Source organism: Streptomyces phaeoluteigriseus, from assembly GCF_001896135.2.
GTDB classification, from domain to species: domain Bacteria; phylum Actinomycetota; class Actinomycetes; order Streptomycetales; family Streptomycetaceae; genus Streptomyces; species Streptomyces phaeoluteigriseus.
In genome coordinates, this window is record NZ_MPOH02000015.1 from 362,939 (window position 1) to 417,320 (window position 54,382).

The 54,382-nt window shown below is 71.0% G+C and carries 38 protein-coding genes, 1 tRNA gene and 9 pseudogenes (1 of these 48 only partly in view); 7 read left to right on the forward strand and 41 right to left on the reverse strand.

Features of this window, described 5'->3' with window-relative positions; genetic code table 11:
• The 11 genes from BM536_RS19490 to BM536_RS19545 all read right to left on the reverse strand — a co-directional run.
• Nucleotides 1–748 carry the 5' portion of a shikimate dehydrogenase gene (locus tag BM536_RS19490; protein WP_073497273.1) on the reverse strand. The gene continues 107 nt to the left of window position 1, outside the view, so only the first 748 of its 855 coding nucleotides appear in the window; the start codon lies at nucleotides 746–748; its stop codon lies beyond the left edge, outside the window.
• A 4-nt stretch (nucleotides 749–752) separates the two neighbouring features.
• A complete protein-coding gene (gene mltG, locus BM536_RS19495) occupies nucleotides 753–2,441 on the reverse strand; it encodes an endolytic transglycosylase MltG (protein ID WP_094103266.1) in 1,689 nt (562 codons plus the stop codon).
• Nucleotides 2,442–2,563: 122 nt separating this feature from the next.
• Nucleotides 2,564–3,028 (reverse strand): Holliday junction resolvase RuvX, encoded by a 465-nt coding sequence (gene ruvX, locus BM536_RS19505; protein WP_094103267.1) that lies wholly within the window; start codon nucleotides 3,026–3,028, stop codon nucleotides 2,564–2,566.
• 8 nt (nucleotides 3,029–3,036) lie between these two features.
• Nucleotides 3,037–5,709: an alanine--tRNA ligase gene (gene alaS / locus BM536_RS19510; RefSeq protein WP_094103268.1), complete on the reverse strand. Its 2,673-nt coding sequence runs from the start codon at nucleotides 5,707–5,709 to the stop codon at nucleotides 3,037–3,039.
• Nucleotides 5,709–6,056, reverse strand: a complete 348-nt coding sequence (locus BM536_RS19515; RefSeq protein ID WP_073497275.1) for a hypothetical protein — start codon at nucleotides 6,054–6,056, stop codon at nucleotides 5,709–5,711. The genes alaS and BM536_RS19515 overlap by 1 nt, the downstream gene beginning before the upstream one ends.
• 10 nt (nucleotides 6,057–6,066) lie before the next feature.
• Nucleotides 6,067–6,501 carry a DUF948 domain-containing protein gene (locus BM536_RS19520; protein ID WP_073497277.1) on the reverse strand — a complete coding sequence of 145 codons (435 nt, stop codon included), beginning with the start codon at nucleotides 6,499–6,501 and terminating at the stop codon, nucleotides 6,067–6,069.
• Nucleotides 6,502–6,713: 212 nt separating this feature from the next.
• Nucleotides 6,714–7,328, reverse strand: a complete 615-nt coding sequence (rpsD, locus tag BM536_RS19525) for a 30S ribosomal protein S4 (protein ID WP_073497279.1) — start codon at nucleotides 7,326–7,328, stop codon at nucleotides 6,714–6,716.
• 302 nt (nucleotides 7,329–7,630) lie between these two features.
• Nucleotides 7,631–8,986 carry a replication-associated recombination protein A gene (locus tag BM536_RS19530; protein WP_094103270.1) on the reverse strand — a complete coding sequence of 452 codons (1,356 nt, stop codon included), beginning with the start codon at nucleotides 8,984–8,986 and terminating at the stop codon, nucleotides 7,631–7,633.
• A 65-nt stretch (nucleotides 8,987–9,051) separates the two neighbouring features.
• The gene (locus tag BM536_RS19535; protein WP_073497281.1) at nucleotides 9,052–9,711 is read right to left on the reverse strand and encodes a vitamin K epoxide reductase family protein; all 660 of its coding nucleotides are present in this window, start codon (nucleotides 9,709–9,711) and stop codon (nucleotides 9,052–9,054) included.
• 220 nt (nucleotides 9,712–9,931) lie between these two features.
• The gene (hisS, locus tag BM536_RS19540) at nucleotides 9,932–11,194 is read right to left on the reverse strand and encodes a histidine--tRNA ligase (protein WP_073497283.1); all 1,263 of its coding nucleotides are present in this window, start codon (nucleotides 11,192–11,194) and stop codon (nucleotides 9,932–9,934) included.
• A 10-nt stretch (nucleotides 11,195–11,204) separates the two neighbouring features.
• Entirely contained in the window at nucleotides 11,205–11,912 is a 708-nt protein-coding gene (locus tag BM536_RS19545) for an MBL fold metallo-hydrolase (RefSeq protein WP_073497285.1), read from the reverse strand.
• Nucleotides 11,913–12,091: 179 nt separating this feature from the next.
• On the opposite strand from BM536_RS19545, the gene BM536_RS19550 reads away from it, so the two are divergent.
• Together BM536_RS19550 and BM536_RS19555 are read left to right on the forward strand one after the other, a co-directional pair.
• Nucleotides 12,092–12,907: a peptidylprolyl isomerase gene (locus BM536_RS19550; protein ID WP_073497287.1), complete on the forward strand. Its 816-nt coding sequence runs from the start codon at nucleotides 12,092–12,094 to the stop codon at nucleotides 12,905–12,907.
• A 143-nt stretch (nucleotides 12,908–13,050) separates the two neighbouring features.
• The gene (locus BM536_RS19555; protein WP_073497288.1) at nucleotides 13,051–14,280 is read left to right on the forward strand and encodes a DUF349 domain-containing protein; all 1,230 of its coding nucleotides are present in this window, start codon (nucleotides 13,051–13,053) and stop codon (nucleotides 14,278–14,280) included.
• 97 nt (nucleotides 14,281–14,377) lie between these two features.
• Here the strand turns inward: BM536_RS19555 and BM536_RS19560 are convergent, their stop codons facing one another.
• The 18 genes and pseudogenes from BM536_RS19560 to pgsA all read right to left on the reverse strand — a co-directional run bounded on the left by BM536_RS19560 (nucleotide 14,378) and on the right by pgsA (nucleotide 33,379).
• Nucleotides 14,378–15,517, reverse strand: coding sequence for a caspase, EACC1-associated type (locus tag BM536_RS19560; RefSeq protein ID WP_094103271.1), 1,140 nt, complete (start codon nucleotides 15,515–15,517; stop codon nucleotides 14,378–14,380).
• 134 nt (nucleotides 15,518–15,651) lie between these two features.
• The gene (locus tag BM536_RS19565; RefSeq protein ID WP_094103272.1) at nucleotides 15,652–16,080 is read right to left on the reverse strand and encodes an effector-associated constant component EACC1; all 429 of its coding nucleotides are present in this window, start codon (nucleotides 16,078–16,080) and stop codon (nucleotides 15,652–15,654) included.
• Nucleotides 16,073–17,428 (reverse strand): serine/threonine-protein kinase, encoded by a 1,356-nt coding sequence (locus tag BM536_RS19570; protein WP_073493621.1) that lies wholly within the window; start codon nucleotides 17,426–17,428, stop codon nucleotides 16,073–16,075. The genes BM536_RS19565 and BM536_RS19570 overlap by 8 nt, the downstream gene beginning before the upstream one ends.
• Before the next feature lie 89 nt (nucleotides 17,429–17,517).
• Complete coding sequence (locus BM536_RS19575; RefSeq protein ID WP_094103273.1) at nucleotides 17,518–20,064, reverse strand: RelA/SpoT family protein; 2,547 nt, start codon at nucleotides 20,062–20,064, stop codon at nucleotides 17,518–17,520.
• Between the two features lie 205 nt (nucleotides 20,065–20,269).
• Nucleotides 20,270–20,818, reverse strand: a complete 549-nt coding sequence (locus tag BM536_RS19580; protein ID WP_073493626.1) for an adenine phosphoribosyltransferase — start codon at nucleotides 20,816–20,818, stop codon at nucleotides 20,270–20,272.
• Nucleotides 20,815–21,930 (reverse strand): protein translocase subunit SecF, encoded by a 1,116-nt coding sequence (secF, locus tag BM536_RS19585; RefSeq protein WP_073493628.1) that lies wholly within the window; start codon nucleotides 21,928–21,930, stop codon nucleotides 20,815–20,817. The genes BM536_RS19580 and secF overlap by 4 nt, the downstream gene beginning before the upstream one ends.
• Nucleotides 21,931–21,933: 3 nt before the next feature.
• Nucleotides 21,934–23,690, reverse strand: a pseudogene (gene secD / locus BM536_RS19590) (protein translocase subunit SecD).
• A gap of 136 nt (nucleotides 23,691–23,826) precedes the next feature.
• Nucleotides 23,827–24,333 (reverse strand): preprotein translocase subunit YajC, encoded by a 507-nt coding sequence (yajC, locus tag BM536_RS19595; RefSeq protein WP_073493629.1) that lies wholly within the window; start codon nucleotides 24,331–24,333, stop codon nucleotides 23,827–23,829.
• Between the two features lie 187 nt (nucleotides 24,334–24,520).
• Nucleotides 24,521–25,614: pseudogene (gene ruvB, locus BM536_RS19600) on the reverse strand (Holliday junction branch migration DNA helicase RuvB).
• 26 nt (nucleotides 25,615–25,640) lie between these two features.
• Nucleotides 25,641–26,245 (reverse strand): annotated as a pseudogene (ruvA, locus tag BM536_RS19605) (Holliday junction branch migration protein RuvA).
• Nucleotides 26,242–26,771 (reverse strand): annotated as a pseudogene (gene ruvC, locus BM536_RS19610) (crossover junction endodeoxyribonuclease RuvC). Before ruvC ends, ruvA begins: the two co-directional pseudogenes overlap by 4 nt.
• Nucleotides 26,772–26,904: 133 nt before the next feature.
• Nucleotides 26,905–27,657, reverse strand: a complete 753-nt coding sequence (locus tag BM536_RS19615) for a YebC/PmpR family DNA-binding transcriptional regulator (protein ID WP_073493633.1) — start codon at nucleotides 27,655–27,657, stop codon at nucleotides 26,905–26,907.
• A gap of 48 nt (nucleotides 27,658–27,705) precedes the next feature.
• Nucleotides 27,706–28,314: a pyridoxal 5'-phosphate synthase glutaminase subunit PdxT gene (gene pdxT / locus BM536_RS19620; RefSeq protein ID WP_073493635.1), complete on the reverse strand. Its 609-nt coding sequence runs from the start codon at nucleotides 28,312–28,314 to the stop codon at nucleotides 27,706–27,708.
• 4 nt (nucleotides 28,315–28,318) lie between these two features.
• Nucleotides 28,319–29,167: a pyridoxal 5'-phosphate synthase lyase subunit PdxS gene (gene pdxS / locus BM536_RS19625; RefSeq protein ID WP_229894770.1), complete on the reverse strand. Its 849-nt coding sequence runs from the start codon at nucleotides 29,165–29,167 to the stop codon at nucleotides 28,319–28,321.
• Nucleotides 29,168–29,873: 706 nt separating this feature from the next.
• Complete coding sequence (locus BM536_RS19630; protein ID WP_073493639.1) at nucleotides 29,874–30,419, reverse strand: LemA family protein; 546 nt, start codon at nucleotides 30,417–30,419, stop codon at nucleotides 29,874–29,876.
• A gap of 211 nt (nucleotides 30,420–30,630) precedes the next feature.
• Entirely contained in the window at nucleotides 30,631–31,797 is a 1,167-nt protein-coding gene (locus BM536_RS19635; RefSeq protein ID WP_073493641.1) for a glycosyltransferase family 4 protein, read from the reverse strand.
• On the reverse strand, nucleotides 31,794–32,702 hold the full coding sequence (locus tag BM536_RS19640; RefSeq protein ID WP_094103274.1) for a phosphatidylinositol mannoside acyltransferase: 909 nt from the start codon (nucleotides 32,700–32,702) through the stop codon (nucleotides 31,794–31,796). Before BM536_RS19640 ends, BM536_RS19635 begins: the two co-directional genes overlap by 4 nt.
• Nucleotides 32,699–33,379, reverse strand: a complete 681-nt coding sequence (pgsA, locus tag BM536_RS19645) for a phosphatidylinositol phosphate synthase (RefSeq protein ID WP_094103275.1) — start codon at nucleotides 33,377–33,379, stop codon at nucleotides 32,699–32,701. The genes BM536_RS19640 and pgsA overlap by 4 nt, the downstream gene beginning before the upstream one ends.
• Before the next feature lie 313 nt (nucleotides 33,380–33,692).
• Between pgsA and BM536_RS19650 the strand changes: the two genes are divergently transcribed.
• Together BM536_RS19650 and BM536_RS19655 are read left to right on the forward strand one after the other, a co-directional pair.
• Nucleotides 33,693–35,888 carry an elongation factor G-like protein EF-G2 gene (locus BM536_RS19650; protein WP_073493642.1) on the forward strand — a complete coding sequence of 732 codons (2,196 nt, stop codon included), beginning with the start codon at nucleotides 33,693–33,695 and terminating at the stop codon, nucleotides 35,886–35,888.
• A 187-nt stretch (nucleotides 35,889–36,075) separates the two neighbouring features.
• Nucleotides 36,076–37,737 carry a hypothetical protein gene (locus BM536_RS19655; protein WP_073493644.1) on the forward strand — a complete coding sequence of 554 codons (1,662 nt, stop codon included), beginning with the start codon at nucleotides 36,076–36,078 and terminating at the stop codon, nucleotides 37,735–37,737.
• Nucleotides 37,738–38,016: 279 nt separating this feature from the next.
• Here BM536_RS19655 and BM536_RS19660 read toward each other — a convergent pair whose 3' ends face one another.
• Complete coding sequence (locus BM536_RS19660; RefSeq protein ID WP_073493646.1) at nucleotides 38,017–38,577, reverse strand: HIT family protein; 561 nt, start codon at nucleotides 38,575–38,577, stop codon at nucleotides 38,017–38,019.
• A 67-nt stretch (nucleotides 38,578–38,644) separates the two neighbouring features.
• Here BM536_RS19660 and BM536_RS19665 point away from each other — a divergent pair, with 67 nt between their 5' ends.
• Nucleotides 38,645–39,379, forward strand: a complete 735-nt coding sequence (locus BM536_RS19665) for a potassium channel family protein (RefSeq protein WP_079275011.1) — start codon at nucleotides 38,645–38,647, stop codon at nucleotides 39,377–39,379.
• 33 nt (nucleotides 39,380–39,412) lie between these two features.
• On the opposite strand, the gene thrS is transcribed toward BM536_RS19665, so the two are convergent.
• The 4 genes and pseudogenes from thrS to BM536_RS19680 form a co-directional block, all read right to left on the reverse strand.
• Nucleotides 39,413–41,389, reverse strand: coding sequence for a threonine--tRNA ligase (gene thrS, locus BM536_RS19670; protein WP_073493647.1), 1,977 nt, complete (start codon nucleotides 41,387–41,389; stop codon nucleotides 39,413–39,415).
• Between the two features lie 91 nt (nucleotides 41,390–41,480).
• A pseudogene (locus tag BM536_RS41290) lies at nucleotides 41,481–42,317 on the reverse strand (hypothetical protein); the annotation flags it as partial.
• 71 nt (nucleotides 42,318–42,388) lie between these two features.
• Nucleotides 42,389–42,939 (reverse strand): annotated as a pseudogene (locus tag BM536_RS41295) (hypothetical protein); the annotation flags it as partial.
• Nucleotides 42,936–43,502 (reverse strand): DUF4365 domain-containing protein, encoded by a 567-nt coding sequence (locus BM536_RS19680; RefSeq protein ID WP_073493649.1) that lies wholly within the window; start codon nucleotides 43,500–43,502, stop codon nucleotides 42,936–42,938. The pseudogene BM536_RS41295 and the gene BM536_RS19680, both read right to left, overlap by 4 nt.
• 193 nt (nucleotides 43,503–43,695) lie before the next feature.
• On the opposite strand from BM536_RS19680, the pseudogene BM536_RS19685 reads away from it, so the two are divergent.
• Nucleotides 43,696–44,420 (forward strand): annotated as a pseudogene (locus BM536_RS19685) (exonuclease domain-containing protein).
• Between the two features lie 74 nt (nucleotides 44,421–44,494).
• Here the strand turns inward: BM536_RS19685 and BM536_RS19690 are convergent.
• Nucleotides 44,495–44,566: transfer RNA gene (locus BM536_RS19690), tRNA-Val, on the reverse strand.
• 39 nt (nucleotides 44,567–44,605) lie between these two features.
• Nucleotides 44,606–45,052 (reverse strand): SRPBCC family protein, encoded by a 447-nt coding sequence (locus BM536_RS19695; RefSeq protein WP_073493651.1) that lies wholly within the window; start codon nucleotides 45,050–45,052, stop codon nucleotides 44,606–44,608.
• 58 nt (nucleotides 45,053–45,110) lie between these two features.
• On the opposite strand from BM536_RS19695, the pseudogene BM536_RS19700 reads away from it, so the two are divergent.
• Nucleotides 45,111–47,483 (forward strand): annotated as a pseudogene (locus BM536_RS19700) (SCO7613 C-terminal domain-containing membrane protein).
• A gap of 19 nt (nucleotides 47,484–47,502) precedes the next feature.
• On the opposite strand, the pseudogene BM536_RS19705 reads toward BM536_RS19700, so the two are convergent.
• The 5 genes and pseudogenes from BM536_RS19705 to BM536_RS19725 form a co-directional block, all read right to left on the reverse strand.
• Nucleotides 47,503–50,240: pseudogene (locus BM536_RS19705) on the reverse strand (exo-rhamnogalacturonan lyase family protein).
• A gap of 133 nt (nucleotides 50,241–50,373) precedes the next feature.
• Nucleotides 50,374–50,973 carry a hypothetical protein gene (locus BM536_RS19710; RefSeq protein WP_073493652.1) on the reverse strand — a complete coding sequence of 200 codons (600 nt, stop codon included), beginning with the start codon at nucleotides 50,971–50,973 and terminating at the stop codon, nucleotides 50,374–50,376.
• 10 nt (nucleotides 50,974–50,983) lie between these two features.
• Nucleotides 50,984–51,859 (reverse strand): carbohydrate ABC transporter permease, encoded by an 876-nt coding sequence (locus BM536_RS19715; protein ID WP_073493654.1) that lies wholly within the window; start codon nucleotides 51,857–51,859, stop codon nucleotides 50,984–50,986.
• Nucleotides 51,856–52,812 (reverse strand): carbohydrate ABC transporter permease, encoded by a 957-nt coding sequence (locus BM536_RS19720; protein ID WP_073493656.1) that lies wholly within the window; start codon nucleotides 52,810–52,812, stop codon nucleotides 51,856–51,858. Before BM536_RS19720 ends, BM536_RS19715 begins: the two co-directional genes overlap by 4 nt.
• A gap of 14 nt (nucleotides 52,813–52,826) precedes the next feature.
• Nucleotides 52,827–54,116, reverse strand: coding sequence for an ABC transporter substrate-binding protein (locus tag BM536_RS19725; protein ID WP_073493658.1), 1,290 nt, complete (start codon nucleotides 54,114–54,116; stop codon nucleotides 52,827–52,829).
• Between the last annotated feature and the right edge of the window lie 266 nt (nucleotides 54,117–54,382).

Genomic DNA, 54,382 nt, shown 5'->3' on the forward strand with positions numbered 1-54,382 from the left:
GCAGATCGAGGCCACTGACGACGGCGCCGCCGAACATCGACCAGCGGGCGGCCAGTTCGGTCGGCCAGGGGTCGTACAGCACGTCGAAGAGGGTGGTGGGCCGCTCCGGTACGGCGGTGGCGAGCGCGTCGGTGGTGCCGGCGGGCGTGGTGGCGATCACCAGCGGCGCGCGCAGTGCCTCGGCCGCGTCGTCCCAGTCGGCCGTACGGACGTCGACGTCGAGGCGCTCGCCCCACTGCCGCATCTCGGCGGCTCGGGCCCCGCTGCGCACATAGACCACGACCTCGCCGACGCAGACGCGGGACATCGCGGCCAGCGCCGAGGAGGCGGTGGCGCCGGCGCCCAGGATCGCGGCCGAGTCCACCTGCTCGACGCCGTGCTCGCGCAGGGCGGCGACCATGCCGGGGATGTCGGTGTTGTCGCCGACGCGGCGGCCGTCCTCGGTGAACACCAGCGTGTTGACCGCCTCGACGGAGGCCGCCGTCTCGCTGACCTCGTCCAGCAGGGGGATCACCGCGCGCTTGAGCGGCATGGTCAGCGACAGCCCCGCCCACTCGGCCCCGAGCCCCTCGACGAAGGAGGGCAGGGCCGCCTCGTCCACGTCGAAGCGGTCGTACGTCCACTCCGTGAGGTCCAGCGCCTGGTAGGCGGCGCGGTGCAGCACCGGGGAGAGGGAGTGCGCGACGGGGCTGCCGAGCACCGCGGCCCGGTGTCGGGAGGCGTGCTCGCCCCTGGTGATGTCGGTCATGACCTCAGTTACCGGCGCTCTCGTTGAACTTGTCCTTGAGCCGTTCGAATTCCGCGTAGGTCTTGGCGAACTCCGTCTTGTTCTCGCCGTCGGTCGCCACGAAGTAGATCCAGCCGTCGTTCGTCGGATTCAGCGCCGCCGTGAGTGCCTCGGCCCCCGGGTTTCCGATCGGTCCCGGCGGAAGGCCCTTCTGCGTGTACGTGTTGTACGGGTCCTGGTTGCTGTTGATCTCGGACTCGCTGATGTGGATGTTGCTCTCGTTCTTCAGGTAGTTGAAGGTCGAGTCGAACTGGAGCAGCTGGTTGGTCTCGGTGTTCGTCGGCTTGAGACGGTTGTAGATGACCTCCGCCATCTTGCGGAAGTCGTCGTGCGTCTTGCCCTCCGCCTGGACCAGGCTGGCGACCGTGATGACCTGGAGCGGGTTCTGCAGTTTCAGCGTCTCGGCCTTGGCGTCGAGGTCGTACTTGCCGTAGGCCGCGTCGGCCGCCCCGACCATCTCCTTGAGCACCGAGGCGGGCTTCATGCCCTTGGCCGCGGGATAGGTGCCCGGGAAGAGGAAGCCCTCCAGCGGGTCCTTGATGTCACCGCCGACGTTCGCCCAGTCGGGCAGGCCGAGGCTCTCGAAGTCCTTCTCGGCGACGTCCCTGGTGGTGCCCGCGGTGAGGCCGAGCTTGGTGTCGATCAGCTTGTAGACGGAGATGTTCCGCTGGCCGGGTGTGACCACCACGTTGGCCTGGCTCTTGGGGTCGAGCATCATCTCCACGGCGCTCTTCGCGGACATCTCCTTCTTGAGGATGTACGCGCCGGCCTGGATCTTGTCCCCGTCGCTGCTCGTGAAGGCGGACACGAAGGCGTCGACGCTCTTCACGACACCGGCGTCCTTCAGCCTGCGTCCGATCTCGACGCCGCCCGCGCCCTTGGGGATCTCGATGCTGACGGTCTGGCTGTTGCCGGCGCCCGCGTAGTCCGGCGCCGCGCCGTAACGATTCTGGTAGAACTGGTAGCCGAAATAGGTGACGCCGCCGAGACCGCCGCCGAACACCAGCAGGACGACCAGGCAGGCGCAGCCGTTGCGGCTCTTCTTGTCCTTCTTGGCGCCCTTGCCCCCGCGTCCGCGGCGGTCGCCGCGCCCCTCCGGCTCGTCGTCCTCCTCGTCGTCCGCCCCGCCGCCCGCGAAGAAGGCGTGCTCGCCCTGGTCGGGACCTGGGTCCCAGTCGGGCTGCTCGGCCTCCGGCTCGGGGCGCCTGCGGGCGGGCGGCTCCGGCGGCGGATACGCCTCCGGGGTGCCGTAGAAGTCGGGCTGCTCGGCACCGTAGGCCGCGGCCTGCTGGCCGTAGGGGTCACCGGGGTCGGCGGCGTACGGGACGTGCGCGTGGGTGCCGGTGCCGTCCCAGCCGCCCTCGTTGTAGGCCTGCTGGTTCGGCTGGCCGTACTGCTGCCCCTGGCCGGCGTACTGCTGCTGGTCGTAGGACTGCTGGTACTGCTGCTGGTCGTAGGGCGGCTGGGACCCGTCGTTGTTCCAGTCGCCGTACTCCTGCTGCGGCTGCTGCTGCGGGTGCTGGTGCTGCGGCTGGCCGCCGTAGGCAGGCTGATGGCCGGTGTGGTCCTGCTGCCCTTCCCATCCGACGTCCCCGTACAACGGGTCCTCCGGATGCCACGGTTCGGAGCCTGGGCCCCGGCCATACTCAGTCATCTATCCCCTAGAGCCGCGAGGCGGCGGTCGCGCGGCTGGTGGGCCCGGCTACCCTTCCGCCTCTTTCTGTGCGGTCGCTGTTCGAAGACCACCGCATCGCGCGGAACGTTACCGTATCGCGATCAGATGACCACTTCGACGCCCTCGCCCGGTGCCGAGCCTGACACCCGTTCGGATTCCAGGGCCTGCTGAAGGATGATCACAGCGGCGGCCTGGTCGATGACGGAACGTCCCTTCTTGGACTTCACGCCCGAGGCGCGCAGGCCCTGACCGGCCGTCACCGTCGTCATCCGCTCGTCGAGCAGCCGGACCGGGACCGGTGCGATGCCCTTGGCCAGCTCCTGGGCGAAGGCGCGCACCTTGACCGCGGCCGGGCCCTCGCCCCCCTTGAGGGAGCGAGGGAGCCCGACGACGACCTCGATCGGCTCGTACTCCTCGACGAGTTGCCCGAGTCGTCGGTGGGCCGCCGGGACGTCACGGCCGGGGACCGTCTCCACCGGGGTGGCGAGGATCCCGTCGGGGTCGCACGAGGCGACCCCGATCCGCGCGTCCCCGACGTCGATCGCGAGGCGGCGGCCCTTCCTCATCGGACGGCTCACTTGGCCGAATCCGCCACGAGTCGCTCGACGGCGTCGACGGCCTCGCCGACGGCGGCCGGGTTCTGGCCGCCGCCCTGGGCGACGTCGGGCTTGCCGCCACCGCCGCCGCCGAGGGTCTTGGCGGCCGTACGGACCAGGTCGCCGGCCTTGAGGCCGCGCTCGCGGGCGGCGTCGTTGGTGGCGATGACCGTGAGCGGCTTGCCGTTGTTCACCGTGAACAGGGCGACCACGGCGGCCCGTCCGCCCTGGATGCGGCCGCGCACGTCGAGAACCAGCCGGCGCAGGTCGTCCGGCGTGGTGCCGTCCGGCACCTGGCCGGTGACGACGGCGACCCCGCGGATGTCCTTGGCGGACTCCACGAGACCGGCGGCGGCCTGGAGGACCTTCTCGGCGCGGAACTTCTCGATCTCCTTCTCGGCGTCCTTCAGCTTGCCGAGCATGGCGGAGACCTTCTCCGGAAGCTCCTCCGGGCGGCCCTTGATCAGCTCCTGGAGCTGGGCGACGACCGTGTGCTCACGGGCGAGGAAGTTGTAGGCGTCGACACCCACGAGGGCCTCGATCCGGCGCACACCCGAGCCGATCGACGACTCGCCGAGCAGCTTCACCAGGCCCAGCTGGGCGGTGTTGTGCACGTGGGTGCCGCCGCACAGCTCCTTGGAGAAGTCGCCGATGGTCACGACGCGCACCCGCTCGCCGTACTTCTCGCCGAACTCGGCGATGGCGCCCTGCTTCTTGGCCTCGTCGAGGCTCAGGATCTCGGCGTGCACGTCAAGATCGCGGGCGAGGATCTCGTTGATCTTCTGCTCGACGTCGGTCATGACGGTCGTCGGGACGGCGGACGGGGAACCGAAGTCGAAGCGGAAGCGGCCGGGCTGGTTCTCGGAACCGGCCTGGGCGGCCGTCGGGCCGAGAGCGTCGCGCAGGGCCTGGTGCGTGAGGTGCGTGGCCGAGTGGGCGCGGGCGATGGCCGTACGGCGACGGCCGTCGATCGAGGCGTGGGCCTTGGCCCCGACGGTCACCTCGCCGAACTGGACGACGCCCTTGTGGACGTACACGCCCGGGACCGGCTTCTGGGTGTCGCGGACCTCGACGACGGCACCGGTGTCGACCTTGATACGGCCGGTGTCGCCGATCTGGCCGCCGCCCTCGGCGTAGAACGGGGTGCGGTCCAGGACGATCTCGACCTCGTCGCCCTCGGTGGCGGCCGGGGAGGAGACGCCGTCGACGAGGATGCCGACGATCGTGGTCTCGCCCTCGGTGTCGGTGTAGCCGATGAAGTCGGTCTCACCGGCCTTGTCGGCGATCTCGCGGTAGGCACCGACACCGGCGTGGCCGGTCTTCTTGGCCTGGGCGTCGGCCTTGGCCTGGTCCCGCTGCTGCTTCATCAGGCGGCGGAAGCCGTCCTCGTCCACGGAAAGGCCCTGCTCGGCGGCCATTTCGAGGGTGAGGTCGATGGGGAAGCCCCAGGTGTCGTGGAGCAGGAAGGCCTTGTCGCCGGCGAGGACCCCGCCGCCGGACTGCTTGGTCTCGGTGATGGCCGTGTCGAGGATGTTGGTGCCGGCCTTGAGCGTCTTGAGGAAGGCGTTCTCCTCGGCGACGGCGACCTTCTCGATGCGCTCGCGGTCGGTGACCAGCTCGGGGTACTGCTGGCCCATCATGGCGATGACGGTGTCGATGAGGTCCTTGACGACCGGGCCGGTGGCGCCGAGCAGGCGCATGTTGCGGATGGCGCGGCGCATGATGCGGCGCAGGACGTAACCGCGGCCCTCGTTGCCGGGGGTCACGCCGTCGCCGATGAGCATCACCGAGGTGCGCATGTGGTCGGTGACCACGCGCAGGGAGACGTCCGAGTCGTGGGCGTCGCCGTACTCGACGCCGGTCAGCTCGGTGGCCTTCCTGATGACGGCCATGGAGGTGTCGATCTCGTACATGTTCTGCACGCCCTGCAGAATCATGGCGAGGCGCTCCATGCCGAGGCCCGTGTCGATGTTCTGGCTCGGCAGGTCGCCCAGGATCTCGAAGTTGTCCTTGCCGATGCCCTCGCCGCGCTCGTACTGCATGAAGACGAGGTTCCAGATCTCCACGTACCGCTCGTCGTTGACGGCGGGGCCGCCCTCGACGCCGAACTCGGGGCCGCGGTCGTAGTTGATCTCGGAACAGGGGCCGCAGGGGCCGGGGACGCCCATGGACCAGTAGTTGTCCTTCATGCCGAGGCGCTGGATGCGTTCCGTCGGCACTCCGACGACCTCGTGCCAGATGCGCTCGGCCTCGTCGTCGTCCTTGTAGACGGTGATCCAGAGCTTCTCCGGCTCCAGGCCGTAACCACCCTTGTCCTGGGGCGTGGTGAGCAGCTCCCAGGCGTACTTGATGGCGCCTTCCTTGAAGTAGTCGCCGAAGGAGAAGTTGCCGCACATCTGGAAGAACGTGCCGTGACGGGTGGTCTTGCCGACCTCTTCGATGTCGGGCGTGCGCACGCACTTCTGCACGCTGGTGGCGCGCTGGAAGGGCGGCTTGACCTCACCCAGGAAGTAGGGCTTGAAGGGCACCATGCCGGCCGGGACGAGGAGCAGAGTCGGGTCGTCCGCGATGAGCGACGCCGAAGGGACGACGGTGTGCCCGCGCTCCTCGAAGAAGCTCAGCCAGCGGCGGCGGATCTCGGCCGACTCCATCAGTGGTCCTCATTCCGGTTGTACGAGTCCGTCGTGTCGTCGACGTACTTCGGCTTGCTGGGGTTGTTCTCGATGGCGGGGTACCGCCGGGGCGCGGGGAGTTCGGGGTTCGCGTGGAGGCCGAGCGCGTCTCCCAGTTCGGCCTCCCGCTGGGCCATGTTGTCGCGGACGTCGAGCGCGAAGCCGACCGCGCGGTCCTTGAGGCGCGCTCCCGTCTCGAGGGCCTTGTTGGCCGCGGTCGCGGCGAGGCTCTCGGGGGTCAGCTGCCTCAGCTTGCGGTTGACCTTGGTGGTGGCCCAGACACCGGCGGCGACACCGGTGGAGAACCAGAAGGTACGACGGAACATCGCTTGGGTCTCAGTCCTTCTTCCGCTTGCCCCACCGCGGGGCCGGTACGGTCCGGCCCACGATCACGGTGCGTCGGGGCGCCTTGGCGGGCACGTCTTCCTTGCGGCCGCCGAGGGCCCGGCGTACGCCGTAGCCGAAGGCGGCCACCTTCACCAGGGGTCCGCCGAAGGTGGAGGCGACCGTGGTGGAGAGCGCGGAGGCGTTCGAGGTGACCTCCTGGACGTCCGAGGCGATCGCGTCGACCCGGTCGATCTGGGTCTGTGCCGAGCGGACCGCCGCGGACGCGTCGGCCAGCAGCGGAACAGCCCTGTCGGTCACGTCCGCGACCAGCTTGGTGGTCGCCCTGAGCGTCTGGGCCAGTCTCGCCAGCGCGACGGCGAGGAAGGAGACCAGGATCGCCCAGAACACGGCCACCAGGATGCCGGCCACCTCTCCACCGGACACTGCGCACCCGCTCCCTGAAACGTGCCTGTACATCGGAAAAGTTGTGCACCGAGCCTATCGCGCCGCCGGTACCGGTCCGAACCGGATTAACGGGCGGCGCGGACCGCGCCGCCGCGGCGCTCCCGGACATGCGCGAACCCGCCGCCCCGCCCGCCCGGAAGGGCTGGGGGGACGGCGGGTTCGGACACAGAGGTCCTACGGCCGCGGAAGGATCAGCGGGCGTAGTACTCGACGACCAGCTGCTCGTCGCAGATGACCGGGATCTCCTTGCGGTTCGGCTCGCGGTCCAGGCGGAAGGCCAGGGCGCGGAGGTTCACCTGGAGGTAGCGCGGGGTCTCGCCGTCGGGGGCGAAGCCACCCTCACGGGCGACCGCGAAGAGGGTCTTCTCGCGGCTGCGCTCGCGGACCATCACGACGTCGTCGGGACGGACGCGGAACGAGGGCTTGTCGACCTTCTGGCCGTTGACCTCGATGTGGCCGTGGACGACCATCTGGCGGGCCTGGTAGATCGTGCGGGCGATGCCCGAACGCAGGACCAGCGCGTCGAGGCGACGCTCCAGCTCGATGATCAGGGCCTCACCGGTCTTGCCCTGGACCTTGGAGGCACGCTCGTAGGCGCGGACGAGCTGGCGCTCGGACACGTCGTACTGGGCGCGCAGACGCTGCTTCTCGAGCAGACGGACCTTGTAGTCCGAGTTCTGCTTGCGGCCGCGGCCGTGCTCACCCGGCGGGTAGGGGCGGGCCTCGAAGTACTTGACGGCCTTCGGGGTCAGCGCGATGCCGAGGGCACGCGACTTCTTGACCTTGGGACGGGGCTGGTTAGCCACGATCTCTCACTTTCGAAAATTTTCGGCTTGTCAGAGTCGAGGGAGGTCGCATCCGCAGCCGGGGAAACCCGTCGGGTCCGCGTGGGACCTGTCGGGCAGCCGCTCCCCTGGTCTGGGCACATACGTGCAGCACGCGAGTGGCCCACCGACCTGTACCGGAACCCCGGTTGGTGGTGGGCTGCCCGCGACACCTTCGAAGGTGCGCGACGCTCCTGGAGCCGGCCCGAAAGCGACCGGGCTCCGGCTGACTGTCCCGTTCTGACAGCACAGGACGCAGCACTTCGGACGAGTTTACAGGGTGCTCAGTCCCGCTTGCGACCGAGGTGCTTCCTGGTCCACTCCACGGCGTCCGCGTACCGCGCCTCCGCGCCGTGCCGGGTCGGCTCGTAGTACTCGCGGTCCTTGATGGCGTCCGGGGCGTACTGCTGGCCGGCGATGCCCTCGGGCAGGTCGTGCGGGTAGACGTACCCCTGCGCGTGCCCCAGCTTGGCGGCCCCCTTGTAGTGCCCGTCCCGCAGATGCGCCGGCACGGGTCCGGCCAGCCCCTTGCGCACGTCGGCCAGGGCGGCGCCTATCGCGGTCGTCGCGGCGTTCGACTTGGGGGCGAGGGCCAGGGCGATCGTGGCGTGGCTGAGGGTGAGGGCGGCCTCCGGGAAGCCGATCATGGCGACGGCCTGGGCGGCGGCGACCGCGATCGGCAGGGCGCCCGGGTCGGCCAGGCCGATGTCCTCGCTGGCGGAGATCATCAGGCGGCGGGCGATGAACCGGGGGTCCTCGCCGGCCTCGATCATGCGGGCCAGGTAGTGCAGGGCCGCGTCGACGTCGGAGCCGCGGATCGACTTGATCAGGGCGCTGGCCACGTCGTAGTGCTGGTCGCCGTCGCGGTCGTACTTCACGGCGGCCCGGTCGACCGTCTCCTCCAGGGTGGCGAGGGCGATCTCCGTCTCGCCCTTGTCCAGGGCGGCCCCGGCGGCGGCCTCCAGGGCGGTGAGGGCGCGGCGGGCGTCACCTCCGGCGATGCGCAGGAGGTGGGCCTCGGTGTCCTCGGGGAGGGCGACGGCGCCCTTGAGGCCGCGCTCGTCGGTGACGGCCCGCCGCAGCAGGCCCCGCAGGTCGTCGTCGGTGAGGGGTTCGAGGGTGAGGAGGAGGGAGCGGGAGAGCAGCGGTGAGATGACGGAGAAGAACGGGTTCTCCGTGGTGGCCGCGATCAGGGTGACCCAGCGGTTCTCGACGGCGGGCAGGAGGGAGTCCTGCTGCGCCTTGCTGAAGCGGTGGATCTCGTCGAGGAAGAGGACGGTCTCCTTGCCGTAGCCACCGGCGGCGCGGCGGGCGCCGTCGATGACGGCACGGACCTCCTTGACACCGGCGGTGATCGCCGACAGTTCGACGAAGCGGGCGTCGGTGGCCTTGGAGACGACGTAGGCCAGCGTGGTCTTGCCGGTTCCGGGCGGCCCCCAGAGGATCACCGAGGACGGACCGGCCGGGCCCTTGGCGCTCTCGCCGACCAGGCGTCGCAGCGGTGAGCCCGGCTTCAGCAGGTGCTGCTGGCCCACCACCTCGTCGAGGGTGCGCGGGCGCATCCGGACGGCCAGGGGGCTCCCGGCGGGGTCCTTCTCCTGGCGTTCTTCGGCTGCGGCGGTGAACAGATCGGGCTCCACGCTGAAACCCTAGTTCACCGCACCGACAATCCCCACGGCCGCCGGGAGGCCCGGCCCGGAAGGGGTCAGCTGGTCCAGAAGTCCCACCAGCGGGTCAGGACGAGCATGCCGATGATGCCGACGTGCAGCACGGGCAGGACCCAGGTGAACTCGCCGAAGAAGCTCTTGAGCCAGCGGGGGGCGGGCAGGAAGCCGTTGCGGATGTTGAACGAGGTCACGTACCAGAACATGAGGATCGTGGCGACCCAGGCCAGGGAGCACCACAGGCACAGGGCGTTGATCCGGTACAGGGACTGGAACATCAGCCAGGCGCAGAAGACCACTCCGAAGAGGGTGCCGGCGTTGAAGGTGAGCCAGTACCAGCGCGGGAAGCGGGCGCCGGCGAGCAGGCTGACGCCCACGCCGACGACGATGCCGTAGGTGACGAGACCGAGCATCGGGTTGGGGAAGCCGAAGACCGAGGCCTGGTCGCTCTCCATGACGCTGCCGCAGGAGACGACGGGGTTGAGGCTGCACCCGGGGGTGAAGGTCTTGCCCTCGACCTTGGCCTCGAGGAGCTTGAACTTGTCGATCGTGATGACCCACGCGGCGAGCAGTCCGGCCGCGCCGGTGATCATCAGCAACAGGGCCAGCGCCCGGCTGCCGCCGGCCGTCCTCGGCGCGGCCGATCCGGCGCGCTGCGGCTCGGGCTCCGCGGAGACGTCCTTGACTGTCGTCTTGCTCATCACGCCGATTCCGTCACTTGAGACCTGGACCTTCTTCGGGCAGGGCCATTGTGCCGCACACGCGCGTGTGCACACCGTTCACTCCACATAAGGATGAAGGTGAGACCTGGTGCGCGCGTTCGGTTCCGGACAGCCGCCGGACCCGGCACCGCGCGGGAGCCCGGACGCCGCAAGGGCGCCGCACATCCCTGGAGATGTACGGCGCCCCGCGCGCGTGTGCTCAGCCGAGCCGTGACTCCAGCTCCGCCACGATCTCGTTGACGCCGACCGCCGTCTGCTCACCGGACTGCATGTCCTTGAGCTGGACGACGCCCTCGGCGAGGTCGCGCTCGCCGGCGACGATCGTGTAGCGGGCGCCGCTGCGGTTGGCGCTCTTCATCGCGCCCTTGAGGCCCTTGCCGCCGTAGGAGAAGTCGGCGGCGACGCCGAGCTTGCGCAGTTCGGTGACCTTCGTGAAGAGGACGCGGCGGGCCTCCTCGCCGAGGGGTACGGCGTAGACGCTGGTGGAGGCGGGGAGCCGCAGTTCCACGCCCTCCGCCTCCAGCGCCAGGACGGTGCGGTCGACGCCGAGGGCCCAGCCGACGGACGGCAGCGCGGGGCCGCCGATCATCTCGGACAGGCCGTCGTAGCGTCCGCCGCCGCCCACCGCGGACTGCGAGCCGAGACCGTCGTGGACGAACTCGAAGGTGGTGCGGGTGTAGTAGTCCAGGCCGCGGACCAGCTTCGCGTCGTCCTCGAAGGCCACGCCCGCCGCCGTGATCAGCTCACGGACCTCCTCGTGGTACGCCTTGCAGGCGTCGCAGAGGTAGTCGCGCAGCAGCGGGGCGCCGGTCAACTGCTTCTGGACGTCCCCGCGCTTGTCGTCGAGGACCCTCAGCGGGTTGATCTCCGCGCGGCGGAGCGTCTCCTCGTCGAGGTCCAGGCCGCGCAGGAAGCTCTGCAGTGCCTCCCGGTACACCGGACGGCACTCCTTGTCGCCCAGGCTGTTGAGCAGGATGCGGAAGTTCCTGAGCCCCAGGGAGCGGTAGGCCTGGTCGGCGAGGATGATCAGCTCGGCGTCCAGCGCCGGGTCCTCGGCACCGATCGCCTCGGCGCCGACCTGGGAGAAGTGGCGGTAACGGCCCTTCTGCGGGCGCTCGTAGCGGTAGTACGAGCCGGAGTACCAGAGCTTGACCGGGAGGTTGCCCGTCTTGTGGAGGTTGGCCTCCAGGGCGGCGCGCAGCACGGACGCCGTGCCCTCGGGCCGCAGGGCCAGCCGGTCGCCGCCCTTGGTCTCGAAGGCGTACATCTCCTTGGTCACGATGTCGGTGGACTCGCCGACACCGCGCGCGAACAGCTCGACGTTCTCGAAGCCCGGCGTCTCGATGTAGCCGTAGCCGGAGTTGCGCAGCGGGGCGGCGATCGCCTCGCGGACGGCCAGGTAGACAGCACTGTCCGGCGGGATCAGGTCGTACGTGCCCTTGGGGGCCTGGAAGGTACTCACGGGGGTCTCGTCACATTCCTCGTCGGGGAGCCTCGGAGGCTCCCTGGCCGGCCGCCACCTGCCGCAGGTACGGGTTGGTGGCGCGTTCCTGGCCGATGGTCGTGTGCTCGTTGTGACCGGGCAGCACCACGGTGGAGTCGTCGAGCGGAAGGACCACGCGGGCCAACGACTCGAGCATGTCGTCCATGGAGCCACCGGGCATGTCGGTGCGTCCGATGGAGCCGGCGAACAGCAGGTCGCCCGAGAACAGGACGGACGGGACGTCCGCGATCTCGGGCATCCGGAAGGTCACCGACCCCCTGGTATGGCCCGGCGCGTGCGCGACGGAGAACTCCAGACCCGCCAGTTGCAGTTTCGCGCCGTCGGTCAGCTCACGGACGTCGTCCGGCTCCCCCACGGTCAGCTCGCCCAGCAGCGGCATGCCGATGGACCGGCCGAGCCCCTTCTCGGGGTCGCGCATCATGAACCGGTCCTCGGGGTGGATCCAGGCCGGGACGTCGTGCGCCCCGCAGACCGGGACGACCGAGGCCACGTGGTCGAGATGGCCGTGGGTGAGGACGACGGCGACGGGCTTGAGCCGATGCTTCCTGAGCGTCTCCTCGACTCCGGGGGCCGCCTGGTGGCCCGGGTCGATGATCACGCACTCCTCACCGGCGGCGGGGGCGACGAGATAACAGTTCGTCCCCCAGGCCCCGGCGGGGAACCCGGCAATGAGCACGATCGTCCTTCGTTTGTGTCGATACGGGTGGCTTGCGAGCGGCTGCGCCTGTGGTCAGAGCCTACCGGCGCTGCCGTTTCCTCAGCGAACCCATATACGGTACGGGGCACACGCAGGCGGTCGGCTCACTGGGCGCACGCGTACCGGTGGACATACGAGACGCATGAGGAGAGAACCCGGTGGTCACCCAGGAACAGCGCAAGCGTCAGCTCGCCCGGGAGAAGTTCTTGCGGCAGCAGCAGCGCCGTACGGCCTCGCGACGCAAGGCCCGCGCGCGCAACGCGGTGATCGCGTCGGTCCTCGGCGTGATCCTGGTGGGCAGTCTGGCGCTGTACACGACCGGCGTCCTCAAGGACGACGACAAGACGAACGCCGCCTCGGAGGCGACCCCGTCGCCCTCGCCGAGCGCCGTCAAGGACCCGTGCGAGAAGCCCGCCGAGGGCGCGGTCAAGACGCAGACGTGGAAGAAGGAGCCGGCGGTCACGATCGACAAGTCGGCGAAGTACACGATGAAGCTGGCCACGACCTGCGGTGACATAGACGTCGCGCTCAAGACGTCGGCGGCCCCGCACACCGTGAACTCGTTCAACTTCCTCGCCGGCAAAGGCTACTTCGACCACACCAAGTGCCACCGGCTCACCACCAACGGCATCTTCGTGCTCCAGTGCGGCGACCCGACGGGCAGCGGCAGCGGCGGCCCCGGCTACACCATTCCGGACGAGAACCTGAAGGACTCGAGCCTCAAGGCGAACGTCTATCCGGCCGGCACGGTCGCGATGGCCAACACCAGCCAGCCCAACAGCGGCGGCAGCCAGTTCTTCCTCGTCTACGAGGACAGCCAGCTCCCGCCGAGCTACACACCGTTCGGTACGGTTTCCGAGGCCGGCATGGCCGTTCTCAAGAAGATCGCGGGCGCGGGCGAGAACACGGGCGCCGGTGACGGTGCCCCGAACGCGACCGTGGTGATCGACAAGGCGACGGTCACCAAGTCCTGATGACAGGGCGGTCAACCGCCCAATTTCGGTCGTGCTGGATGCGGACAGGCGACCCGCCGGTCGCCTATGTTGGCCGTGACGAAACTGTGGACGATGCCCAGGGGCGCCGAAGCCCCTCGGAGGCATCATGTGGAGGAGGCGCTGTGAGCAGCGACCCGTGGGGCCGCGTCGACGAGACGGGGACCGTGTACGTGCGTACGGCCGACGGTGAGCAGGTCGTCGGTTCCTGGCAGGCCGGCTCCCCTGACGAGGCGCTGGCCTACTTCGAGCGCAAGTACGAGGGCCTGGTTGTCGAGATCGGCCTCCTCGAGAAGCGAGTGCGGACCACCGACCTGTCCGCGAAGGACGCCCAGGTCGCCATCGACCACATTCGCGCGCAGGTGGACGCGCATCACGCGGTCGGCGATCTGGACGCCCTGCGGACCCGGCTGGACAAGCTGGTGGCGACGGTCGAGGCGCGCCGCGAGGAGCGCAAGCAGCAGCGGGCCAAGCAGTCCGACGAGGCCCGCAAGGCCAAGGAGGACCTGGTCACGGAGGCGGAGCAGCTGGCTCAGTCCGACCAGTGGCGGGCGGCCGGTGAGCGGCTGCGGGCGCTGGTGGACATCTGGAAGGGTCTGCCGCGCCTGGACCGGAAGTCGGACGACGAGCTGTGGCACCGGTTCTCGCACGCCCGCTCGGCGTTTTCCAAGCGCCGCAAGGCCCACTTCGCACAGCTCGACGCGCAGCGCGAGGAGGCCCGCCGGGTCAAGGAGCGGCTGGTCGCCGAGGCCGAGGCGCTGTCCAGCTCGACGGACTGGGGCCCGACGGCCGCGCGCTACCGCGACCTGATGACCGAGTGGAAGTCGGCGGGCCGCGCCCAGCGCGAGCACGAGGATGACCTGTGGAACCGCTTCCGCGGTGCCCAGGACGTCTTCTTCGCCGCCCGCAGCTCGGTCTTCGCGGAGCGCGACGCCGAGCAGACGGAGAACCTGAAGCTGAAGGAGGAGCTGGCCGAGGAGGCCGAGAAGATCCTCCCGATCACGGATCTGAAGGCGGCGCGGGCCGCGTTCCGCTCGGTCAACGAGCGGTGGGAGGCCATCGGCCATGTGCCTCGCGACGCCCGGCCGAAGGTCGAGGGCCGGATGCACACGGTGGAGCGGGCGATCCAGGAGGCCGAGGAGGCCGAGTGGCGGCGGAGCAACCCGGAGGCACGCGCGCGTGCCGAGGGTCTGACCGGTCAGCTCCAGGCGGCTGTGGACAAGCTCCGCGCCCAGATCGAGCAGGCGCGCGCCCAGGGCAACGGTTCCAGGGCCGACAAGCTGGAGCGTGAGCTGGAGGGCCGTCAGGCGCTGCTGGACCAGGCACTCAAGGGTCTTCAGGAGTTCGGCGGCTGACACCGCCTGTCGGAAGCGGCCTCGCGGCCCGGCTGTGGGAGACCACGGCCGGGCGTTCGGCGTTCTCCGCCCGGAGCGTCGGGCGTCGCCCCGGGCCTCAGGCCGGGCCGCCCCGTTCCCCGATGTCCAGAGCGTGCTTGAGGACCTCGCAGGCCTGGAGGTGGTTGCCGGACTCCTGGAGCAGGTCGGCGAGGCGTCGGCAGACCAGGACGGCCTCCGGGCCGTACACCTTGTGGACCTGCTGGAAGGCGAGTTCGAGGACTTCGATGGCGTCCTTGACCTGGCCTGTCTCGGCGAGGAGTTCGGAGAGTTCGAGCTGGACGGTGAGCAGGTCGCCCTGGGCGCCGGCGGTCTGCTGTTCCTGGAGGGCGAGCCGCAGGACGGGCAGGGCGTCGCGGGTGTTGCCCTCGGCGCGCAGCAGCCGGGCCACGGCGAGGCCGGTGGAGACCATGGCGGCGCGGACGTCGGCGGCCAGCACCGGGCCCGCCGGGGTCGTGCGGCGGGCCGCGCGGGACTTGTTGCGGGCCAGCGGCAGCCGTCCGACGCCGTTCTCCTGGGAGTGCTGGGGCAGTGGCCGGTTCTTGGCGCGCAGGCGTTCCAGCAGGACGCGGTAGAGCGTGTCGAGGTCGATCAGCTCGGGGCCGTCCTCTACGCCGTGCCGCAGGACGGTGAGGAGTTCGCCGGTGAAGGCGGTGTAGCGCTCACCGTCGGGGGCCAGGGCGATCCGGTCACGGGGTGAGGCGGTCAGGACGTACGCCCCGTCCACGGCGGCCTCGGCGGCGAGGACGTCGCTGCCGGACAGGGCTCGGGCGGCGCGGCCGCTGAAGCAGCAGTCCAGGACGACGACCTTGCGGCGGGCGCGGGCGGAGCGCAGGGCGGTGCGCAGGTGCTGGTAGGCGACGGCGGTGTAGCCGAGGTGTTCGCGGGAGTCACCGAGGGCGAGGTAGAGGTCGGCGGAGTCGGCGTCGCGCATGCCGTGCCCGGCGAAGTACACCAGCAGCGTGTCGGTGGCCTCCTCGCTCGCCCGGTAGACGGGGTCGAGGATGGTCTGCGGGCTCAGCGGATCGGTGACGACGGTGCAGTGCTGAACGGGCAGCCCCCACACGGTGGCGTCGCACAGCTCGGCGGCGAGGTCGACGACGCCGGCCTCGACGGCGGGGAGCTGGGGCAGGTGGCGGTAGGAGGCGGTGCCGATGAGCACGGCCCGCGAGCGCGCCGGGTCAGGCAGTGCCGTCATCGCCTCCGGCTTCCCTCGGTGCGGGTGGTAGGCGATGGAGGAGGGCCGACTCGATCGCCTCGACCAGCAGGTCGAAGGGAGATCTCCTTCTCCCGCACCAAGCCCCTCAGGGCACTCGATGTCGATGTCCACGGCTACGCCTCCTCCTCTTCCTTCATGTCCTTGTTGTACGTCGTTGTCCTTGCGGTTGAACTCGACTGCGGCGTGCCGTCGAGGAGGGCCACGAAGCGTCGTACGGTCTCTTCGTCGCGGGCCGCCTGGGCGGTGAGCTGGACCTCCACGCCGCCGCGGCGCAGGGTGACGGCCGGGGCCCGGCGCAGGGAGGTCTGCCACTGGAGGACGGAGACCACGAGGGCGGCCGCGGACAGTCCGCCGGAGACGGCGAACTGGAGCATGTCGAAGCCGGGGCCCATGCCGCCCGCCGGGGGCGGCGGGGCCGCGGCGAGGCCGGCCCGCACGCCGACGCTCTCGTCCGCGCGCAGCCAGCGCAGCAGGGAGCGCAGGTCGTCCTCGGTGCCGGTGGCGTCCAGGGAGGCCGAGATCCCCAGGCCGGGGTCAGTCATCGTGTCCGTCCGTTCGTCGGGCCAGGCGTCTGTTGACGCGGGAGAAGAGTTCGATCGCGTCGCGCCCGGCGTCGAGCCTTGCCAGGCAGACCGCGTGCCAGTACTGGCTGGTGAGGGTCGTCGGATGGTCGGGGCCGAGCGTGGAGAGGCAGACCGGGACGACGACCGCCAGCATCTGCGCCGCCTCCTGGAGCCGGCCGCGCTGCACCAGGTTGACCGCCTCGCGCTGCCGGGACAGGGCGCTCTGCGGGGTCATGCTGCCGAGCACGATCCTGCGGGTGGTGTCGCTGAGGGTGACGGGCCGGAAGGGGTCCTGTGGTGCGTCCCGCGGCGACGGCAGGACGGCCGCCTCGTCCCACAGGTACTCGGGCGCCTCCTCGTCCGGGTCGGCGGTTTCGGGGAAACGCTGGACCGCCCGGGCGTCCCGTACGGCGTCCTCGCGTGCCCGGCCGGTAGCCAGGCCGGCCAGGGCCTCCGTGCCGCCGTAGGTCAGGGGCAGGAGGACGTCACGGACGGTCTCGGCGTCCTGGCGGCGGAGTACGGGGTCCTGCCGGCACAGGTCGTCGACCAGTCGGCACAGGTCCTCGGGGCAGTCCCAGCGGCTCCCGGTGAGCGGGGGGACGCCTTCGCCGAGGGCCCGTTCCATGATGGCGCCGAAGTCGACGGTGGGGCCGAAGGGCAGCTCGCCGGTGATCATGAGGTACATGCAGACGCCGAGGCCGTACCAGTCGGCGGCGCGCTCCGGCAGGACGCCTCGCATGGCCTCGGGCGCCATGAACTGCGGGGTGCCCACGAGGGCACCGGTGCGGGTGATGGCGGCCTCGCCGGCCAGCCGGGCCAGGCCGAAGTCCTGGAGGACGACACGTCCGCTGCGGGTGATGCCGACGTTGGTGGGCTTGACGTCGCGGTGCAGGACCCCGGCCGCGTGCGCGGCCTCCAGGGCCTCCGCCATGCCGAACGCCACCGTGCACACCACGGACGTGGGCAGTCGTCCCGCGGCCGACACCAGACCGGCCAGGGTCGTGCCGTCGAGCACCTGCATCACGAGGTAGGGGGTGCCGTCGTGCACCCCGCTGTCGTAGAGGGTGACGACGCCGGGGTGGTCGATGCGGGCGAGGGCGCGGGCCTCACGCCGGAAGCGGTCCCATGCCTCACTGTCCCCGGCCAGCCCCTCGACGGCGGTGAGCATCTTCACGGCGACGCGGCGGTCGAGCCGGGTGTCCTCCGCCTCGTGCACGACACCCATGCCGCCGCGGCCGAGGAAGCGGACGGGGCGGTAGCGCCCGGCGACCAGGACGGGCACCGCGGGCGGCGACGCCTCCACCGAGGCGTCCGGCCGGCCGTCCACCGACGGCGCCCCGCCCGCTAATCCGTCCCGTCCAGGACCGCCCATGCCACTCCCCCGTCCCCGTCGGCTCCTGCCGTCCGTCCCGTAGGTTACGGCCTTCGCGCCGACGTCACCCGGTAGACGTCGTAGACGCCCTCGACCCCGCGGACGGCCTTCAGGACGTGTCCCAGGTGCTTGGGGTCGCCCATCTCGAAGGTGAAGCGGGAGGTGGCGACGCGGTCGCGGGAGGTCTGGACGGCCGCCGAGAGAATGTTGACGTGTTGGTCGGACAGGACCCGCGTGACGTCCGAGAGGAGTCGCGAGCGGTCCAGCGCCTCGACCTGTATGGCCACCAGGAAGACCGAGGACTGGGTGGGCGCCCACTCGACCTCGAGGATGCGCTCGGGCTCACGGGACAGCGAGTCGACGTTGACGCAGTCGGTGCGGTGCACCGACACTCCGCTGCCGCGCGTGACGAAGCCCATGATCGGGTCGCCGGGGACGGGCGTACAACAGCGGGCCAGCTTCACCCACACGTCGTCGACGCCCTTGACCACGACACCCGGGTCGTTGCTGGTGCGGCGCTTGCGACCGCGGGAGGGGACCGTCTCGTCGATCTCCTCGCTCGCGGCCTCCTCGCCGCCGAGGGCCTGCACCAGCTTCTGCACGACGTTCTGCGCGGCGACATGTCCCTCGCCGATCGCGGCGTACAGCGAGGAGATGTCCGGGTAGCGCATCTCGTGCGCGAGCGTGACCAGCGAGTCGCCGGTGAGGATGCGCTGGATCGGCAGGTTCTGCTTGCGCATCGCGCGGGCGATGGCGTCCTTGCCCTGCTCGATCGCCTCGTCGCGGCGCTCCTTGGAGAACCACGCGCGGATCTTGTTGCGGGCGCGCGGTGACTTGACGAAGCCGAGCCAGTCGCGGGACGGGCCGGCGCCGGCCGCCTTGGAGGTGAAGACCTCCACCAGGTCGCCGTTGTCCAGGGTCGACTCCAGCGGTACGAGCCTGCCGTTGACCCGTGCTCCTATAGTCCGGTGGCCGACCTCCGTGTGGACCGCGTAGGCGAAGTCCACCGGCGTCGCCCCGGCCGGGAGCGCGATCACGTCGCCCTTCGGCGTGAAGACGAAGACCTCGTTGCGGGACAGGTCGAAGCGCAGGGACTCCAGGAACTCGCTCGGGTCCTCGGTCTCCTTCTGCCAGTCCAGGAGTTGCCGCAGCCACGCCATGTCGTTGAGGTGGTCGTCCTTGCCCTTGCCGGACGACTTGGGCGCGTCGCTGCGGACCTTGGAGGCACCGGCGACGGCCTCCTGCTTGTACTTCCAGTGCGCGGCGATGCCGTACTCGGCACGGCGGTGCATGTCGAAGGTGCGGATCTGGAGTTCGACCGGCTTGCCGTTGGGGCCGATGACCGTCGTGTGCAGCGACTGGTACATGTTGAACTTGGGCATCGCGATGTAGTCCTTGAACCGGCCGGGGACCGGGTTCCATCGCGCGTGCACGGTGCCGAGGGCCGCGTAGCAGTCGCGGACGGTGTCCACGAGCACGCGGATGCCCACCAGGTCGTAGATCTCCGCGAAGTCACGGCCGCGGACGATCATCTTCTGGTAGACGCTGTAGTAGTGCTTCGGGCGGCCGGTGACGGTCGCCTTGATGCGGGCCGCGCGCAGATCGGCCTGGACCTCGTCGGTCACTATGGCCAGGTACTCGTCACGCTTCGGTGCCCTTTCGGCCACCAGCCGGACGATCTCGTCGTACATCTTGGGGTAGAGGATCGCGAAGGCGAGGTCCTCCAGTTCCCACTTGATGGTGTTCATGCCCAGGCGATGGGCGAGCGGCGCGTAGATCTCGAGGGTCTCGCGCGCCTTCTTCTCCTGCTTCTCGCGCTTGAGATAGCGCATGGTGCGCATGTTGTGCAGGCGGTCGGCCAACTTGATGACCAGGACCCGCGGGTCCTTGGCCATGGCGACGACCATCTTGCGGACGGTCTCGGCCTGCGCGGCCTCGCCGAACTTGACCTTGTCGAGCTTGGTGACGCCGTCGACGAGGAGGGCGACCACGTCGCCGAAGTCGCGGCGCAGATCGTCCAGGCCGTACTCGGTGTCCTCGACGGTGTCGTGCAGCAGGCCCGCCATGAGGGTGGCCGGATCCATGCCCAGCTCGGCGAGGATCGTCGTCACCGCGAGCGGGTGCGTGATGTACGGGTCGCCGCTCTTGCGCTTCTGCCCGCGGTGCCAGCGCTCGGCGACCTGGTACGCCTTCTCGATCTGGCGCAGGGTCGCGGTCTCGATCTTCGGGTCGTTGCTGCGCACTATCCGCAGCAGCGGTTCCAGGACCGGGTTGTACGGGTTCACGCGCTGGACGCCGAGGCGGGCCAGGCGGGCGCGGACGCGGTTGGAGGAGCCGGAGCGGGCGGACGGCTGAGCGGCGGCCGGGCGGGCGGCAGGCGTGGCGGCCTGGCGGGCCCCGGACGCGGCGGCGGGGCTCTCGGGCGCGGACGGCTTGGGGCGGGGCTGCTCGGCCGGCTGCTCGACGGGGGCGGAGCGGTCGTGCTCGACCGGCCCGCGGGCGTCGTTCTGCGCTTGCGACGCGGGCGTGGCCGCGGGCTCCGAGGCGGACTCGGGCTTGGCGGCGGTCAGGTGCTGGGCCTCGTCTGGCAAGAGGGCTCCTCGTGCGCGATCCGGGTGCCCCGGTCAGGCTCCGGAGCACCCATCGTAGCGATCCCCGGCTCCGGCATCGCCTCCAGACCGGTGTGAGAGCGGTCTAGTCGTTCAACACGAGGGGCGGGCACCGGAATTCCTCCGGGCCCGCCCGCTTGCCGTACGACGGTTCTCGTGCGCGTGCCGGTCATGCGCCACGGCGTTGTCAGACCGTGAGCAGTGCCTCCAGCGGCGCTCCGGCCAGGGCCGCCTCCAGGCGGGGCCGGCCGTCGAGGAAGCCCAGCTCCATGAGGACGGCGACGCCCGCGACCTGGGCGCCCGCACGGTGGATGAGCTGGATCGACGCCTCGGCGGTGCCGCCGGTGGCGAGGACGTCGTCGACGATCAGCACGCGGTCGTCGGCGGTCAGGTCCTCGGCGTGGATCTCGATCTCGGCCGAGCCGTACTCCAGGTCGTAGGCCTGGGCGAGGGTGGCTCCGGGGAGCTTGCCCGCCTTGCGCACGGGGACGAAGCCGAGGCCGGCCCGGACGGCGACGGGGGCTCCGAGGATGAAGCCCCGCGCCTCCAGACCGACGACCTTGGTGGCGCCGGTGCGCTCGGCGATCTCCGCGAGCGCTTCGGTGAGCGCGCCGAACGCCGCCGGGTCCGCGAGCAGCGGCGTGATGTCCTTGAACATCACGCCCGGCTCCGGGTAGTCGGCCACGTCACGGATGCGGCTGAGCAGCAGCGTCGTGATGTCGGTGGTCTCGGTCATCGGCGCTTCCCCGAGGGACGGCCGCGACCACGGGTGCGGGCCGCGGGCTGGGTGCGCGGACCGACGACCGCCGTCTCGACGTCCTCCGGGTCCTCGTCAGGCCCCTCGTAGCCGTACGACGGCGTGGGGTCCTCGTCGGCGGGCGACTGGGCACGCTTGGCGAGGACGCGCTTCCTCAGGGCCTTGACCTGCGGCTCGAGTTCCTTGAGGTCGGCGACGAGCGGGGTGGCGATGAAGATCGAGGAGTAGGCACCGGCGGCCAGGCCGACGAACAGCGACAGTGAGATGTCGTTGAGCGTGCCCGCCCCGAGGAAGCCGCCGCCGATGAACAGCAGGCCCGCGACCGGGAGCAGCGCGACCACCGTGGTGTTGATGGAACGCACCAGGGTGCCGTTGATCGAGCGGTTGGCGATCTCGCTGTAGGTGAAGCGGGTCTGCTTCGTGAGGTCCTTCGTCTGTTCCTTGAGGGAGTCGAAGACGACGACCGTGTCGTACAGGGAGTATCCGAGAATGGTCAGCAGACCGATCACCGTGCCCGGCGTGACCTCGAAGCCGACGAGGGCGTAGATGCCGACGGTGATGGTGATGTCGTGGATCAGGGCGATGAGGGCCGCGATGGCCATCCGCCACTCGAAGGCGATCGCCAGATAGATCACGACCAGCACCATGAAGATCGCCAGGCCCTGCCAGGCCTTGTTGGCGATCTGGTCACCCCAGCTGGGACCGACCAGGTCGGCCGCGATCGACTCCGGGTTGACCTTGAAGTCCTTGGCCAGCTCGTCCTTGACCGTGTCGGACTGCTTGGTGTCCATGCCGGCGATCTGGATCCGCACCGAGCCGTCGCCGAGCTTCTGCACGACCGCTTCGTGGCCCGACGCCTCCTCGGCGGCGGTCTGCGCCTGCGAGATGGAGATGGAGCCGTTCTTCTCGGTGGTGAAGACGGCACCGCCCTGGAAGTCGATGCCCATGTTCAGGCCGCGCACCGCCAGGCCGACGATGGCCGTGATGGTGATCAGGATCGAGATGCCGTACCAGATCTTGCGGTGACCGATGAAGTCGTAGCTGATCTCACCACGGTGGAGTCGGGCGCCGAGGTTGCCGAGTTTCGACATCGCTCACGCCTCCTTCGTCTCGACGGGACCGGCGGCAGCACCGGAGGGACGGCGGGTGCGGCGCAGCGGCGCCTTGGCGCCGAGGCTCTTCGGGTCGAGGCCGGACCACTTGTGGCCGCTCGCGAAGAACTTGCGGCGTGCCATCAGCGTCATCAGCGGCTTGGTGAAGAAGAAGACCACGACCACGTCGAGGACGGTGGTCAGACCGAGCGTGAACGCGAAGCCCTGGACCTTGCCGACGGTGACCAGGAACAGCACCGCGGCGGCGAGGAACGACACGAAGTCGGAGACCAGGATGGTGCGCCGCGCGCGCGGCCAGGCCCGCTCGACCGCGGGGCGCAGGGAGCGGCCCTCGCGGATCTCGTCCCGGACCCGTTCGAAGTAGACGATGAACGAGTCCGCCGTGATGCCGATGGCGACGATGGCACCGCAGACGGCCGGCAGGTTGAGCGCGAAGTGGATGGTCGGGCCGAGCAGCGACATGATCACGTACGTCAGCGCGGCGGAGACCAGCAGCGAGGCGATCGCGATGAGCGACAGGCCGCGGTAGTAGGCCACGAGGTAGATGATCACGAGGGCGAGGCCGATGGCGCCCGCGAGGAGACCCGCGCGGAGCTGGTCACCGCCGAGCGCGGCGGTCACCGTCTGGACGCTCGACTCCTCGAAGCTGAGCGGGAGAGCACCGTACGACAGCATGTTCGCGAGGCCCTGGGCCTCCTCCTGCGTGAAGCTGCCGGAGATCTGGGCCTGGCCGCCGGCGATGGAGGAGCTGACGTACGGGCTGGAGACGACCTCGCCGTCGAGGACGATGCCGAACTGGTTCTGCGGCTGCTGGTTCTGGGCGAGCTGGCCCGTGATGTCCGCGAACTTCTTCGCGCCCTTGGAGTTGAAGTCCATGGTGACCTGCCAGCCGGCGGCGGTCTGCGTGTCGTAGACGGCCTGGGCCTTGTCGACCTCGGTGCCGTCGACGCGGCCGGGCCGAGCAGGTACTTGTACCAGGCGCCGTCGATCTGGCCGCAGGCCACGGTCGCGTCGGCGGGCTTGACGCCCTCGCCGAGCACGGCGCGCTGCTTCTCCTTGGTGCAGTCCAGGGCGGTGTACTTCGCCTGGAGCGCGGCCTCGTCGGCCGCCGGCGCGGACGCCGAGGGGCTGGCGGAGGCGGACGCGCTCGCGGAGGGTGAGGGCGTGGAGTCGGCCTTCAGCGCGTCGGTGACGGCACGACCCTGGGAGGTGGCGGAGGCCGACGGGGAGGCGGAGGAGGAGGCCGTACCACCCGCGGAGGCACTGGTGGAGGGGCTCGGAGAGGCGGCCGGGGAGCCACTGGCCGACGGGCTCGGCGAGGCGCTCGCGGCGGGGCCGCTGGGCTCGCTGGCCAGGACCGGGCGGAAGTACAGCTTGGCGGTGGTGCCGACCTGTTCCCGGGCTTCCTTGGAGTTGATGCCCTTGGGGATGTTCACGATGATGTTGCGGTCGCCCTGGGTCTGCACCTCCGCCTCGGAGACGCCAAGCCCGTTGACACGGCGGTTCATGATCTCGACCGCGGTGTCCATGTTGGCCTTGTTGATCGCGGACCCTTGGTCGGCCTTCGCCTGGAGCGTGATGCTCGTACCGCCGGCAAGGTCGATGCCGAGACGCGGAGTCGTGTGGCCGGAGAGGAACATGCCTCCGGTGAGCCCCACGATGGCGATCAGGATCAGGGCCAGCGAGCGCCACGGCTTGCTCTGGGCACTCGCGCTCCGGCCCTTTTTAGGTGCTGCCACCTTCTCGTACTCCCTCTCGGGCCGCCTCGCGCCGGGTCAGCGCGGCAACGGCCATGACATGGTGTCGGGATCCCCTAGGTGCGAGATTGCGCGCGCCCGGGGCACGCGGGACGGACCCGCGTGCCCCGGGTCGTGGCTACTTCTTCGCGTCGGAGTCGCCGCCGGTCTTCTTCGGCTCTTCGTCGGCCTCGGCCGTCTTCTCCTCGGCGGTCTTCTTCGGCTCCTCGTCGGCCTCGGCCGCGTCCTTCTTGCCGAGGTCGACGGGCTGGTCGCCGGAGGCGGCGTCGGCGGCCCCGTCGGTCTCGGTGAGGGAGGAGGCGTCGTCGGGGACGACGTCGGCGTCGGACTTCAGGTCGTGCTCGATGCCGTGGACGATGCGGTTGTACTCGTCGTCCGTCAGGACGGCACCGATCGAGTTCTTCGCGAAGAGCAGGTCCACACCCGGGCCGGCGTCGAGGAGGACCGTGTCCTCACTGACCTCCTTGACCGTCGCGTACATGCCCCCGATGGTGCGGACACCGCTTCCGGGCTGCATCTGGTTGCGCATGTCCACGGCCTGCTGCTGCTTCTTCTTCGCCGACCGGGTCATCAGGAACATGGCCCCGATGAGCACGATGAACGGGAGGATGGTCACGAGACTCACGGGTCGGTACTTCCTTCACGCGACCGCGATGGTGAGCGGCCTGATGGTTGGGGGTATGCGCGCTGCCTACAAGGGCAGCATCGGCGGAGTCTAAGCGAGTCCGCGTGCAGTGAACAACGCTCAGCATGGCACCAGGGTTCCTGGCACCGCCATGGCCTCGTCCGATCCCGGACGGATGCCGGCGTCGTCACGCCCCGAACAGGTCCTGTTGTCCGTTTCCCGCCGTGGCGGGGCGGGGCGGGGTCAGGCCGAGGTGGGTCCAGGCGGCGGGGGTCGCGACCCGGCCGCGGGGCGTGCGGGCGAGCAGGCCCTCGCGGACGAGGAAGGGTTCGGCGACCTCCTCCACGGTCTCGCGCTCCTCCCCCACCGCGACGGCGAGCGTGGACAGGCCGACCGGTCCGCCGCCGAACAGCTTCAGCAGGGCCTGGAGGACCGCGCGGTCGAGGCGGTCGAGGCCGCGGGCGTCGACCTCGTAGACCTTCAGCGCGGCCTCCGCGATCTCGCGGGTGATCACGCCGTCCGCCTTGACCTGCGCGTAGTCACGGACGCGGCGCAGCAGGCGGTTGGCGATGCGGGGCGTGCCCCGGGAACGGCCGGCGATCTCGGCGGCGCCGGCGGTGTCGATCTCGACGTCGAGGAGGTTGGCCGAGCGGTGGATCACCCGCTCCAGCTCGGCCGGCTCGTAGAACTCCATGTGCGCGGTGAAACCGAAGCGGTCGCGCAGCGGGGGCGGCAGCAGACCCGCGCGCGTGGTGGCGCCGACCAGGGTGAACGGGGGCAGTTCCAGGGGGATGGCGGTGGCGCCGGGGCCCTTGCCCACGATGACGTCGACGCGGAAGTCCTCCATCGCCATGTAGAGCATCTCCTCGGCGGGCCGGGACATGCGGTGGATCTCGTCGAGGAAGAGGACCTCGCCCTCCTGGAGGGAGGAGAGGATCGCGGCGAGGTCGCCCGCGTGCTGGATGGCGGGGCCGCTGGTGATGCGGATCGGGGCGCCCATCTCGGCGGCGATGATCATCGAAAGGGTGGTCTTGCCGAGGCCGGGTGCGCCGGAGAGCAGCACGTGGTCGGCGGTCGCACCTCGCGCGCGTGCGGCGCGCAGGACGAGGTCGAGCTGCTCGCGGACCTTCTCCTGGCCGATGAACTCGCCCAGGTCCTTGGGGCGCAGGGCGGCCTCGACCGCCTGGTCCTCGCCGTCGGCGACAGAGCCCACCAGCGCTCCGCGGCGGGACCGGCGAGCCCCTCGTCGGCGGTCGCGTCGGTCGGGTCGTCCCAGTTCATGTGGTGTGCCTCGGGGATGTAGGGGGTCAGCGGGCTCGGTTGAGGGTCTGCAGCGCCGCCTTCAGGAGCTGACCGACCTGGGGCGTGCCCCCGGCGCCTCGGCCTGCGGTGCCACGGCGGCGACGGCCTCCTCGGCCTCGCGGGTCGCGTAGCCGAGGCCGATCAGGGCGGCGTGCAGCTGGTCGCGCCAGCCCTGGGTGACGGGCGTGCCCACGGCGGGGGCGCCGACCGGCGCGCCGAGGCGGTCCTTCAGCTCCAGCAGGAGCTTCTGGGCGCCCTTCTTGCCGATGCCGGGGACGGCGACGAGGGCCTTCTCGTCACCGGTGGCGACGGCTCTGCGCAGCGTGTCCGGCGAGTGGACCGCCAGCATGGCCTGGGCGAGGCGGGGGCCGACCCCGCTCGCGGTCTGGAGCAGCTCGAAGACCTGGCGCTCGTCGTCGTCGGCGAAGCCGTACAGGGTGAGGGAGTCCTCGCGGACGACCAGGGAGGTGGCCAGTTTCGCCGGCCGCCCCACGCGCAGGCCGGAGAGCGTGTTCGGCGAGCACTGGACGGCGATGCCGATGCCGCCCACCTCGACCACCGCGGAGTCCGGGGCGAGGGCGGCGACCGGTCCGCTCACGAAGGCGATCATCCCGTACGGCCTTTCGATGTGTGCAGGGCGACGGCCTGCTGGAGTCGGTTCTGCGCGGGAGCGCGCCAGATGTGGCAGATGGCGAGGGCGAGGGCGTCGGCGGCGTCGGCGGGCCTGGGCGGCGCGCTCAGACGCAGCAGACGGGTCACCATGGCACCGACCTGGGCCTTGTCGGCGCGGCCGCTGCCGGTGACGGCCGCCTTGACCTCGCTGGGCGTGTGCAGGGCGACGGGGATGCCGCGGCGGGCGGCGCACAGCATGGCGACGGCGCTGGCCTGGGCGGTGCCCATGACCGTGCGCACGTTGTGCTGGCTGAACACCCGCTCGACGCCACGAATTCGGGCCGGTGCTCGTCCAGCCACTGCTCGATGCCCTGCTCCACGGCGACGAGGCGCTGCCCCAACTCGGCGTCCGCGGGCGTCCGGACGACACCGACGCCGAGCATCGTGAGCGGCCGGCCCGCGACGCCCTCGACGACGCCCACACCGCATCGCGTGAGGCCGGGGTCCACCCCGAGTACGCGCACGTGCCCTCCCCTCGTGATCTCGTCATCCGGTGATCTCTGACGGTCGTCAGGCTATCCGCTGCCACCGACAACGACGTCGGGCCGGTAGGACGTGTCCCACCGGCCCGACGAATCCGCTCGGTTCGCGGTCGCGCTACGCGTCGACCTTCTCCATGACCTCGTCGCTGACGTCGAAGTTGGCGAAGACGTTCTGCACGTCGTCGCTGTCCTCGAGCGCGTCGATCAGCTTGAAGATCTTCCTGGCGCCCTCCTCGTCCAGCTCGACCTGCATGGTCGGGACGAAGTTGGCGTCGGCGGAGTCGTAGTCGATGCCGGCGTCCTGGAGGGCGGTGCGGACCGCGACCAGGTCGGTGGCCTCGCTGATGACCTCGAAGGACTCCCCGAGGTCATTGACCTCTTCGGCGCCCGCGTCCAGGACGGCGCCGAGCACGTCGTCCTCGGTCAGCTCGCCCTTGGGGACGATGACGACGCCCTTGCGGTGGAAGAGGTACGACACCGAACCCGGGTCGGCCATGGAGCCGCCGTTGCGGGTCATGGCGACGCGGACGTCGGAGGCGGCACGGTTGCGGTTGTCGGTGAGGCACTCGATGAGCACCGCGACGCCGTTCGGGCCGTAGCCCTCGTACATGATCGTCTCGTAGTCGGCACCGCCGGCCTCAAGGCCACCGCCGCGCTTGACCGCGGAGTCGATGTTCTTGTTCGGTACCGACGACTTCTTCGCCTTCTGGATGGCGTCGTAGAGCGTCGGATTGCCGTCGATGTCGACGCCGCCCATGCGCGCCGCGACCTCGATGTTCTTGATCAGCTTCGCGAAGAGCTTGCCGCGCTTGGCGTCGATCACGGCCTTCTTGTGCTTCGTCGTGGCCCATTTAGAGTGGCCGGACATCTGCCTGTCTCCTTCGCGTAACCCATCTCTGCATGAACGCCAGAGATCCTACAAGGACTCCGGTGTCCGGTAGGCGCGCACCATGTCCACGAACAGGGCGTGCACGCGGTGGTCGCCCGTCAGCTCCGGGTGGAACGACGTGGCCAGCGCGTTCCCCTGGCGGACGGCGACGATGTGACCCTGGTGCTCGGCCAGCACCTCGGCGCGGGCACCGACCGACTCGACCCAGGGGGCGCGAATGAAGACGCCCTCCACAGGATCGCCCTCGACGCCCTTGATGTCGACGGCTGCTTCGAAGGACTCGTTCTGCCGTCCGAAGGCGTTGCGGCGCACGATCATGTCGATGCCGCCGACGGTCTCCTGGCCCGAGCGCGGGTCGAGGATCTTGTCGGCGAGCAGGATCAGGCCGGCGCAGGTGCCGTAGACGGGCAGACCGGCCCGCACGCGCGCGCGCAGGGGCTCCAGTACGCCGAAGAGGACGGCCAGCTTGGAGATGGTGGTGGACTCGCCGCCGGGGATGACCAGGCCGTCGACCTCGGCGAGTTCCTCGGGGCGCCTGACCGGCCTGGCCACGGCGTCGGCCGCGGCCAGGGCGATGAGGTGCTCCCGTACGTCGCCCTGGAGGGCCAGGACGCCGATGACAGGTGCGTCGCTCACGTGACTACCAGCCGCGGTTGGCGTAGCGCTCGGTCTCGGGGAGCGTGTCGCAGTTGATGCCGACCATGGCCTCGCCGAGGTTGCGGGACGCGTCCGCGATGATCTTCGGGTCGTCGTAGAAGGTGGTCGCCTTCACGATGGCGGCGGCGCGCTTGGCCGGGTCGCCGGACTTGAAGATGCCGGAGCCGACGAAGACGCCCTCGGCGCCGAGCTGGCGCATCAGGGCGGCGTCGGCGGGGGTGGCCACGCCACCGGCGGAGAACAGCACGACCGGCAGCTTGCCCAGCTCGGCGACCTCCTTGACCAGCTCGTACGGGGCGCGCAGGTCCTTGGCGGCGGCGTACAGCTCGTTGTTGTCGTAGCCGCGGAGCCTGGCGATCTCGTTCTTGATCTGGCGCAGGTGGCGGACCGCCTCGACGACGTTGCCGGTACCGGCCTCGCCCTTGGAGCGGATCATCGCGGCGCCCTCGGCGATGCGGCGCAGGGCCTCGCCCAGGTTGGTGGCGCCGCAGACGAACGGCGTGGTGAAGGCGAACTTGTCGCTGTGGTTGACCTCGTCGGCCGGGGTGAGGACCTCGGACTCGTCGATGTAGTCCACGCCGAGGGACTGGAGGACCTGGGCCTCGACGAAGTGGCCGATGCGGGACTTGGCCATGACCGGGATGGAGACCGCCTCGATGATCTCCTCGATCATGTTCGGGTCCGACATCCGGGCCACGCCACCGTCCTTGCGGATGTCGGCGGGAACCCGCTCCAGGGCCATGACGGCGACGGCGCCCGCGTCCTCGGCGATCTTCGCCTGTTCCGCGTTGACGACGTCCATGATCACGCCGCCCTTGAGCTGCTCGGCCATGCCGCGCTTCACGCGCGCGGTGCCGGTCTCGGGGGCCTGGTTCTGGGTGCTGGACACGGGTTGACCTCACTGAAGGGAAAGAGGGTTTTCTACCGCACTGAGGAAACGCGAGTGGACCAGTCCACAGCAAGGGCCAATGGGAAGCCGGTGGATCCTTTTCGGCCGGGGTCTGGCGCGGCTCCCTCCGGCCGTGTCGCCTGCCGGTCGCCTTCCACGTCGCTTCCGCGCCTCTTGCCATGTCGCTTTCCACGTCGCTTCGGTGCCTCTTGCCGTGTCGCTTCCCGCGTCGCTTCGGTGCCTCTCGCCGTGTCGCTCTGCGGCGGGTCGGCGGGCCCGGTCGCGGGTCACCGGCGGGACGGAGGTCAGAGTCTGCGCGGGCTGACGCACACGACCTCCTCGCGGGGCCTGAGCGCCGGCGCCGCCGGCGCCGGGGCCGCGCCACGCCGGGCGAACTCCAGGACCATGCGCGGCCGGTCGCTGGTGCCACGCCGGGCGAACTCCGGGACGGCACGCGGCCGTCGCCGGGGCCGCGCGGCGCGGGGTGGACCCCGGGACGGTGCGCGGCCGGGCGGGCCTGACCCAGGCCGGCGGGCCGGCGACCGCCACGGTCGGCGGGGGCAGCACTCGGCGGTGCGGGTGAAGTCGGAACCGTCCCGCCCACGCGACGGGCACGCTCAGGCGACCACCGGCGTCGTGCCCCCGGTGGTCACGACCGCGAACGGCCGATGAGCACGGCGGGCGGCTCGTCGTCCATCTCGAAGGCCATCGGGAACGGGGCGTGGCCGGCCAGCCGGAACCAGCGCACCTTGCGGTGCTCGCGCAGCCTGCGGGCACCGCCCACCGCGTCGTTGTGGAAGCGGCGGGCCATGGGCACCCGCAGGACGGCCTCCGTCAGCTCGTGCGCCGCGGCCTCTCCCCCGGGCGCCTCACGGACGGCCTCCAGCTGCTGTACGTCCGCGAAGACCGCCCGCAGCGCCTGGCTCAGGTCGCTCTCGGCGACCTCCCGCTGCTCCTCCTCGGCCTGCCGGGCGGCGTGCGCGGCCTCGTACAGCACGATCGAGGCGGCCGGGTCGAGCACGCCCGAGGTGGCCAGTTCCTGGGCCACGGACGCCCTGCGCAGCAGTTGCGCGTCCAGTGCGGCGCGGGCGGCGTCGATACGGGCGTGCAGCCGGTCCAGGCGTCCCGCCGTCCAGCTCAGGTAGAGGCCGATGGCGACGAGGAGGACGAGGATCCAGATGAGGGTTGCGGTCACGGGCCGCAAGGCTAGTCGCTCCGCGGGCTCGGCCGGGATGCCTCCCGTGGCCGTCTGCCGGGACCTGCCGCCCGCGCGCGGGCCAACCCCTCCGGCGCCGGACGGACCCTGTCCTCGAACTACCTGAGCAGGCACCCCTGGACGAACTACCCGAGCAGGCACCCCGGGGCGGGCCGGCTCACCCGGCCGGTGCCGTCACGTCTGCCCCGCGTCAGTCCCGGGCCAGGCCGAAGCGTGCCCGCAGGCCCGGGGAGCCTCTGTCGTCCGCCGCCACGGCCGCCGCGCCCGCCGTCACGGTCTCGTACACGGAGAGGATGTCCGCGCCGACCGTCGACCAGTCGAAGCGCCGGACATGGGCGCTTCCGCGGGCGCGCAGGCCGGCCCGCCGCTCTGGGTCGCCGAGCAGCCGTACGGCCGCCTCGGCCAGCGCGTCCGGGTCCTCGTTGGTGAACAGATCGCCCGCGCCGCCCTGGTCGAGCACCTGGGCGAAGGCGTCGAGGTCGGAGGCGAGCACCGGGGCCCCCGCCGACATGGCCTCGACCAGGACGATGCCGAAGCTCTCGCCACCGGTGTTGGGGGCGACGTACAGGTCGATGCTGCGCAGGAAGCGGGCCTTGTCCTCGTCACTGACCATGCCGAGGAACTCCACCCGGGAGCGCAGTTCCTTCGGGAGGTTGCCGACGGCCTCCTCCTCGTCGCCCCGTCCGGCCACCAGCAGCCGCGCGTCGGGACACTCGGCGAAGATCTTCGGCAGAGCGGCCATCAGCACCGGCAGGCCCTTGCGGGGCTCGTCGATGCGGCCGACGAAGCCGATCGTCCCGCCCTGCCACTCGGGGTTGGGCTCGGCGCGGGCGAAGAAGTCGACGTCGACGCCGTTGGGGATGACCACGGCGTCCCCTCCGAGGTGTTCCACCAGGGTGCGGCGGGCGTACTCGCTCACCGCGATCCGCGCGCTGATCTTCTCCAGGGCGGCCTGGAGGATCGAGTAGGCGGCGATCATCGCGCGCGAGCGCGGGTTCGACGTGTGGAAGGTCGCCACGATCGGGCCCTGCGCCGCCCAGCAGGTCAGCAGCCCGAGCGACGGCGAGGTCGGTTCGTGGATGTGGACCACGTCGAAGGCGCCGTCGTGCAGCCAGCGGCGTACCCGGGCGGCGCTCAGGAAGCCGAAGTTCAGCCGGGCCACCGAGCCGTTGTACGGCACCGGGACGGCACGGCCGGCCGAGACGACGTACGTCGGGAGCGGGGTGTCGTCGTCGGCGGGAGCGAGGACGGACACCTCGTGGCCGAGCCGGATGAAGTACTCGGCGAGGTCGCGGATGTGGAACTGGACGCCACCGGGCACGTCCCAGGAATAGGGGCAGACGATGCCGATTCTCACTCGGGTCCCTTCGCGGGTTCGAGATCGGCGAGCCACAGCCGCTGGAGCATGTGCCAGTCCTCCGGATGTTCGGCGATCCCCGTGGCGAAGACGTCTGCCAGCGCCTGTGTCATGACAGACGTCCGCTCGGCCCGCGTGCCTGACTCGGGTACCGGGATCGGGGGATGGATGCGGCCCCGCATGACGGGCGAGTCGTCGTACCAGAGCGTGGCGGACAGCAGCAGTGCGCCGGTCTGCTGGGCGAGCAGGGCCGGTCCGCCGGGCATGCGCGCGGTGGCACCGAAGAACTCGACCTCGACGCCGGACGCGGACAGGTCGCGGTCGGCGACCAGACAGACCAGGCCGCCGTCGCGCAGCCGCCGGGCGAGGGTGCCGAAGGCGGTGCCGCCGTTGTGCGGCAGGACCTCCATGCCGAGGCCCTCGCGGTAGGCGACGAAGCGGTCGTAGAGCGTCTCGGGCTTGAGGCGTTCGGCGACCGTGGTGAACGGGAGGCCCAGTGCGGTGGTGGCCCAGGCACCGGCAAGGTCCCAGTTGGCCAGGTGCGGCAGCGCGAGGACGACGCCCTTGCCGGCCGCGAGGCCGTCGGTGAGGTGGTGCAGGCCCTCGGGCTCGAACCCGGACGCGACCCGCTCCGGGCTCCAGGCGGGCAGGCGGAACGACTCCATCCAGTAGCGCAGGTAGGAGCGCATGCCCGCGCGCGACAGTTCGGCCAGCCGTTCCGGGCTCGCGTCCGGCACCACGCGCGCGTAGTTGCTCTCCAGCCGCTGCACGCCCTTGCCGCGCCGCTTCCAGGCGAGGTCGGCGAGGGAACGGCCGAGGCGGACCGCCACCGGCTCGGGGAGCCTCTTGACGGTGCTCCAGCCGAGCCCGTACAGCCCGTCGGTCAGCTGGTCACGTGCGCTCACTGGGCCGCCTCACGCCCCTCGGACGACTGCCGGCCCGCCGCGGTCTCCGCGTCGGCCTCCGCCGCCTCGCGCCGGACGGTGACGACCCGCTGGATCAGCGTGACCACGCTGCCGACGGCGACGAGCCACAGGGCGACCGGCAGCAGGTACTGGATCCCCGGCACGCCGAACGCGTGCAGGCCCGCGAGCCCGGCCGCGACCAGCGACACCACGAGCCGCTCGGCGCGCTCGACGAGCCCGTTGACCGCGACGGGCAGCCCGATCGACTCGCCGCGCGCCTTGGTGTACGACACGACCTGGCCGCTGGCCAGGCAGAAGATCGAGACGGCGCACAGGACGTTGTCGTCGCCGTGGCCCGCGTACCAGAGGGCGAAGCCGCCGAAGATCGCGCCGTCGGCGACCCGGTCGAGCGTGGAGTCCAGGAAGGCGCCCCAGCGGCTGGAGCGGCCGAGCTGGCGGGCCATGTTGCCGTCGACGAGGTCGGAGAACACGAACAGCGTGATCACGACCGTGCCCCAGAAGAACTCGCCCATGGGGTAGAAGACCAGCGCGCCCGCGACCACTCCGGCGGTGCCGACAAGCGTGACCGTGTCGGGGCTCACGCCCCGGCGGATGAGAAACGCGGCGAACGGTGTGAGGACACGCGTGAAGAATGCACGCGCGTACTTGTTCAGCATGGCCTTCCCGAAGGTTGTATGGCCGCGCGGCCCCTGCTGGCCGCCGGCTGGCCCATCGTAGCCACGCGCGTGGGTGTACGACCGCCGGGCACCCGGGCCCGGTGTCAGGGCCCGGCCGCATCCGGGTCACGGCGGGGTCGTGCGCCCGGTCCGCGCCCCGGCCGTGTGTGTGGCCTCGTCGCGTCCTTCGTATGGACGCACCGTGACGGGAGTGGAAAGCTCGAAGGACCGCGGGCGCCGCCGGAGCCGCCACCGCACGCGGAGCCGCCGTGTCCGCGCCCCGATGACCTCACCGTGCACGGGAGGCAGAGAAATGGGCGACAAGGCGAACACACATCCCGGAGCCGCCGGCAGGGCTACGGCGGCCGACCACCCCGCGTCCGTACGCAATGTGGTGCTGGTCGGCCACTCCGGATCGGGCAAGACGACCTTGGTGGAGGCTCTCGCGCTGACGGCGGGGGCGGTGAACCGGGCGGGCCGTGTGGAGGACGGCGGCACCGTCTCCGACTACGACGACATCGAGCACCGTCAGCAACGCTCGGTGCAGCTCTCCCTGGTGCCTGTCGAATGGGACGGCATCAAGATCAATCTCCTCGACACCCCCGGGTACGCCGACTTCGTCGGGGAGCTGAGGGCCGGTCTGCGTGCTGCGGACGCGGCCCTCTTCGTCGTCTCGGCCTCGGACGGCGTGGACGGTTCGACGCGCATGGTGTGGGAGGAGTGCGCGGCCGTCGGCATGCCCCGCGCGATCGTCGTCACGCATCTGGAGGCCGCGCGCGCGGACTTCGAGGAGATGACGCGGATCTGCGCGCAGGCCTTCGGCGGCGACGACCCCGACGCCGTGCTGCCGCTGTACCTGCCGCTGCACGGCCCGCAGGCGCCGGACGGGCACGCGCCCGTGACGGGACTGACCGGGCTGCTGTCGCGGAAGCTGTTCGACTACGCCTCCGGCGAGCGCAAGGAGTCCGAGCCGGGCGAGGACGAGCTGCCCGGGATCGAGGAGGCCCGCGACCGGCTGATCGAGGGGATCATCGCCGAGAGCGAGGACGAGACCCTCATGGACCGCTATCTCGGCGGTGAGCAGATCGACGTGAAGACGCTGATCGAGGACCTGGAGCGGGCCGTGGCGCGCGGCACGTTCTTCCCCGTCCTGGCCGCGGCCCCGGCCGCCGAGGGCGCCCGGCAGGGCATCGGCACCGTCGAGCTGCTCGAACTGGTCACCAGGGGTTTCCCGACGCCGCTGGAGCGCGAGGCGCCCCGCGTCACCACGGTCGGCGGCGAGCCACGCGCGCTGGACCTGTGCGATCCGGACGGACCGCTGGTCGCGGAGGTCGTGAAGACGGCCTCCGACCCGTACGTCGGCCGGGTCTCGCTGGTTCGTGTGTTCTCCGGCACCCTGCGCCCTGACCAGACCGTCCACGTGTCCGGCCACGGGCTCACCGACCGCGGCCACGAGGACCACGACGTCGACGAACGCGTCGGGGCCCTCTCCTCGCCCTTCGGCAAGCAGCAGCGGGCGCTGACGCACTGCATCGCGGGCGACCTCGCGTGCGTGGCGAAGCTGAGCCGCGCGGAGACCGGCGACACGCTCTCCGCCAAGGACGACCCGCTGCTGATGGAGCCGTGGCAGATGCCCGACCCGCTGCTTCCGCTGGCCATCCGGGCGCACAGCAAGGCCGACGAGGACAAACTCTCGCAGGGGCTGTCCCGGCTGGTCGCCGAGGACCCGACGATGCGGTTGGAACAGAACCAGGGCACCCACCAGGTGGTGCTGTGGTGCCTGGGAGAGGCCCACGCGGACGTCGCCTTGGAGCGGCTGCGCAGCCGCTACGGCGTGCAGGTCGACGTCGTCCCGCACAGGGTCGCCCTCCGCGAGACGTTCGCCGCGAAGTCGTCCGGGCGTGGACGGCACGTCAAGCAGTCCGGCGGGCACGGACAGTTCGCCATCTGCGAGATCGAGGTGGAGCCGCTGCCGGGCGGATCGGGCATCGAGTTCGTGGACAAGGTCGTGGGCGGCGCGGTGCCGCGCCAGTTCATCCCCTCCGTCGAGAAGGGCGTACGGGCGCAGGCCGTCAAGGGCGTCGCCGCGGGCCATCCGCTCGTCGACGTCCGGGTGACCCTGGTCGACGGCAAGGCGCACTCGGTGGACTCCTCCGACGCCGCGTTCCAGACGGCCGGGGCGCTCGCGCTGCGCGAGGCGGCGGCGGGCGCGACGATCCATCTGCTGGAGCCGGTGGCGGAGGTGGGGGTGCTGGTCGGCGACGAGTACGTGGGCGCCGTGATGAGCGACCTGTCGGGGCGGCGCGGCCGGGTGCTGGGCACCGAGCAGACGAGCGGTGGTCGCACGCTGGTGCGCGCCGAGGTGCCCGAGATCGAGATCGGCCGGTACGCGGTCGACCTGCGCTCCCTCTCGCACGGCACGGCCCGCTTCCACCGCGCGTACGCCCGGCACGAACCGATGCCGGCGCAGGTGGCCGAGCGGATCCGCCAACAGGAGCGGGACGGCTAGGGGTTGGTGCGCGGTCACCCTCAAGTGGCCGCTGTGGAACGAGTTCCTCCGATTCGGCGGGCGGCTTCGGCCGTCCGCCGACGGAAGTCCGTGCCTGGATATACGCTGATGACCTGATCAACAGGTGTGCGAAGTACGGAAGTCGGGAAGGCCGCAGAAGCGACAGTGGCGGCGATCGGGGGCGGGAATGACCGTGGGCAGCGGTTACGCGGACTTCTTCGGGCCACAGGTGCCGCAGCAGGGCGACGGCGGGCAGACGCCGACCGTCGCGCTGGCCTCGGCCGCCTATCGGGACAACCCCGTCGAGGACATCAAGAAGGCCGACAACGAATGGCACCAGTCGACGGTCGGTACCGGCCGCAGCTGGGCCAAGATCTTCCGCCCCAACCTCGGCGAGGCGTTCTCCCAGGCGGTCGTCGACCGCATGCTGGGCGTCGGGCGCAAGCCGCTCATCCAGTCCTTCGGCAGTGACCCGCAGGCGGTCGTCGAGCACTGCCTGGCCGCCAACCGGATCCGCCGCGAGCGCGACCGCAAGCTCACCGGCGTCATGGTCGTGTGCGGTCTGCTGTTCCTGCCCGGCCTCCTGGTGTGGCTGCTGGTGTTCCAGCTCCGGGCCACCATGGTGAAGGCGGACACCAGGCGGGTCTCCGGGCTGGCCACCGGTCTGCTCGTGGCCGTCGGCGCGCTCGCCGCGCTCTTCCTGCTCCGCATGCCGTTCTCCGGCCTGGCCGGGTGGTACGCGCGCGGTGCGGTCGTCGCCCCGGTGGCCGGCTGGTTCCTGGCCAAGCGGATCTGCGAGGGCACGGCGAAGGACCTGCGTGAGCGCTGGGACAGCCTGCTGTCCGGCAGCAGCGTCGGCGCCAAGGTCCCCGAGGCGGTGCCGACCAGTCCCAACCAGACGGCGGCCGAGCAGTTGCGCCAGTCCCTGGCCCGGCTGAGCGCCGAGCAGCAGTCCAACTCCGTCTTCTACGCCGGTCCCAAGGGGATACTCGGCATGGGCACCCGCTGGGGCGCCTGGCACCTCGCGGAGGAACTGACCCCGCTCGACCCCGTCAAGGGCGTCCACGAGTTCCGCAGCTGGACCGTCGTGCGGGCCATCCACGACCAGCTCCAGCTGCTGCACCGGCAGAGCCTGAAGACCGGCGGTTTCCCGCCTCCTTCGGTACGGCACTGGATCGTCACGCCGGTCGGTGAGAACGCGAAGGCGGTGGCCCGCCCGGAGGGCACCGACGTGGAGGCCTACCAGGTCAAGCCCAGGGCCGTGGAGGACATCTGCAACAACCAGCAGTTCGGCGGCGGCGACCGGCACTACCTCGGCGTCCAGTGGCCGCTGTGGGACGGCCAGTTGATCATCACCATGCTGATCACCGTGACCGTGCTGCACGAGACGCTGCGCATCGAGGTCACCGGCCATGCGCTGGGCCCGGTCAACGCCCTGTTCACCAGCAAGCCCGAGGCCCCCACGAAGGAGGTCGCCAAGACCGTCCGGTTCTGGGAGACCCGCAAGATCAGCCTGCCGCTGGTCACCGCCGACGAGGTGGTACGGGTGGCCGCGCGCGCCACGATCAGCTGGTACCCGCCGCTGCTGAACTGGCTCGGCGGCTCCATAGGCCTGCCCGAGCCGTTCGGCCTGCGGCACGCCTGGGCCGACCAGCCGTGGCGGCACCGCTTCATGGCCGACGACGCGCTGCGGGCGGCGACACCGGTGCTGAGGGTGGTGCACTCGGCCGCCTTGCGGGTGCTCAAGGAGCACGACGTGGACACCGAGAAGTTCAGCTCCCGCTCGTCGGCCCTCAGCGGCGCGATCCAGGACCTGACTCCGAAGAAGGCGGACACCTACGACGCGTAGGCCTCCGGCGGGGAGGCGGGGCACCCCCGGGTCCGGGGGTTGGCCGGCCTGCTGGGGGCGGCTGCGCCCCCAGACCTCACGCCACCGGCGTGCACGGCATCGTGTCCTCAGGCGCCGGACGGCATCGTCGTCAGGCGCCGCACGGCCTCGTCCTCGGGCGAGGCCGGCCTGCACGGCCTCGTCCTCAGGCGCCGGACGGCATCGTCGTCAGGCGCCGCACGGCCTCGCCCTCACGCGCCAGCCGGCCTTGTCCTCAGCCGCCGGACGGGCCGATACGGTTCACGAGGTCGGCCACGCCTCCGCCAGCATCTTCCGCGTGTCCGCCAGCAGCTGCGGCAGCACGCGCGTGTGGCCGACCACCGGCATGAAGTTCGTGTCGCCGCCCCAGCGGGGCACGATGTGCTGGTGCAGGTGCGCGGCGATGCCGGCGCCCGCCACCGACCCCTGGTTCATGCCGATGTTGAAGCCCTGGGCGCCCGACGCGGTACGCAGAGCCGTCATGGCCTGCTTGGTCAGTTCGCCCAGCTCCGCCGTCTCCGGCCCGGTCAGGCCGGTGTAGTCGGCCACGTGCCGGTAGGGGACGGTCATCAGGTGGCCGCCGTTGTACGGGTACAGGTTCAGCACCGCGTACACGTGCTCGCCCCGCCGGACCACCAGGCCGTCCTCGTCGGACATCGCCGGGATCGCGCAGAACGGACAGCCGTCGTCGGCTCCGGGGCCCGTGGGCTTGTTCTCGCCCTGGATGTAGGCCATCCGGTGGGGCGTCCACAGGCGCTGGAACGCGTCCTGCGTCCCCACTCCGATCTGCTGCTCCGGCTCACTCGTCATGCCAAGCAGCATATGGCTTCGCCCGTTCGCGGCGTGTCGGCGGGGTGAGCGCGAAAGGCACGCGGGCCAAGCTGTGCCGATGACCGCAGACAGCCCCCTGAACCGCTGGGAACAGCGCACCGAGGTGCCCCTCGCGCTCGCCTCGCTGGCCTACCTGGCGGGGTACGCCGTCCATGTCCTCGCCACCGGCCTGCCCGGCGTCTGGCGTGATCTCTGTCTGGCGGTGACGCTCGCGGCGTGGGCGCTGTTCGCCGTGGACTACGCGGTGCGCTGGCGGCTCAGCGGACAGGGTCCGCGCTTCGTGCGGCGGCACTGGCTGGACACCCTGGTGGTGCTGCTGCCGCTGCTGCGCCCGCTGCGGATCGTGCGGCTCTACGAGGCCGTACTGCGCCGGCACGGGGAGCCACGGCTGTCGCTGCACGCGCGCGTGATCGTCTACGCGGGGGTGTCGACGGTGCTGCTCGGCTTCGCGGGCGCGCTCGCCGTCTACGCCCAGGAACGCGGGGCGCCGGGCACCGAGATGCCCACCTTCGGGGACGCGGTGTGGTGGGCCTGCTCCACCCTGTCCACCGTCGGCTACGGCGACGTGACGCCGGTCACTCCGCTGGGCCGGTTCATCGCGGTCGGCCTGATGGCGTGCGGCCTGGCCCTGCTGGGGGCGGTCACCGGTTCCTTCTCGTCCTGGCTCATCCAGGTCTTCGCGAGCGAGGGCGAGCGGACGGGCCAGGGCGAGCGGACGGGCGAGCAGAAGGACAAGCACGGGGCCGAGCGCGGGGCCGAGGCCGCGGACGGGACGGGGCCCCCGGGAAACTGACCCCCGAGGGCCCCGCGCCCCGCGTCGTACGGATCAGACCTGCGTGCGCTCCTCGACGACCTTCGCGATCTTCGCGATGGCCTCGTCGAGCGGGATGCCGTTCTCCTGCGAACCGTCGCGGTAGCGGAAGGACACCGAGCCGTTCGACATGTCCTCGTCGCCCGCGATGACCATGAAGGGCACCTTCTGCTTCTGGGCGTTGCGGATCTTCTTCTGCATACGGTCGGAGGAGGAGTCGACCTCGACCCGCAGGCCCTGCTTCTTCGCGGCGGCGGCGAACTTCTCCAGGTACTCCACGTGCGCGTCGCCGATCGGGATGCCGACCGCCTGGACCGGGGCCAGCCACGCCGGGAAGGCGCCCGCGTAGTGCTCCAGGAGCACGGCGAAGAACCGCTCGATGGAGCCGAACAGCGCGCGGTGGATCATGACCGGGCGCTGCTTGGAGCCGTCCGGGCCGGTGTACTCGAGGTCGAAGCGCTCCGGCAGGTTGAAGTCGAGCTGGATGGTCGACATCTGCCAGGTGCGGCCGATCGCGTCCTTGGTCTGGACGGAGATCTTCGGGCCGTAGAAGGCGGCGCCCCCCGGGTCGGGCACGAGCGGCAGGCCCTGCTTCTCGGCGACCTCGCGCAGCGTCTCGGTCGCCTCCTCCCAGACCTCGTCCGAGCCGACGAACTTCTCCGGGTCCTTGGTCGACAGCTCCAGGTAGAAGTCGGTCAGGCCGTAGTCGCGCAGCAGGCCGAGGACGAAGGTGAGCGTCTTGTCGAGCTCCTCGGACATCTGTTCGCGAGTGCAGTAGATGTGCGCGTCGTCCTGGGTGAAGCCGCGGGCCCGGGTGAGACCGTGCACGACGCCCGACTTCTCGTACCGGTACACGGTCCCGAACTCGAAGAGGCGCAGCGGCAGTTCACGGTAGGAGCGGCCGCGCGCGTCGAAGATCAGGTTGTGCATCGGGCAGTTCATGGGCTTGAGGTAGTAGTCCACGCCCTCGTCGAGCTGCATGGGCGGGTACATGCCGTCGGCGTACCAGTCCAGGTGGCCCGAGGTCTCGAAGAGCTTCCCCTTCGTCGCGTGCGGGGTGTAGACGAACTCGTAGCCCTCCTCCTCGTGGCGGCGGCGCGAGTAGTCCTCCATGACCCGGCGGACGACGCCGCCCTTGGGGTGGAAGACGGCGAGGCCGGAGCCGATCTGCTCGGGGATGGAGAACAGGTCCAGCTCGCTGCCCAGCTTGCGGTGGTCGCGCTTCTCCGCCTCGGCGAGGAAGTCCAGGTGCGCCTTCAGCTCGTCCTTGGACGGCCAGGCGGTGCCGTAGATGCGCTGGAGCATCGGGTTCTTCTCGCTGCCGCGCCAGTAGGCGGCCGCGTTGCGCATCAGCTTGAACGCCGGAATGAGGCGGGTCGTGGGCAGGTGGGGACCGCGGCAGAGGTCCTTCCAGCACAGCTCGCCGGTCTTCGCGTCCAGGTTGTCGTAGATGGTCAGTTCACCGGCGCCGACCTCGACGTCCGCACCGTCGTCGTGCGAGGCGGAGCCCTTGAGGCCGATCAGCTCCAGCTTGTACGGCTCGTCGGCCAGCTCCTCGCGGGCGGCCTCGTCGGTCACCACACGGCGGGAGAACCGCTGCCCGCGCTTCTGGATCTCCTGCATCTTCTTCTCGACGGCCTTGAGGTCCTCGGGCGTGAACGGCTTCTCGACGTCGAAGTCGTAGTAGAAGCCGTCCTTGACCGGCGGGCCGATGCCCAGCTTGGCCTCGGGGAAGATCTCCTGCACGGCCTGCGCCATGACGTGCGCGGTGGAGTGGCGCAGGATGTTCAGACCGTCCTCGGAGGAGATGTCGACACCCTCCACGGTCACGCCGTCGCGCAGTTCGTGGGCGAGGTCCCTCAGCTCGCCGTCCACGCGTGCGGCGACGATCGAGCGCTCACCGGCGAAGAGGTCGGCGGCCGTGCTGCCCGTCGTCACCGTGCGCTCTTCCCGCTCGGAATCGCGTTGGATGATCACACGGACGTCTGACACCGGTCTCTCCTGACTGAAGGCGGAACGCGGCCCAGATCTCCATCGCCGCGCAATAGGCGATCGTACCGACCCGGGACCGCCCTCCGCGAAATCAGTCCCCTCCGCACGCCTCCTCGAAGACGGCCGTGATCTCCGCGGTCTCCTGGAGCGACTTCATCAGCCGGTCCCGTTCGGCGTCGTCCACCTGCACGGGCACCACATCGCGGGCGCCGGTGAGTCTGCGGAAGCCGCCCCGGCTCTCCAGCCGGCCCTGCACCCGCACCGGCAGCCCGACCAGGTGGGCCTGGCCGGCGATGCGGTAGTCCTCCTCGCCGAGGGTGAGCCGGACGTGCGGGACCTCGACCCCGGCGATCACCCGCAGCCGTACGCCGCCCTCGCCGCGCGGTCCGGACCTGCGCAGCCGGACGACCGTGCCGGTGATCCGCACGGGCACGGAGGGTTCCTCACGCAGATAGCGGGCGCCGCCTCGCGCAGGGCGGGCAGGTCTCCGGGGGAGAACTCGACGGGTTCGGCGGTGGCGGCGCAGTCCTCGGGGACACCGGCGGCGGGGGCCCATGCGACGGCGACCCGAGCTCCCTCGGTGCCGCGGACGAGGGCCACGAGCGCCTCGGTCAGCTCGCGACTGGCACCGGCCTCGACGGCGCTGTCGAAGGCGTCCATGCCGCCGGTGGCGCGCTGGTAGTCGATGGCCTCGCGGACGGCGTACAGCGCCTGGTGGAGACGTACGGCGAGGCGGCGGGCCGTGGCCACGGGGGCGAAGGCGGTCAGGCCGCGGCGTCGGCGGCGGTGCCGACGAGGACGCTCTCCAGCATGGCGCCGGCCGACCGCCGGTGCCGGGCGCCGTAGTAGCCGGCCCGCGCGCGGGTGCGAGCGCGCCGGCGAGGAGCATCTGCCGGCGGCGGCCGCGCAACTGTTCCCCGGCCACCCAGGACGACGGCTCCGGCCCGCCTCGACGGGCCCGGGTCCGGGGTCGTCCCTCCCGAAGGCGGTCAGGCCGCGGCCGTCGGCGGCGGTGCCGACGAGGACGCTCTCCAGCATGCGCCGGCCGACCGCCGGTGCCGGGCGCCGTAGTAGCCGGCCCGCGCGCGGGTGGCGAGCGCGCCGGCGAGGAGCATCTGCCGGGCGGCGCCGCGCAACTGTTCCCCGGCCACCCAGGAGACGGCTCCGGCCGCCTCGACGGGCCCGGTCGGGGTCTCCCGCCACCAGCGGATCTCGTCGCTCGGCACGGCCAGGGCGACCAGCACCTCGCGGGCGGCGGGCGTCTGGAGGCGGGCCAGCGCCAGCAGCGCCTCACCGAGCAGGTCGTCGCTGTCGGGGAAGGCGCGGCTCTCCGGTACGAGCAGGCTGGTACCGCCGCCGCCCGGTCCGGGCGGGGTCCAGCGGCCGTAGCGTCCGGCGGCACCGCCGCGGCGCTGCCAGCCGTGCCGGCGCAGCAGGGCGCCGAGGACGGCCGGGTCGACCTGGGCGGCCTCGGGCGGCCGGTTCCAGGCGGAGTCGACGGGGTGCGGCCGTACCGGCCTCAGGGGCTCCTCCGGTGGGCGGTGGGTCATGGTCTGCCTCCCGTCCCGACCCGCGTCATGATCTCGCACAGCGCCCGGTCGTCGAAGATCCGTGCCGTCGGGATCCGCACGGTGGTCCGGGTCCGGCCGGTGATCGGGTGCCCGGCCAGGTTGACCCAGTAGCAGCAGTGCCGCAGGTCGAGCCGGTCGTGTCCGGCCCTCAGCCACTGGTCCCGCGACCGCGGGACGATCATCACGACGAGGATCTTGTGCACCGAGACCGGGGTGCGGGCGAGCTTGCGCAGGTGGTCGTTGTCGAGCGTGAAGGAGAAGGAGCGCCCCGGCGGGTGGGGCGGGAGCTGGTACGTGGCCTTCAGCTGCACCTTGATGGTCACCTCGTCGTCGACGGTGTGTCCGGGGGCGCTGTGGCTGACGTGCCAGTCGATGCCGTTGTCGGGGAACGGCTGGGACAGCGAACAGCCCGCGGCCGCCGCGACCGCGTGGAGGTAACCGACCTGGAGTGTCTCCATGCACGCCGTGGTGGCGAGTGAGCCGCGATGGGGCCCCGTGCGTTCGGGCAGCAGCCCGCCACGCTCGGGCTGCGCTATCGCCATGACCGGACAGCCTTCCGAGCAAAGAGGAGCCCCGCACCGGGGGCCGGGAGAAATACCGCGTCGCGCCCCTGAACTGGCAGGACCCGTACTCCTGTTGTCTCCTGGCGGCGTACGGCGCAAACAGCCCGGGTATCACCAGACAGGCAGAGGACGGGGCGTCAGCTGTCCTGGGTGAGTGAGGGGTTGTGGTGGTATGACGTGCTGGTACGAGGGGCCGCTGGCGGCCTTCGACACGGAGACGACGGGCGTCGACGTCGAGACCGACCGGATCGTGTCGGCCGCGCTGGTCGTGCAGGACGGGCCGGCCTGCGGCCCAGGGTGAGCCGGTGGCTGGTGAACCCGGGCGTGCCGGTACCCGAAGGGGCGACGGCGGTACACGGCCTGACGGACGATCACCTCCAGCGGAACGGCCGTTGGCCCGCGCCGGTGATGTACGAGATAGCCGAGCTGCTCGGCGAACAGGCGGCGGCCGGACGGCCGCTGGTGGTGATGAACGCGCCGTTCGACCTGACGCTGCTCGACCGGGAGCTGCGCCGGCACCGCGCGTCCTCGCTGGGGCACTGGTTGGAGCCGGCGCCGCTGCGGGTGCTGGACCCACGGGTCCTGGACAAGCACCTGGACCGCTACCGCAAGGGCCGCCGCACGCTCACCGACCTGTGCGGGCACTACGGCGTGACGCTGGCCGACGCGCACGACGCGGCGGCGGACGCGGCCGCCGCACTGGAGGTCGTACGGGCGCTGGGGCGGCGTTTCGCGGCCCGGCTGGAGCGGCTGACCCCCGCCGAGTTGCACACGCTCCAGGCGTCCTGGCACGCGGCGCAGGCCCGGGGGCTCCAGGCGTGGTTCGCGCGCAGCGGCACCCCGGAGACGGTCGACACGTCGTGGCCGCTGCGCCCGGCGATGTCGGCGGCGGCGTGACGAGGACAGCGGCCGACGGGCACGGAAGGGCATGCAAAAGGCCGGTCCGCGTGCTGCGGACCGGCCTTTCCCGGTGGGCGATACTGGTTTCGAACCAGTGACCTCTTCGGTGTGAACGAAGCGCTCTCCCACTGAGCTAATCGCCCGGGAACGCACTGAACAATACAGGTCCCCTCGGGTTTCCTTCAAACCGCTTCGAGATACCGGAGCAGTCCGCGCCGCCCGGCCCGCATCATCAGCCGGTGGTTGGCGCGAAACAGCGGACGTCCCGGCACGGCGAACGTCCTGAGCAGCGGTTTGGTCACCTCGACGACCTGCTCGTACCGGGCGAGGCTCCCGGTGCCGTGCGCGGTGACCGTCCAGCGCGCCCAGCCCTGGATGTCCCCGGTCATCGCGATCTCCAGCACCCCGGCCACCGGGTCTCGTCGCACCTCGCGCCCGGTGAAGGTCATGGCGTACGGCAGGAGCGAGCGGATGGTCATGACGCCGGTGGTGTCGTCGAGCCGGGTCACCTCGCGGACCTGCGGCCACCAGCGGGGATAGTCCTCGGCCCGCTCCAGCGCCGCGTAGACGGCGGCGGACGGCGCGGGCAGCGGCCACCGGCTGAGGAAGCGGTAGTGGTTCCAGTCCATATGCCGAGTGTGCCCGTACACGGACCGGGATCTGAGTACGTCCTGAGTAGCCGCGCTCATGCCGTGCGGCGTGACGCGGGCCACACTCCGTTCCATGACGCACATTCCGCCCCCGGCCGAGGAGCTGCGGCTCCTCGACGCAGAGCTGTGGCAACTGGACGCCCGCCGGGCCCAGTTGCTCGCACGCCGTGCCTGGCTGGTCGCCTCGCTCCAGTCGGCGCGCCCGGTCCGGCCGCCGCTGCCCCCGGCCGCCCCCCGCCCCGAGGCGAGCGCCCCGCGGGTCCAGAACGTGCTCCTGCTGCTCGGCGGCGTGCTGCTCACCATCGCGGCGATCGCGTTCACGCTGGTCAGCTGGGGTCACCTCGGGGTCACCGGGCGGGCCCTGGTGCTGGGCACGGTCACGCTGGCGGTGCTCGCCGCGCCGGTGCCGCTGCTGCGGCGCGGGCTGCGCTCGACGGCGGAGTCGGTGGCCGGTCTCGGCCTGGCGCTGACGGTGCTGGACGCCTACGCCCTGCACGGGGCCGCCCTCACCGACACCGACGGCACGGGCTACGCGGCGGTCGCCGCGGCGGTGCTCGCCGCGCTCTGGACGGCGTACGGCCGCGGTCTCGGCGCACTGCGGCTGCCGCTGCCCGCCGGGCTGGTCGCGGCCCAACTCCCCCTGGTCCTCTGGGCGGTCGCGGCGGGCGCGGATCCGTACGGCGTCGCGACGGCGATGCTGGTGACGGCCGGTCTCGACGCGGTGCTGGCGTTCGGGATGACGGCCGGCGCCGTCCGGGTCACGGTCACGGCCGGTGCGTACGGCCTGGGCGGCTGGGGGGTGCTGGCGGCCGGGTGGCTGTCCTGGACGGCCACCGGTCCGGGCGCGCCGCCCGTGCGGCGGCGCTCCTCACCTTCGCGGCGGTGATCGCTCTGGTGGCCGCCGCGCGGCTGCCGGAGCCGGCCGTCGCGAAGGGCACGGCGCTCGCCGGGGGCCTGCTGCTGGTGGCGGCGGGCGGCGGCCTGCTCCGGGTGTTCCTGTCCGCCGGCTGGGCGGTCCCGGTCCATCTGGCGTTCGGTGTCGCGCTGTTGGCGGCGGTGCGCGCGGACCGGCTCCCCGGGCCCGTGCGGCAGGGTCTCCTGCGGGCCTCCGCCGCGGTGCAGGCGCTCGCGCTGCTGTGGGCCGTACCGCTGGCCGTCGTCACGTTGCTGGGCCCGCTCGGCCGGGTGGAGCGCCCGTGGTCGGGCGAGGTGTCGGACGCCCGCGCCGCGGTCACCGCGCACACGCCGTGGCCGACGTACGCGGGGCAGGCGCTCCTCGTCCTGGTGGCCGTCGCCGGTGTCCTGGCCGCCCTGGCCGTGCGGCGGCACCAGCCCTGGCGTCCGCGGGCGCGGACCGGAGCGCTGCTCCTGGCCTGGGCGGCCTGCCTGGCCCTTCCCTCGGTACTCGAACTGCCCTACACCGTAGCCCTGTTGACGGCGGGCGCCGTGACGGTGGCGGCGGCCTTCCTGCCCACGCCGTGGCTCGCCCTGGCCACCTCGCTCCACATCGCGTTCCTGTCCCTGGCCACGCGGTCGGCGACGCTGACCGTCCTGTCGGCGCTGACCGTGCTGGGCGCGACGGCGGCCCGGTGGCCGCGCCTCACCCCGGTCGCGGCGCCGGCCGCCCTCGGGTACGCCACCACGCTGGCCTGTGCGACGGGTGCCGCGGCGGACTGGCAGCCGCCGCACACGGCGCTGCTCGTCCTCTGCGTGCCCGTGGTCGCGGCCCTGGCCGCCGCCCGGCTCGGCGCGTCACCGGCGACCCTGCCGGTGGAGGCGGCCGGAACCACCGCCGCGGTGCTCGCCCTGGGCCTCGCGGTGACCGACCCGCCGATGCTGGCGACGGTGCTGGCGGGCTGCGGGGTGATCGCCGCGGGCACGGCGGCCCGGCCCGAGCGCCGCGAGGCCGGCTACGCGGCCGCCGTCCTGTTCCTGCTGGCCACCTGGGTCAGGCTCGCCGCCTGGGACGTCACCACCCCGGAGGCGTACACCCTCCCGGTGGCCGTCCCCGCGCTGCTCGTCGGCGCCTGGCGCCGGCACCGCGACCCGCTGACCGGATCCTGGACGGCGTACGGCCCCGGACTCACCGCGGCCCTGCTGCCGAGCCTGGCCTCGGCCTGGAGCGACCCGGAGTGGACGCGCCCGCTGCTGCTGGGCGCGGCGGCCCTGCTGGTCACGCTGCTGGGCGCCCGGCACCGGCTGCGGGCCCCGCTGGTCCTCGGTGGCTCGGTGCTGGTGCTGGACGCCCTGCACGAACTGGCCCCCTATCTCGTCCAGGTGGCCGACGCGCTCCCCCGCTGGGTACCCCCCCGCACTCGCCGGAGTCCTGCTGCTCGCCGTGGGTGCGACGTACGAGCGTCGGATCCGGGACGTCCGGCATGTGCGGGAGGTCCTGGAGAGAATGAACTGAACCGCGGTGAACCGGCCCTCTACGACGGCATCCTGTCGCCGAGGAGGGCCAGGTTCTCGATGGCGGCGAGGCCGTAGAGCGCGGTGTCGTTGGTGGACACCCAGGTGGCCTCGCTGCCCGGCACCAGGGTGGCGGGACCGCTCAGCGCCTCCGTCTTCCAGGGCGCGGACTCCTTGTAGCCGTCGGAGTTGTAGAACTTCTCCCAGGCCCGCTTGGCGAGCTTCTCGTCGCCGGTCTTGACGGCCGCGTACGCGTCGAGGCGCGAGTGGCCCTGGAACAGCAGCAGGGTGCCGAAGTTGGAGCCGTAGCGTGCCGCCTGCTCGGCCTTTGTGGCGTTGAAGTAGCGGCAGTAGTCGAAGTACGCCTCGTTGAACTTCGGCATGTCGACGAGGTGGATCAGCTCGGCGCACAGCTCGTTGAGACCGAAGACGGCCGAGAGGTGCGAGACACCGACGGCCGGCTTGTCGGCGACGGCGAACTTCCCGGTGTCCAGGTCGTAGAGGCCGGTGCCCTGCACGAACCCGTTGGGCTGGGCGGCGATCGTCTCCATGGTGGACAGTACCCGCGCCCTGGCCTTCTCCCACTTGGGGCCCTTGCGCTCCCACTCGGTGAGCCAGGCCGACACCAGACCGCTCCAGTCGGTGCCGAAGCCGATCGACAGGGCGTGCCGGTCGGGGGTGTACGGCTCGGTGCGGATCTTCCGGATCGGGTCCAGGACGAGGAACGTCTCGTCCGAGTCGACGTTGGCGTGCATGAGGTCGCCGACCCGCTCGTCCGCCGTGAGGAAGTAGTAGTAGCGGCGGTACGTCGTGTTGGCGATGCGCTGCTGCTTGGCACTGTCGGCGTAGTGCTGCACGCCGTGCCGGGTGCCGAGGCCCGCCCACTGGCCGAGGTGGTAGACGTCCACCTCACCGGTGTGCCGGGTCATCGCCTCGGCGAAGCGGAAGATGTCCGACCGGCCGCTGCGCAGATACGCGAACCAGAGCCAGAGGTCCGGCGACAGCTCGGAGTTGTCCCAGGCGTAGCCGCCGATGTCGTAGCGCCACTGGTGCCGCACGGTGTCGTACGTGTGCATGATGTCGCCGTAGTCCCAGAAGCCGTACCACCGGCGCTGCTCCACCTGGTCCTTGTAATAGGTGAAGAGGAAGTCGAGGTGGTCCTCGATCTTGGCCTTGGCGGGGGTGGAGCGGTCCGGCTCGGAGTACAGGCCCGGGCCGAAGACCTGCGCCTTGATGAGCTGCCTGGGCGGGGCGGCGAGCTGGGGCAGCACCCGGACGGCCTCGACCTGTTCGGCGAGGGCCGCGGGTGTCGGCGTCGACGCGTTGGCCCAGAAGAGGAGTTCGGAGGTACGGGCGATGCCGTAGGGGGTGCCGAAGCCGGGCTCGTAGTCCTCGTAGGTGATGTTGAGGCCCTCGAGCTGCTCGGGGAAGGTGTCCTGGGCCATGCCGTCGTGGTAGAAGCGCAGGTCCATGGGCTGCGCCTCGGGCGACCAGAGCCAGAGGGTGACCTGGGCCTCGTCGGTCTGGGCGTCACGGATGTCGAGCTGGGCGGGGTGCTTCTCCCAGAAGTCCCGCAGACCGAAGGAGAACCCGCCGCTCACGCCGCCGACGTACCCGAAGCCGGAGGCGCGCCTGCCGCCGCCGGCGCCGATCCAGCCGTGGCCCTTCTTGGTCCGCTTGCGCACGGTGAAGCCGTCCGCGGACAGCTGGGAGAGGGTGTAGTCGCCCCACTCGGGGATGTACTGGAGCCGGGTGGTGACCCGCTGGTCCCAGGTGGCCGGGTCCGGCAGTTTCTCGCCCGCGTACTGGGCCGCCTGGACGGCCGCGCCCGGGTCCCGGCGCAGGCCGGTGATGCCCTTGACGGCCTCGCGCAGCAGACCGGTGCCCTCGCCGCCGATGCGGATGTGACGGTCGTAGGCCTGGTCGCGCATCGGGACGGTGAAGCGCACCCCGAGGCCGCGGATGAAGTCGCCGCCGGCCTTGCCGGGCTCCTGTGTGCCGTCGAAGGTGATGGTGTGCACCATGCGGAAGGAGTCGGCGCCCGCGTAGAAGTAGAGCCGGATGGAGAACGGGAGCCAGCTGCGGCTTCCCTTGCGGTGCTTGCCGTCGATGCGGACGACCGCGCGCACCGGGCCCTCCTGCTCGACGGTGACGGCGTCGACGGCCCCGTCGAAGCGCTCGGTCTTGACCGCGCCCTGGTCCTCGTCCTCGATCTCGGGCTGCCGGATCAGCACCAGGCGGCCGTTCTTGGCGATCTCGGTGGAGCCGCGGGTGACCGACTTGACGAGAGTGGCGCCGGACTTGCCGATCCTCGCGGTGATGACACCGGTCGACACGTCGATGGTGCCGCCGCTCCTGTCGACGGTGACCTTCCTGGCGGGGGCGGCGGGTGTCCCGGCGGCGAGGGTGAGCTTGCCCTCGCCGGAACTCACGGCGTGGGCGGTCCACTTGAGCGATCCGTCCGGCCAGTAGGCGATCGGCCAGGACTGCACGGGGACGGCCTTGCCGCCGGCGTCCGTCAGCGTGAAGGTCTGGTCCTCCCGGTAGGTGCCCATCGGCCAGGGCACCCCGAGCGTGGAGCCGGGGGCGGCGCCGAGGCCGCCGTCCTCGAGCCAGTCCAGGGTGACGGGGTCGGCGTCCGCGGGCGCCGTCCTGGGGGCGGCCTCGCGTCCTTCGCCCCTAGCGCCCAGCTGAACTGGGCGGCGGCTCCGGCGACGGCCGCCGCTTTGAGAAGGGACCTGCGGGGGATGGGGGACATGGCCATTCCTTTCCGTGCGGGTGCGGTGTGGTCAGGGGCAGGTGCGTGGGTCGAGGCGATTCGCGGTGATCAGGGCATGACAGAGCGAGGTGCGGCGCCGAGGCGCCTTTCCGGCGAGGGAGGGGGCCGCCCGTCAGCGGCGCCGGTGACGCTCCTCCACGGCGACGGCGGCCGCGGCGACGGCCCCGAGGACCGGGACCGCCAGCGGCGCGACGAACAAGGCGGACAGGGTGACGACGGCGAGCCCGCAGACGAGCAGGAAGGACCCGGCGGGATCGAGCACGGTCCGCCGCCCGGCACCCGCGAGCAGCGCCCGCCAGGTCGAGTCCGGTGTCCAGAGGGCCGCCGCCCGCAGCAGGGCCACGGCAAGGCCGATCAGCGCGAGGCTGCCGACGGCCCCGACGAACGGTCCACCGGGAAGCCCGGCCCGCGCGGCGAGGACGTCCACCCAGACCGCGGCGGCCGCCACCCACCCGGCGAGCCCGACGGCCCACCCGCCGCGCACGGCCGCCCGGAAGTCCACGACGAACTCCCGCAAGCCGCTGACCCGGTGCGTCGTACGGCGCCGCAGATGCCGTGCGCCGGCGGCGAAGGCCGCGGGGTAGGTGACGACCCCGAGACAGGCCACGGCGATCCAGACTCCGGTGAGCAGACACTCGGCGAAGATCGCGAAGCGCTCACCGAACACGGACTCCCTGCGCGGTGAGCGGTCCTTCACACGCGATTGCGCCATGGTGAACGCCTCAGCCCTTCAGTCCGGAGGTCGCCATACCGTCGATGAGATAGCGCTGGAAGGCCATGAAGAAGGCGATGACCGGCACCAGCGCCACCAGCGACATCGCGATCATGCTGCCGTAGTTGGAGATGCCCTCCTGGTCGCGGAACATCATCAGACCGAGCGAAACCGTGTACTTGGAAGGGGTGTTGAGGTAGATCAACGGCCCCATGAAGTCGTTCCACGCGTTGATGAAGGTGAAGATGGCGCTGGTGATGATGGCGGGGCGGCTCAGCGGCAGCACGATGGACCAGTAGGTCCTCAAGTGACCGCAGCCGTCGAGCTTGGCGGCCTCGTCCAGCTCGCGCGGCAGTCCGCGCATGAACTGCACCATCAGGAAGACGAAGAACGCCTCCGTGGCCAGGAACTTGCCCGCGACGAGCGGGACGAGGGTGTCGATGTAGCCGAGGTTGCGAAACAGCACGTACTGCGGGATGAGCAGCACGTGGTACGGCAGCAGCAGGGTGCCGATCATCAGCGTGAAGAGCAGGTTGCGCCCGACGAACCGGATCTTGGCGAAGGCGTACGCCGTCAGCGAGCTGGAGAGCACCACACCGGCCACGGCCAGGACGGCGTACATCAGCGAGTTGCCGAAGAAGCTGCCGATGGAGATGCCGGAGATGCCGTCGGCCAGCCCGGAGAAGTTCGCCCAGACCGGCTCGGTGGGCAGCAGGTCGATGCTGGCGATGATGTCCTTGCTCGGCTTGAACGAGGCGCCGAACACCCAGATCACCGGGTAGAGGACGACCGCGAGCAGCAGCAGCGCGCCCACGTGCCAGGCGAGGGATCCGGTGCGCCGCCGCTCGTTCTCGGTGCGCGCGGCAGGGGTGGTGACACTGGTCACTTGGCGGCCTCCTCGTAGTGCACCCACTTCTTCTGCGACCAGAACAGGACCGCCGTGACGAGCGCCACCGCGATCACCAGCGTCCAGGCCATCGCGGAGGCGAAGCCCATCTGGGCCTCCTTGAAGCCCTTCTGATACAGGTAACAGGTGTAGACGAGGGTGGCGTCGGCCGGTCCGCACCGGGTGTCGGAGACGACGTACGCCGAACCGAACACCTGGAACGCGTGGATGGACTCCAGCAGCACGTTGAAGAAGAGCACCGGGGAGATCATCGGCAGCGTGATGTTCCAGAACCGCCGGAGGGGGCCGGCCCCGTCCATCTCGGCGGCCTCGTACAGTTCCTGCGGCACCTGCTTGAGCCCGGCCAGGAAGATCACCATCGGCGCGCCGAACTGCCAGATGCTCAGCGCCACCAGGGAGTACAGGACGTAGTCCGGGTTGCCGATCCAGCCGCCGACGTCCACCCCGAAGATCTTCTGCGTACGGTCCACGACGGCGTCGTCGGAGAACAGCGCCCGCCAGACGAAGCCCACGGAGACGCTGGCGCCGATGAGCGACGGCATGTAGAACGCGGCCCGGTACAGGGCCTGCCCGCGCCGCTTCTGCGCGAGCAGCAGCGCCACGCCGAGCGCGAGGAGAAGCTTCAGCGGTGTGGCCACGACGACGTACTTGAGCGTGACCTCCACCGACTTCTGCCAGCGCGGGTCCTGGAACATCGTCGTGAAGTTGTCGAGCCCCACCCACCGGGGCGGCGTGAACAGGTTGTAGCTGGTGAACGCGTAGTACAGCGACGCGATCATCGGCCCCGCCGTGAGGAGGACGAACCCCGCGATCCACGGCGACATGAAGAGATAGCCGGCGAGGTTCTCGCGGCGCCGCCCGCGCCGCCCGGCGTCAGGAGCGGCGGACCGCTTCTTCGCCGGGCGGACGGGCGCTTCCTTGACGAGCGTCATGGTGGTACGTCCCCTCAGCCCGCGAACGCGGCCTTGGCCTCGCTGAACAGCGCCTTCGCGGCGTCGGCCGGCTTGGTCTTGCCCTGGGCGACCTCACCGCCGATGCGCAGGAAGGCGGCTTCGATGACGTCCGCGCCGGACGGATGCGGGGTGATCTTCCCGAGGACGCCGGCCTTGGCGACCTGGTCCTCGTAGGCCGCGACGCCCTGGTTGTTGGGGTCGGTCGGTTTGAAGGCGTCGTACTGCTCGGTGGTCGAGAGAATGCCGCGGTCGTAACCCATGATCTTGCCGGCCTCGGGGTCGTGGACCATGAAGTCGATGAACTGGGCCACTTCCTTGGGGTGCTTGGTCCCCGAGAAGGCGCTCAGCATCAGCGAACCGAGGTACTGACCCGTGTCCTTGCCGTTGGTGGTGGGAATCGGCGCGAGCCCGTAGTCCGACTCGCCCTCGCCCTGGTAGCGGATGGAGAAGTTGTCCCAGGTGAACTCGGACGCGGCGAGGCCCGCCGAGAGACCGGACTTCGGCTTGACCTGCTCGATCTTCTTCGGGTCGGCGACCAGCCCGGACTTCACACGCTTGTAGCCGTCCTCCCACCACTGCGTCAGATCGTCCTCGGTGAAGCCGAGGTCGCTGTCGGTGTAGAAGGCCTTGCCGTTCTGCCGCAGGTACAGGTCATAGAGATACATGATGCTGAAGTAGCCGGTGTCACCCGCGATCTTCAGCTTGTCCTGGATCGTCTGCAGCGCGGTGAAGTACTCGTCCCACGTCCAGCCGAACTTCGCCTCGACGCCCGCCTTCTTGAAGGCCTTGAGGTCGATGACGAGCGCCATGGTGTTGGCACCGACGGGTATGCCCACCTGCTTGTCGTCGACCTGACCATTCGCCAGAACGCCGTTGCGGAAGTTCTCCAGGTTCAGATTCCCGGCGTCCGCCTGCGTCTTGAGATCCATCAGAACACCGCGCTTGTCGTACTTGCGCAGAAAGGTGACCGCATTCTGGAAAACGTCCGGCGGATTCCCGCCGGAGGCCTGGGTCTGGAACTTCTCCCAGAACGCCTCGTAGTCGGTGAATTCGGGCTTGATCTTGATCTTCGGGTACTTCTTCTCGAAGAGTGCGATCGTCTTCTTGATGGCGATGGTGCGCGGCTCGCCACCCCACCACGCGTAACGGATCGTCACCGTTCCGTCCGCGGAAGTCCCGCTGTCGCCCCCACACCCGGTGGTCGCGGCCAGCCCCAGCGTGGCCGCCGTCGCCCCCGCGGCCTTGAGGATCGTTCGCCTCTCAACATTCCTGCTGGTTCGCACAGTCGGGCCCCTCCCGCAGCGTCATTGCCGCTTGCATGAATCGTTTCAAGAAAGCGCTTGCTGGCACAAGGTACGAGGGGGTTGGAGGAGCGTCAATGATTCGGACAGGAATTTCTTCCGAGGCGGGCGCGGAAACGGGGTGCGGGCCGCGGGCGCGAGGCGGCCGACGGTCGGGTGAAGGCGCAGGTGAGGAGCGGGGGTTCGGCCGGTCGGACGGATGATGGGGGGTGGATGTGCGTGGCTGGATTCGGCCGGGAGGGGTGAGG

What these genes read in the sequence shown, in the direction of transcription:
- mltG (WP_094103266.1), bottom strand. Translation starts at nt 2,441, where the DNA reads ATGACTGAGTATGGCCGGGGCCCAGGCTCCGAACCGTGGCATCCGGAG.
- ruvX (WP_094103267.1), bottom strand. Translation starts at nt 3,028, where the DNA reads ATGAGGAAGGGCCGCCGCCTCGCGATCGACGTCGGGGACGCGCGGATC.
- alaS (WP_094103268.1), bottom strand. Translation starts at nt 5,709, where the DNA reads ATGGAGTCGGCCGAGATCCGCCGCCGCTGGCTGAGCTTCTTCGAGGAG.
- BM536_RS19515 (WP_073497275.1), bottom strand. Translation starts at nt 6,056, where the DNA reads ATGTTCCGTCGTACCTTCTGGTTCTCCACCGGTGTCGCCGCCGGTGTC.
- BM536_RS19535 (WP_073497281.1), bottom strand. Translation starts at nt 9,711, where the DNA reads ATGAGCAAGACGACAGTCAAGGACGTCTCCGCGGAGCCCGAGCCGCAG.
- BM536_RS19560 (WP_094103271.1), bottom strand. Translation starts at nt 15,517, where the DNA reads ATGACGGCACTGCCTGACCCGGCGCGCTCGCGGGCCGTGCTCATCGGC.
- BM536_RS19565 (WP_094103272.1), bottom strand. Translation starts at nt 16,080, where the DNA reads ATGACTGACCCCGGCCTGGGGATCTCGGCCTCCCTGGACGCCACCGGC.
- BM536_RS19580 (WP_073493626.1), bottom strand. Translation starts at nt 20,818, where the DNA reads ATGACCGAGACCACCGACATCACGACGCTGCTGCTCAGCCGCATCCGT.
- secF (WP_073493628.1), bottom strand. Translation starts at nt 21,930, where the DNA reads ATGTCGAAACTCGGCAACCTCGGCGCCCGACTCCACCGTGGTGAGATC.
- BM536_RS19615 (WP_073493633.1), bottom strand. Translation starts at nt 27,657, where the DNA reads ATGTCCGGCCACTCTAAATGGGCCACGACGAAGCACAAGAAGGCCGTG.
- pdxS (WP_229894770.1), bottom strand. Translation starts at nt 29,167, where the DNA reads ATGGCCGAGCAGCTCAAGGGCGGCGTGATCATGGACGTCGTCAACGCG.
- pgsA (WP_094103275.1), bottom strand. Translation starts at nt 33,379, where the DNA reads ATGCTGAACAAGTACGCGCGTGCATTCTTCACGCGTGTCCTCACACCG.
- BM536_RS19650 (WP_073493642.1), top strand. Translation starts at nt 33,693, where the DNA reads ATGGGCGACAAGGCGAACACACATCCCGGAGCCGCCGGCAGGGCTACG.
- BM536_RS19655 (WP_073493644.1), top strand. Translation starts at nt 36,076, where the DNA reads ATGACCGTGGGCAGCGGTTACGCGGACTTCTTCGGGCCACAGGTGCCG.
- BM536_RS19660 (WP_073493646.1), bottom strand. Translation starts at nt 38,577, where the DNA reads ATGCTGCTTGGCATGACGAGTGAGCCGGAGCAGCAGATCGGAGTGGGG.
- BM536_RS19665 (WP_079275011.1), top strand. Translation starts at nt 38,645, where the DNA reads ATGACCGCAGACAGCCCCCTGAACCGCTGGGAACAGCGCACCGAGGTG.
- BM536_RS19680 (WP_073493649.1), bottom strand. Translation starts at nt 43,502, where the DNA reads ATGGCGATAGCGCAGCCCGAGCGTGGCGGGCTGCTGCCCGAACGCACG.
- BM536_RS19695 (WP_073493651.1), bottom strand. Translation starts at nt 45,052, where the DNA reads ATGGACTGGAACCACTACCGCTTCCTCAGCCGGTGGCCGCTGCCCGCG.
- BM536_RS19710 (WP_073493652.1), bottom strand. Translation starts at nt 50,973, where the DNA reads ATGGCGCAATCGCGTGTGAAGGACCGCTCACCGCGCAGGGAGTCCGTG.
- BM536_RS19720 (WP_073493656.1), bottom strand. Translation starts at nt 52,812, where the DNA reads ATGACGCTCGTCAAGGAAGCGCCCGTCCGCCCGGCGAAGAAGCGGTCC.